This window comes from Flavobacterium sp. (assembly GCF_036782315.1).
Lineage (GTDB): Bacteria > Bacteroidota > Bacteroidia > Flavobacteriales > Flavobacteriaceae > Flavobacterium.
Map to the genome: position 1 here is coordinate 1 of NZ_DAIPZK010000005.1, position 57,671 is coordinate 57,671.

65 protein-coding genes and 1 pseudogene (1 of these 66 running past the window's edge) are annotated in these 57,671 nt (G+C 29.3%); 42 read left to right on the plus strand and 24 right to left on the minus strand.

The features are described 5' to 3' along the window. Positions 1-324 precede the first annotated feature (324 nt). From V7P59_RS05760 to V7P59_RS05770, 3 genes are all read right to left on the minus strand, one after another. Positions 325-1,734, minus strand: a complete 1,410-nt coding sequence (locus V7P59_RS05760) for an MBL fold metallo-hydrolase (protein ID WP_333809203.1) — start codon at positions 1,732-1,734, stop codon at positions 325-327. A gap of 62 nt (positions 1,735-1,796) precedes the next feature. Then, positions 1,797-2,573, minus strand: a complete 777-nt coding sequence (locus V7P59_RS05765) for a sulfite exporter TauE/SafE family protein (RefSeq protein ID WP_333809204.1) — start codon at positions 2,571-2,573, stop codon at positions 1,797-1,799. Next, positions 2,573-3,205 (minus strand): Crp/Fnr family transcriptional regulator, encoded by a 633-nt coding sequence (locus V7P59_RS05770; protein ID WP_333809205.1) that lies wholly within the window; start codon positions 3,203-3,205, stop codon positions 2,573-2,575. Before V7P59_RS05770 ends, V7P59_RS05765 begins: the two co-directional genes overlap by 1 nt. Positions 3,206-3,288: 83 nt before the next feature. Between V7P59_RS05770 and V7P59_RS05775 the strand changes: the two genes are divergently transcribed. From V7P59_RS05775 to V7P59_RS05785, 3 genes are read left to right on the plus strand one after another with little or no spacing between them, the layout of a single operon-like run. Further along, positions 3,289-3,840 carry a hypothetical protein gene (locus V7P59_RS05775; RefSeq protein ID WP_333809206.1) on the plus strand — a complete coding sequence of 184 codons (552 nt, stop codon included), beginning with the start codon at positions 3,289-3,291 and terminating at the stop codon, positions 3,838-3,840. A 45-nt stretch (positions 3,841-3,885) separates the two neighbouring features. Further along, entirely contained in the window at positions 3,886-5,493 is a 1,608-nt protein-coding gene (locus V7P59_RS05780; RefSeq protein WP_333809207.1) for a class I SAM-dependent methyltransferase, read from the plus strand. Between the two features lie 7 nt (positions 5,494-5,500). Beyond that, positions 5,501-5,719, plus strand: coding sequence for a hypothetical protein (locus V7P59_RS05785; protein ID WP_333809208.1), 219 nt, complete (start codon positions 5,501-5,503; stop codon positions 5,717-5,719). Here V7P59_RS05785 and V7P59_RS05790 read toward each other — a convergent pair whose 3' ends face one another. Further along, positions 5,720-6,280, minus strand: a complete 561-nt coding sequence (locus tag V7P59_RS05790) for a 2'-5' RNA ligase family protein (protein WP_333809209.1) — start codon at positions 6,278-6,280, stop codon at positions 5,720-5,722. Positions 6,281-6,478: 198 nt separating this feature from the next. Here V7P59_RS05790 and katG point away from each other — a divergent pair, with 198 nt between their 5' ends. The 8 genes from katG (at position 6,479) to V7P59_RS05830 (ending at position 14,702) form a co-directional block, all read left to right on the plus strand. Further along, on the plus strand, positions 6,479-8,806 hold the full coding sequence (gene katG / locus V7P59_RS05795) for a catalase/peroxidase HPI (protein ID WP_333809210.1): 2,328 nt from the start codon (positions 6,479-6,481) through the stop codon (positions 8,804-8,806). A 271-nt stretch (positions 8,807-9,077) separates the two neighbouring features. Then, positions 9,078-9,560 (plus strand): CinA family protein, encoded by a 483-nt coding sequence (locus V7P59_RS05800; RefSeq protein WP_333809211.1) that lies wholly within the window; start codon positions 9,078-9,080, stop codon positions 9,558-9,560. Between the two features lie 260 nt (positions 9,561-9,820). Then, positions 9,821-10,969, plus strand: a complete 1,149-nt coding sequence (locus V7P59_RS05805; RefSeq protein ID WP_333809212.1) for a glycosyltransferase — start codon at positions 9,821-9,823, stop codon at positions 10,967-10,969. Next, the gene (gene glf, locus V7P59_RS05810) at positions 10,956-12,086 is read left to right on the plus strand and encodes a UDP-galactopyranose mutase (RefSeq protein WP_333809213.1); all 1,131 of its coding nucleotides are present in this window, start codon (positions 10,956-10,958) and stop codon (positions 12,084-12,086) included. The genes V7P59_RS05805 and glf overlap by 14 nt, the downstream gene beginning before the upstream one ends. Next, positions 12,087-13,229 (plus strand): hypothetical protein, encoded by a 1,143-nt coding sequence (locus tag V7P59_RS05815; protein ID WP_333809214.1) that lies wholly within the window; start codon positions 12,087-12,089, stop codon positions 13,227-13,229. 16 nt (positions 13,230-13,245) lie between these two features. Next, positions 13,246-13,692 (plus strand): adenylyltransferase/cytidyltransferase family protein, encoded by a 447-nt coding sequence (locus V7P59_RS05820; RefSeq protein WP_333809215.1) that lies wholly within the window; start codon positions 13,246-13,248, stop codon positions 13,690-13,692. Then, positions 13,689-14,303: an SET domain-containing protein gene (locus tag V7P59_RS05825; RefSeq protein WP_333809216.1), complete on the plus strand. Its 615-nt coding sequence runs from the start codon at positions 13,689-13,691 to the stop codon at positions 14,301-14,303. Before V7P59_RS05820 ends, V7P59_RS05825 begins: the two co-directional genes overlap by 4 nt. A 9-nt stretch (positions 14,304-14,312) precedes the next feature. Next, complete coding sequence (locus V7P59_RS05830) at positions 14,313-14,702, plus strand: YidH family protein (protein WP_333809217.1); 390 nt, start codon at positions 14,313-14,315, stop codon at positions 14,700-14,702. A 65-nt stretch (positions 14,703-14,767) separates the two neighbouring features. Here the strand turns inward: V7P59_RS05830 and V7P59_RS05835 are convergent, their stop codons facing one another. Continuing rightward, positions 14,768-15,118 carry a hypothetical protein gene (locus V7P59_RS05835; protein ID WP_333809218.1) on the minus strand — a complete coding sequence of 117 codons (351 nt, stop codon included), beginning with the start codon at positions 15,116-15,118 and terminating at the stop codon, positions 14,768-14,770. 217 nt (positions 15,119-15,335) lie between these two features. Between V7P59_RS05835 and V7P59_RS05840 the strand changes: the two genes are divergently transcribed. From V7P59_RS05840 to V7P59_RS05870, 7 genes and pseudogenes are all read left to right on the plus strand, one after another. After that, positions 15,336-16,916: an FAD-dependent oxidoreductase gene (locus V7P59_RS05840; RefSeq protein ID WP_333809219.1), complete on the plus strand. Its 1,581-nt coding sequence runs from the start codon at positions 15,336-15,338 to the stop codon at positions 16,914-16,916. Positions 16,917-17,060: 144 nt separating this feature from the next. After that, positions 17,061-17,723: a hypothetical protein gene (locus V7P59_RS05845; protein WP_333809220.1), complete on the plus strand. Its 663-nt coding sequence runs from the start codon at positions 17,061-17,063 to the stop codon at positions 17,721-17,723. Positions 17,724-17,737: 14 nt separating this feature from the next. After that, complete coding sequence (locus tag V7P59_RS05850) at positions 17,738-18,472, plus strand: DNA-formamidopyrimidine glycosylase family protein (protein ID WP_333809221.1); 735 nt, start codon at positions 17,738-17,740, stop codon at positions 18,470-18,472. A 219-nt stretch (positions 18,473-18,691) separates the two neighbouring features. After that, positions 18,692-18,838, plus strand: a complete 147-nt coding sequence (locus V7P59_RS05855) for a hypothetical protein (RefSeq protein WP_333809222.1) — start codon at positions 18,692-18,694, stop codon at positions 18,836-18,838. 25 nt (positions 18,839-18,863) lie between these two features. Continuing rightward, positions 18,864-19,241, plus strand: a complete 378-nt coding sequence (locus V7P59_RS05860; RefSeq protein WP_333809223.1) for a hypothetical protein — start codon at positions 18,864-18,866, stop codon at positions 19,239-19,241. Between the two features lie 140 nt (positions 19,242-19,381). Then, complete coding sequence (locus V7P59_RS05865; RefSeq protein ID WP_442902414.1) at positions 19,382-19,957, plus strand: YciE/YciF ferroxidase family protein; 576 nt, start codon at positions 19,382-19,384, stop codon at positions 19,955-19,957. A gap of 146 nt (positions 19,958-20,103) precedes the next feature. Continuing rightward, positions 20,104-20,760: pseudogene (locus V7P59_RS05870) on the plus strand (DUF6766 family protein). A 112-nt stretch (positions 20,761-20,872) separates the two neighbouring features. Here the strand turns inward: V7P59_RS05870 and V7P59_RS05875 are convergent. The 5 genes from V7P59_RS05875 to V7P59_RS05895 all read right to left on the minus strand — a co-directional run bounded on the left by V7P59_RS05875 (position 20,873) and on the right by V7P59_RS05895 (position 29,801). After that, complete coding sequence (locus V7P59_RS05875) at positions 20,873-21,301, minus strand: lipocalin family protein (RefSeq protein ID WP_333809224.1); 429 nt, start codon at positions 21,299-21,301, stop codon at positions 20,873-20,875. 316 nt (positions 21,302-21,617) lie between these two features. Continuing rightward, positions 21,618-21,806: a hypothetical protein gene (locus V7P59_RS05880; protein WP_333809225.1), complete on the minus strand. Its 189-nt coding sequence runs from the start codon at positions 21,804-21,806 to the stop codon at positions 21,618-21,620. A 37-nt stretch (positions 21,807-21,843) separates the two neighbouring features. Next, a complete protein-coding gene (locus V7P59_RS05885; protein WP_333809226.1) occupies positions 21,844-22,266 on the minus strand; it encodes a hypothetical protein in 423 nt (140 codons plus the stop codon). Positions 22,267-22,413: 147 nt separating this feature from the next. Further along, positions 22,414-24,726: a translocation and assembly module lipoprotein TamL gene (gene tamL / locus V7P59_RS05890; RefSeq protein WP_333809227.1), complete on the minus strand. Its 2,313-nt coding sequence runs from the start codon at positions 24,724-24,726 to the stop codon at positions 22,414-22,416. A 38-nt stretch (positions 24,727-24,764) separates the two neighbouring features. Further along, a complete protein-coding gene (locus tag V7P59_RS05895; RefSeq protein ID WP_442902415.1) occupies positions 24,765-29,801 on the minus strand; it encodes a translocation/assembly module TamB domain-containing protein in 5,037 nt (1,678 codons plus the stop codon). Between the two features lie 877 nt (positions 29,802-30,678). Between V7P59_RS05895 and V7P59_RS05900 the strand changes: the two genes are divergently transcribed. The 24 genes from V7P59_RS05900 (at position 30,679) to V7P59_RS06015 (ending at position 48,638) form a co-directional block, all read left to right on the plus strand. After that, positions 30,679-31,065 carry a hypothetical protein gene (locus V7P59_RS05900; RefSeq protein ID WP_333809229.1) on the plus strand — a complete coding sequence of 129 codons (387 nt, stop codon included), beginning with the start codon at positions 30,679-30,681 and terminating at the stop codon, positions 31,063-31,065. 10 nt (positions 31,066-31,075) lie between these two features. Continuing rightward, positions 31,076-31,954, plus strand: coding sequence for a YihY/virulence factor BrkB family protein (locus V7P59_RS05905; RefSeq protein ID WP_333809230.1), 879 nt, complete (start codon positions 31,076-31,078; stop codon positions 31,952-31,954). A 26-nt stretch (positions 31,955-31,980) separates the two neighbouring features. After that, positions 31,981-32,457, plus strand: coding sequence for a low affinity iron permease family protein (locus V7P59_RS05910; RefSeq protein WP_333809231.1), 477 nt, complete (start codon positions 31,981-31,983; stop codon positions 32,455-32,457). Positions 32,458-32,499: 42 nt separating this feature from the next. Beyond that, on the plus strand, positions 32,500-33,348 hold the full coding sequence (locus tag V7P59_RS05915) for an SDR family oxidoreductase (RefSeq protein ID WP_333809232.1): 849 nt from the start codon (positions 32,500-32,502) through the stop codon (positions 33,346-33,348). 430 nt (positions 33,349-33,778) lie between these two features. Then, positions 33,779-34,345 (plus strand): helix-turn-helix domain-containing protein, encoded by a 567-nt coding sequence (locus tag V7P59_RS05920; RefSeq protein WP_333809233.1) that lies wholly within the window; start codon positions 33,779-33,781, stop codon positions 34,343-34,345. Positions 34,346-34,362: 17 nt separating this feature from the next. Next, positions 34,363-36,828, plus strand: a complete 2,466-nt coding sequence (locus tag V7P59_RS05925) for an ATP-binding protein (RefSeq protein ID WP_333809234.1) — start codon at positions 34,363-34,365, stop codon at positions 36,826-36,828. Between the two features lie 8 nt (positions 36,829-36,836). Further along, positions 36,837-37,271 (plus strand): response regulator, encoded by a 435-nt coding sequence (locus tag V7P59_RS05930; RefSeq protein WP_333809235.1) that lies wholly within the window; start codon positions 36,837-36,839, stop codon positions 37,269-37,271. An 11-nt stretch (positions 37,272-37,282) separates the two neighbouring features. Continuing rightward, a complete protein-coding gene (locus V7P59_RS05935; RefSeq protein WP_333809236.1) occupies positions 37,283-38,326 on the plus strand; it encodes an AI-2E family transporter in 1,044 nt (347 codons plus the stop codon). 140 nt (positions 38,327-38,466) lie between these two features. Next, positions 38,467-39,939, plus strand: coding sequence for an OmpA family protein (locus tag V7P59_RS05940; RefSeq protein WP_333809237.1), 1,473 nt, complete (start codon positions 38,467-38,469; stop codon positions 39,937-39,939). 160 nt (positions 39,940-40,099) lie between these two features. Continuing rightward, a complete protein-coding gene (locus tag V7P59_RS05945) occupies positions 40,100-40,807 on the plus strand; it encodes a hypothetical protein (RefSeq protein ID WP_333809238.1) in 708 nt (235 codons plus the stop codon). Positions 40,808-41,075: 268 nt separating this feature from the next. Beyond that, the gene (locus tag V7P59_RS05950; RefSeq protein WP_333809239.1) at positions 41,076-41,567 is read left to right on the plus strand and encodes a response regulator; all 492 of its coding nucleotides are present in this window, start codon (positions 41,076-41,078) and stop codon (positions 41,565-41,567) included. Between the two features lie 90 nt (positions 41,568-41,657). Continuing rightward, complete coding sequence (locus V7P59_RS05955; RefSeq protein ID WP_333809240.1) at positions 41,658-41,873, plus strand: BON domain-containing protein; 216 nt, start codon at positions 41,658-41,660, stop codon at positions 41,871-41,873. A gap of 136 nt (positions 41,874-42,009) precedes the next feature. Then, positions 42,010-42,255, plus strand: a complete 246-nt coding sequence (locus V7P59_RS05960) for an SHOCT domain-containing protein (RefSeq protein ID WP_333809241.1) — start codon at positions 42,010-42,012, stop codon at positions 42,253-42,255. A gap of 84 nt (positions 42,256-42,339) precedes the next feature. Then, the gene (locus tag V7P59_RS05965; RefSeq protein WP_333809242.1) at positions 42,340-42,807 is read left to right on the plus strand and encodes an OsmC family peroxiredoxin; all 468 of its coding nucleotides are present in this window, start codon (positions 42,340-42,342) and stop codon (positions 42,805-42,807) included. A 112-nt stretch (positions 42,808-42,919) separates the two neighbouring features. After that, positions 42,920-43,675, plus strand: coding sequence for an MlaE family ABC transporter permease (locus tag V7P59_RS05970; protein ID WP_333809243.1), 756 nt, complete (start codon positions 42,920-42,922; stop codon positions 43,673-43,675). After that, a complete protein-coding gene (locus tag V7P59_RS05975; protein WP_333809244.1) occupies positions 43,672-44,406 on the plus strand; it encodes an ABC transporter ATP-binding protein in 735 nt (244 codons plus the stop codon). The genes V7P59_RS05970 and V7P59_RS05975 overlap by 4 nt, the downstream gene beginning before the upstream one ends. 16 nt (positions 44,407-44,422) lie before the next feature. Then, entirely contained in the window at positions 44,423-45,352 is a 930-nt protein-coding gene (locus V7P59_RS05980) for an MlaD family protein (protein ID WP_333809245.1), read from the plus strand. A 422-nt stretch (positions 45,353-45,774) separates the two neighbouring features. Next, the gene (locus tag V7P59_RS05985; RefSeq protein WP_333809246.1) at positions 45,775-46,149 is read left to right on the plus strand and encodes a hypothetical protein; all 375 of its coding nucleotides are present in this window, start codon (positions 45,775-45,777) and stop codon (positions 46,147-46,149) included. Positions 46,150-46,402: 253 nt separating this feature from the next. Beyond that, entirely contained in the window at positions 46,403-46,588 is a 186-nt protein-coding gene (locus V7P59_RS05990) for a CsbD family protein (RefSeq protein ID WP_333809247.1), read from the plus strand. A 17-nt stretch (positions 46,589-46,605) separates the two neighbouring features. Beyond that, on the plus strand, positions 46,606-47,115 hold the full coding sequence (locus tag V7P59_RS05995) for a hypothetical protein (protein WP_333809248.1): 510 nt from the start codon (positions 46,606-46,608) through the stop codon (positions 47,113-47,115). A gap of 5 nt (positions 47,116-47,120) precedes the next feature. Next, a complete protein-coding gene (locus V7P59_RS06000; protein WP_333809249.1) occupies positions 47,121-47,276 on the plus strand; it encodes a lmo0937 family membrane protein in 156 nt (51 codons plus the stop codon). A 19-nt stretch (positions 47,277-47,295) separates the two neighbouring features. Then, complete coding sequence (locus V7P59_RS06005; protein WP_333809250.1) at positions 47,296-47,535, plus strand: YtxH domain-containing protein; 240 nt, start codon at positions 47,296-47,298, stop codon at positions 47,533-47,535. Between the two features lie 2 nt (positions 47,536-47,537). Further along, positions 47,538-47,888: a hypothetical protein gene (locus V7P59_RS06010; RefSeq protein ID WP_333809251.1), complete on the plus strand. Its 351-nt coding sequence runs from the start codon at positions 47,538-47,540 to the stop codon at positions 47,886-47,888. Positions 47,889-48,149: 261 nt separating this feature from the next. After that, the gene (locus V7P59_RS06015; RefSeq protein WP_333809252.1) at positions 48,150-48,638 is read left to right on the plus strand and encodes a DNA-deoxyinosine glycosylase; all 489 of its coding nucleotides are present in this window, start codon (positions 48,150-48,152) and stop codon (positions 48,636-48,638) included. A gap of 501 nt (positions 48,639-49,139) precedes the next feature. On the opposite strand, the gene V7P59_RS06020 is transcribed toward V7P59_RS06015, so the two are convergent. The 14 genes from V7P59_RS06020 to V7P59_RS06085 all read right to left on the minus strand — a co-directional run. Continuing rightward, positions 49,140-49,352 (minus strand): hypothetical protein, encoded by a 213-nt coding sequence (locus V7P59_RS06020; protein WP_333809253.1) that lies wholly within the window; start codon positions 49,350-49,352, stop codon positions 49,140-49,142. 29 nt (positions 49,353-49,381) lie between these two features. Next, a complete protein-coding gene (locus V7P59_RS06025; protein WP_333809254.1) occupies positions 49,382-49,795 on the minus strand; it encodes a hypothetical protein in 414 nt (137 codons plus the stop codon). Positions 49,796-49,866: 71 nt separating this feature from the next. Then, positions 49,867-50,670, minus strand: a complete 804-nt coding sequence (locus V7P59_RS06030; protein WP_333809255.1) for an endonuclease/exonuclease/phosphatase family protein — start codon at positions 50,668-50,670, stop codon at positions 49,867-49,869. A 52-nt stretch (positions 50,671-50,722) separates the two neighbouring features. Beyond that, positions 50,723-51,376: a hypothetical protein gene (locus tag V7P59_RS06035; protein WP_333809256.1), complete on the minus strand. Its 654-nt coding sequence runs from the start codon at positions 51,374-51,376 to the stop codon at positions 50,723-50,725. A 2-nt stretch (positions 51,377-51,378) separates the two neighbouring features. After that, positions 51,379-52,299, minus strand: a complete 921-nt coding sequence (locus V7P59_RS06040; RefSeq protein WP_333809257.1) for a hypothetical protein — start codon at positions 52,297-52,299, stop codon at positions 51,379-51,381. 5 nt (positions 52,300-52,304) lie between these two features. Continuing rightward, positions 52,305-53,570 carry an ABC transporter permease gene (locus tag V7P59_RS06045; protein ID WP_333809258.1) on the minus strand — a complete coding sequence of 422 codons (1,266 nt, stop codon included), beginning with the start codon at positions 53,568-53,570 and terminating at the stop codon, positions 52,305-52,307. Between the two features lie 4 nt (positions 53,571-53,574). Then, on the minus strand, positions 53,575-53,982 hold the full coding sequence (locus V7P59_RS06050) for a hypothetical protein (RefSeq protein WP_333809259.1): 408 nt from the start codon (positions 53,980-53,982) through the stop codon (positions 53,575-53,577). 3 nt (positions 53,983-53,985) lie between these two features. Continuing rightward, positions 53,986-54,483 carry an SH3 domain-containing protein gene (locus V7P59_RS06055; RefSeq protein ID WP_333809260.1) on the minus strand — a complete coding sequence of 166 codons (498 nt, stop codon included), beginning with the start codon at positions 54,481-54,483 and terminating at the stop codon, positions 53,986-53,988. A gap of 5 nt (positions 54,484-54,488) precedes the next feature. Further along, positions 54,489-55,709 carry a hypothetical protein gene (locus V7P59_RS06060; RefSeq protein WP_333809261.1) on the minus strand — a complete coding sequence of 407 codons (1,221 nt, stop codon included), beginning with the start codon at positions 55,707-55,709 and terminating at the stop codon, positions 54,489-54,491. A 4-nt stretch (positions 55,710-55,713) separates the two neighbouring features. Beyond that, complete coding sequence (locus tag V7P59_RS06065) at positions 55,714-56,244, minus strand: hypothetical protein (RefSeq protein ID WP_333809359.1); 531 nt, start codon at positions 56,242-56,244, stop codon at positions 55,714-55,716. A 32-nt stretch (positions 56,245-56,276) separates the two neighbouring features. Further along, positions 56,277-56,477: a hypothetical protein gene (locus V7P59_RS06070; RefSeq protein ID WP_073585224.1), complete on the minus strand. Its 201-nt coding sequence runs from the start codon at positions 56,475-56,477 to the stop codon at positions 56,277-56,279. 28 nt (positions 56,478-56,505) lie between these two features. Then, positions 56,506-57,159: a hypothetical protein gene (locus tag V7P59_RS06075; protein WP_333809262.1), complete on the minus strand. Its 654-nt coding sequence runs from the start codon at positions 57,157-57,159 to the stop codon at positions 56,506-56,508. Positions 57,160-57,164: 5 nt separating this feature from the next. Next, positions 57,165-57,602 (minus strand): hypothetical protein, encoded by a 438-nt coding sequence (locus V7P59_RS06080; RefSeq protein ID WP_333809263.1) that lies wholly within the window; start codon positions 57,600-57,602, stop codon positions 57,165-57,167. 56 nt (positions 57,603-57,658) lie between these two features. Beyond that, a protein-coding gene (locus tag V7P59_RS06085) for a hypothetical protein (RefSeq protein WP_290819885.1) crosses the window boundary here: on the minus strand, positions 57,659-57,671 show its end. 158 nt of this gene lie beyond the right edge of the window; the window shows 13 of its 171 coding nt (coding positions 159-171); its start codon lies off the right edge, out of view — the gene reads right to left on this strand; it ends in the stop codon at positions 57,659-57,661.

Here is a 57,671-nt window from a genome sequence, read left to right on the forward strand (position 1 = left end):
TATGTCGCCGCCTTTAGCTTTGCTCAGTCGGACATAGTCCTCGAGTCTTTTGAAAGCCTTCATCTAACGATGAGGGGTTTTTTGTTACCAATAGATCGTCCCTATGGGACTGGAAAAAGTATAAATCTCAACTAAAAACCAATTCCGCGTTAGGGATTACTTTGTCAGTCGCAAGCTTGTGTAGAGCATTTGTTTGAGCTTTTACTTCAAATGCCTCAGGATTTTAAGTAAAGCGAGTGCGGAGATAGCCCAACCCTTGAGGGAACGCCCATAAAAAAATCCGACTCTTGTGAAGCCGGATTTTGTGTTTTGCTAAAAATTATTTTATTTCAATGTACTCGGACAAACATAAGCTGTTAATGGAACATCAGTAGTTCTGATGCCGGCCATTCCTTTTTCTACGTTAATCATGTTGTGATAACCTCTTGCTTTTAGAATAGATGACATGATTACTGAACGATAACCACCAGCGCAATGAATAAAGAATTTTCCATCTTTTGGTACTTCGGCTAATTGTTCGTTAACGTAATCTAATGGTATGTTTTTAGCGTTTACCACGTGTTCAGCTGTAAATTCTCCTGGTTTTCTTGAGTCGATAACTGGAGCAGTTTCGTATTGTGCTGCGAAAACTTCTGGTGAAATGGATTCAATACTATCGGTCTCGTAACCTGCGGCTTTCCATGCTTCAATTCCTCCTAATAAGAAACCTAAAGTGTTATCAAACCCAACACGAGATAATCTAGTGATGGTCTCTACTTCTTTTCCTTCTGGAGTAATTAACAATATAGGTTGTTTCGTATCTCTAATTAATGCACCAACCCAAGGTGCAAATTGTCCGTGTAATCCAATGAAAATAGATCCTGGTATATGTTCTTTTACGAAGTCATTCTCGTTTCGCACATCTAAAATTAAGGCATCAGTTTGATTCGCAACAGCTTCAAATTCTTTAGGATGTAAAGGTGTTTCGGCTTTTGACATTACGGCATCCAAACTTTCATAACCTTGAATGTTCATCAATACATTTTGTGGAAAATAAGCAGGAGGTGGCGTTAGTCCATCTAATAATTCTTTTATGAATTCTTCTTTCGTCATATCAGCTCTTAAAGCGTAATTGACTTTCTTTTGATTGCCTAAAGTATCTGTCGTTTCTTTGCTCATGTTTTTGCCACAAGCACTTCCAGCACCGTGATTTGGATACACAATTAAATCATCGCTCAAAGGCATGATTTTATTGCGAAGTGAATCGAATAAATGACCCGCTAAAATTTCTTGTGTTAAATCTTCTACTAATTCTTGAGCTAAATCAGGACGACCCACATCGCCAATAAATAAAGTATCTCCCGTGATGATTCCGTGTTGTTTTCCAGTTTCATCGGTAATTAAATAACACGTACTTTCTAACGTATGTCCTGGTGTATGGATGGCTTTAATCGTAACACCACCCACTTTAAATTCTTGTCCATCAGTGGCTATTATACACTCAAAATTTGGCTTTGCTGTTGGACCATAAACGATAGAAGCTCCTGTTTTCTTAGCCAAATCTAAATGTCCTGAAACGAAATCGGCATGAAAATGCGTTTCAAAAATGTATTTGATTTTAGCGTTGTCTTTATTTGCTTTTTCGATATAAGGTTGCACTTCTCTTAATGGGTCAACAATGGCTGCTTCTCCATTGCTTTCGATGTAATATGCGGCATGAGCAATACATCCTGTATATATTTGTTCGATTTTCATAATATCTTATTTTTTACAAATTTACTTTCTAATTTTTAATTCCTCTGTGCTCAAAGTTACATTTAGATTTCTTTTAACATGATAATCGCAGCCATGAGTAGTACAAAGTAAGCAAAAATCTTCTTTAATTGGCTTTCATTTGTGTATTTTGTGAGGTACATTCCAATAAATATACCCACTACCGAAATGGCGGAAAACGTTAACAAAAATGTCCAGTCTATTATTAAATTTTGCACATCACCGATAAATCCTACCAATGAGTTCATGGCAATAATGAATAGGGAAGTCCCAACGGCTTTTCGCATTGGTAATTTAGAGAATAATATTAGTGAAGGTATAATTAAAAATCCACCGCCTGCTCCAACTAATCCTATAATAATTCCTATGGTGAAGGTTTGAATTCCTATCAGAATTAGATTTCCCTTTTCTTCGTTGTTTGTGTTTTGGCTTTTCTTTTTTAATACCGAAAGCGCTCCAAAAATCATAATCACTGCAAAAAACAACATTAAGAATGTTTCTTTTGTAATGAGAAAAGGAGATTCGATTATGACTTTTGGAATTTCGGGTACAATATATTTTCGAGTTAAATAAACTGCTATGAAAGACGGAATCGCAAAAATAAACCCGTTTTTGATGTCAACTAAGTTTTTTCGGTAGTTTTGAATAGCGCCAAAAGTAGACGTTGTTCCTACAATAAATAAGGAATAAGCCGTTGCTGTAACGGGATTTATGCTCATTAGGTATACTAAAATTGGAACGGTTAAAATAGAGCCACCACCTCCTGTTAGTCCTAAAACTAATCCAATAAACAACGCGCCAAAATATCCTAAAATCTCCATTAGAATTGAAGGATTTCGATTTTATTTCGGTGTAATTTGATTTTTCCTTGCAACTCTAATGCTTTTAATAATCTTGAAATTACAACTCTTGATGTATGCATTTCGTAAGCTATTTCTTGATGCGTATTTTTGATTTCGGTATCGCCAATTACTTTTGCTTTATCAGTTAAATATTTGTACAAGCGTTCGTCTAAATTCATGAAAGCCAAGGTATCAATGGCTTCTAACATTTCGTTTAAACGGACATTGTAGCTGTCAAACACAAAGTTTCTCCAAGTTTTGTATTTAGTTAACCATTCTTCCATTTTTTCTACAGGAATCATTAACATCGCACCATCGGTTTCAGCAATAGCACGAATACGACTTTTCGATTGTCCCATACAACACGTCAAGGTCATCGCACAAGTATCGCCACGTTCTAGGAAATACAATAACAATTCATCACCATTTTCATCTTCTCTCAATATTTTAATAGCACCCGTTAATAAAAGCGGCATCGTTTTGATGTAATCTCCAATTTCAATTAGGTAATCATCGGCTTTAAATTCTTTGTAAGTTGCGACTTTAGCAATTTCGTCCAATAAAGCTTCCTCAAAAATATAGCTATAGGCTTGATCTAAAATATCTCTCATTTGTAATCCTTTTTTGTAAAGATACGATGATTCTTTAAAAATCAAATGTTACTTTTGTTACAAAGAAATCGAATAGACACTTTATGACCTTAAAAAAATACAATAAAACCAATTTCCATAAACACACTTTTTGCGAGTTTACCGAAGTCGATACTGTTGCGATTCATAATATCGAGTGGCATTATAAAAGTAAATCGGGTAGTGGATATTGTTTTACAGAGGAAGGTGTTTATCGTATTTCCAACCATTGGGGAAGAGCTGCGAATTGTAGATGGCGTTTGATTTCCAATTCCAATTCAAAAATCAATAACAGTCAAAATCGAATAGGTTATGCCAAATGGACTGATTTTTATCCAAATAACGAAATAGATAACTTTTTTTATGTGGAAGTAAATTTCGAAGCCAAAGAAGTAATGTTTCAACACAAATACAATCCTAACTACGATGGAAAAGCTGTTTTGCGAAATGCATCCGAAACTGCAAAAGTCATCCGACAAATAAAAGAAATTTTAGAATCAGATACTTGGGCGAAATATTTGGATTTTGATGATTTTGAACAACTTCGAAAAGAAATTATCCTAAAACTTATTCAAACTTCTATTTCTTTTGCTGAGATAAAAAAAAGTTTAGTATAAATTGAATCAGAATTTTCATAAATTTGAGAATAAACCACTCAAATTATGATGAAACGAAACCAATTACGCGAAGCCATTTTCAGACATTTAGACGGATTAGTTGTTGTTCCTGTTGCTTATTCTTTGTTCAAAAAAGGAGTTTTAGCATATCTTTTAAGAGAAAAAACTTCAACTTTATCACAATTAACGGACGAATTTAAAACTAACGAAGGCTACTTAAATGTCGCATTACGCGTTTTAGCATCACAAGGTTTTCTGAAATACAAATTAGATAATACATCGGGAAGTGTTACGATTTCAACTTTGCCTTCGAGTGAATTTGCTTTTTCACTTGTTCCAATGTATGAGGATACATTTCACTTGTTAACCAAAACTTCCGTTTTTACAGCGAATAAAATAGATGCAGAATCGATTACACTTTTGGAACCCATTTTAAAGAAGTTCACAGAAAATTATCATATTCATTTTGAAGAAGACGAAAATTTAAGAACAATTCAAGAGCAAATGTTGACGCATATCGAAGGGTATTTGGTGGGGCCAATTGTAGTCAACTTAGGAATGACAGGAATGTTTCACAAATATTTTATGGAAAGTTCGTTTCGTGCAGATGAATTTCACAAACATCCCGAAGCATTTTCTAAGATTCTGGATTTCTTTGTGTATTTGGGTTGGTTTTCCAAAAAGAACGATAATTATCAATTTACAGAAGATGGTTTTTTCTTTGCCAAACGCGCTTCGGCTTATGGTGTAACGGTTTCGTATCTTCCGATGTTCAAACATATTGACAATTTGTTGTTTGGAAATGCGAGTGAATTACGAAATATAGCTAAAAACGAAGACGAAATTCACGTAAATCGTGAAATGAATGTTTGGGGAAGTGGTGGTGCACATGCGACTTATTTCAAAGTAATTGACGACATTATCATCGAACTTTTTAATAAACCTATCGCCGAACAACCGAAAGGAATTTTAGATATGGGTTGCGGAAATGGCGCTTTTTTACAACATATTTTTGAAGTCATCGAACGTCAAACCTTACGAGGGAAAATGTTAGATGATTATCCGTTGTTTTTAGTTGGAGCCGATTATAATCAAGCGGCATTGAAAGTTACAAGGGCTAATTTAATTAAAGCCGATATTTGGGCAAAAGTTATTTGGGGCGATATTGGAAATCCGGATTTATTGAATAGCGATTTGAAAGAAAATTATAATATCGATTTGAAAGATTTGTTGAATGTACGTACGTTTTTAGACCATAATCGTATTTGGGAAACACCAAAAAATAAGATAAAAGATAGAGTGAGTACCTCTACAGGAGCTTTTTCACATCGTGGCGTTCATATTTTCAACAACGATGTTGAAGATAATTTATTGGAACATTTTATCAAATGGAGTCCGTATGTTCGTAAATTTGGACTTTTAATTATCGAATTGCATACGGTAGCACCAGAATTAACGGCACAAAATATTGGAAAAACAGCAGCGACAGCTTACGATGCTACACATGGATTTTCGGATCAGTTTATTGTAGAAATTGAAGTGTTACAAAAAATTGCAGCTGAAGCTGGATTGCATTCGGATGCTGATTACTTTAAAAAATATCCTGAAACCGATTATGCAACAGTAAGTATTAATCTGTTGCGAGGAAAATAAAATTGAAATGGAAGATAAATTTTCAGAAATAAAGAAAGAGATTCAATTGATTATTGATAACATGGCGGTTAAGAATTTTTCGGAAGCCAGTATTAAACTAATTGAAGTGAGTGATGATTTAGACGATATGATGGACGCTACTGATGACGAAATAGTTCTACGAGAGATTAGTAAATATCAAGTGTTATTGAATCATTTACAGATTAAAATGAGTACGAAAGAATAACTAAAATAAAGTTAGTTGTTCTTTTTCGGGTTCCAATTCACTAAGAAAAGGAATTGTTTCTAAGACATCATATTGTTTTCTATCGGGATTGAAAATTCGAATAGTGATACCTTCGCAAATGAAATTCAAATCTACGGAATTAAACAAACTATATGCGATTTTGAGTTGGGCTTCTGTAAGTTGTCTACCAATAGAAATATGTGGTTCCGAACTTTTATGATTTACTGGAAATTGAATTTGTTTCGGAATTTCCTTCATGATTTCAGCCATTTTGATTTTGCTTTCGGTATTGGGAGCAATGAAAAACGCTCCATTTCTATAATTTCCAAAAGCATTAAACGTTACTTCAAAAGGATTTTGATAGCGGCAATAATTTGCAATGCGGGATTTTATATTTTCATAAGTAGCTAAATCGTATTCAAATTCACAAATAGTCACGTGCGCTAAAGAATTCTTACTCGGAAACCACCCAATTTTAGCACTCAATTGCTCTTTGAGTTCTTTAACCTCTTCAATAACGGTTTCAGACGGATGAAAAACGATTGAGTATTTTGCTGTCATGATATTTTGATTGATGCATAAAATTACAAAATTAATTAGGCAATTAGTTTTAAAAATACACTATAGGTAAAACTTATTGATTTAATAGTAAAACTATAATTAAAATCTATACTTAAATAAAAAATATCATTTTTAAGGCATTAAAATATTTCAAAACAACTACGAAATTTGAAAAACAAAAACCAAACAATTTGCCTTATGAAAAAAGTATTACTAACAACCAGTTTATTTCTTGGATTATTTTCAATAGCTCAAGAAACAATGACTTGTCCTGTTACTGGTAAAACAGTTAACGTGAGTAAAGAAAATTCTCATGGTGGACCAAATGTTACAGATTACCATAATATGAATGGTAAATCCTCTATAGCTACACCTGCTTCAAAAGGGAGTAGTAATGTGGATAGAAACAAACAGTGGTGGCCAAATCAATTGAATTTAAATGTATTGCGCCAGAATTCTGAATTATCTGACCCAATGGGAACTGATTTTAATTATGCTAAAGCTTTTCAATCATTAGATTATGAAGCGCTAAAAAAAGATTTACGCGAATTAATGACACAATCTCAAGAATGGTGGCCAGCTGATTTTGGTCATTATGGAGGATTGTTTATTCGTATGGCATGGCATAGTGCGGGAACATACAGAACAGGAGATGGTAGAGGAGGAACTCGTGCCGGTCAACAACGCTTTGCGCCACAAAATAGTTGGCCTGATAACGGAAATCTTGACAAAGCACGTCGCTTGTTATGGCCAATTAAACAAAAATATGGTAATAAAATATCTTGGGCTGATTTAATGATTTTAACAGGTAACGTAGCTTTAGAATCGATGGGATTCAAAACGTTTGGATTTGCGGGAGGTAGAGAAGACGTTTGGGAACCAGAATCGCATGTATATTGGGGGCCAGAAACAAAATGGTTAGATGACAAACGTTATTCAGAAGGTAGAAAATTAGAAAACCCTTTAGCAGCTGTTCAAATGGGATTAATTTATGTAAACCCAGAAGGTCCAAATGGAAATCCGGATCCGGTTTTAGCGGCTAAAGACATTCGTGAAACCTTTGGTAGAATGGGAATGAACGATGAAGAAACTGTTGCTTTAATTGCTGGAGGTCATACTTTAGGAAAAACTCATGGCGCTGGCGATGCTAAACATGTAGGACCTGACCCAGAAGCAGCTCCAATTGAGGAACAAGGTTTTGGATGGAAAAGTAGCTATAAATCTGGAAAAGGTACGGATGCTATTACTTCAGGATTAGAAGTAACTTGGACATCAACTCCAGCAAAATGGAGTCACGATTATTTAACATTCTTGTTTAAATATGATTGGGAATTAACGACTAGTCCAGCAGGTGCTAAACAATGGATTGCAAAAACAGATGATAAGATTATTCCAGATGCATTCGACAAAAACAAAATGCATAAGCCTTACATGTTAACTACTGATTTATCGTTACGTTATGATCCTATTTATGAGAAAATTTCAAGACGCTTTTTAGCTGATGAAAATGCGTTTAATGATGCTTTCGCTCGTGCATGGTTCAAATTAACGCACCGCGATATGGGACCTAAAACTACTTATTTAGGACCAGAAGCACCAAAAGAAGATTTAATTTGGCAAGATCCTATTCCTGCTGTAAATCATAAATTAGTTACTGAAAAAGAGATTAAGGGATTAAAGACTCAAATTATAGCTTCAGGATTAAGTATTCAAGATATGGTTTCTGTGGCATGGGCTTCAGCATCAACTTACAGATGCTCTGATAGAAGAGGAGGAGCCAACGGAGCAAGAATTCGTTTAGAACCACAAAGAAGTTGGGAAGTAAATAATCCAACTCAATTGAATCGTGTTTTATCAGTTTTAGAAAAAATCCAAACTGATTTTAATTCGAAATCTAAAGACAAGAAAATTTCTATTGCAGATTTAATTGTTTTGGCTGGAAATGTTGGTGTTGAGCAAGCAGCAAAAAATGCAGGTTATAATGTTCAAGTACCTTTCACACCAGGTAGAATGGATGCTTCTCAAGAACAGACCGATGTAAAATCATTCGCAGTTTTAGAGCCTCAAGCAGATGGTTTCCGTAATTACTTGAAAACTAAATATACGGTTTCAACTGAAGAATTATTAGTAGATAAAGCACAATTATTGACTTTAACTGCTCCAGAAATGACTGTATTAATTGGAGGTATGAGAGCGTTAAATGCAAATTATGATGGTTCTAAACACGGAATTTTCTCTACTAATAAAGATAAATTAAACAACGATTTCTTTGTCAATTTATTAGCAATGGGAACTACATGGAAAGCAACATCAAATGATCAAGAAATTTTTGAAGGTCGCGATATGAAAACAAACGAACTAAAATGGACGGCTACTCGTGCTGATTTAATTTTTGGTTCCAATTCAGAATTGAGAGCAATTGCTGAAGTCTATGCACAAAATGATAACAAACAAAAATTTGTGAATGACTTTGTTGCTGCATGGACAAAAGTTATGAATTTAGATCGTTTTGATTTAAAGAAGTAACGCCTTATTTACCCAAATTTAGAAGCCTGTAAACTATTGTTTGCAGGCTTTTTTTTTATGTATAGAATAATCCTTATATAATCATTAGTTTTCGTTTTTATCAGATTTAACTTTTATTTGAATAAATAAAAAATATAACCTTTAATAAAAATGTTATAACATCCTTGATGTTACTCAGAGGTAATTTTGCATTCAATATTATAGAATAAATAAACTGTAAAATGTCCTTTAATCTTAACTAATTCGTGTTAAAATATACCTTAAATTAATTATGGCATCATCTGAAGTTATAGCATGTACTCAAGCTCTTGTTGAAAAAAAATGGACCATTGCATTTATAGAAAGTGCTTCTGCTGGAAAAATGTGTTATGAATTTTCTACTGTTCCTGGTTCGGGGAAAATATTAATGGGCGGCGTTGTTTGTTATGATATATGTTTTAAAGAAAATATCCTTGAAATTCCCCATGGCTTAATAGAAGTTTTCACACCTGAGTCGGCCGAAGTTACAAAAGCAATGGCTATAAATTTTTGTAAATTTTCTGTAGCAGATGTCTGTGTGGCTTTAACAGGTCTTACAACTTCTGGAGGTAGCGAAACTCCAGAAAAACCTGTTGGAACAATTTTTATACATATTATCTTTCCACATACTACACTTTCCCAACGAATTTTATTAGACGGTAGTCCACAAGAAATTGTAAAAAAAGCCATAAATACTGTTGCTACTTTAATTTTAAATGAAATAAACAATCTTTAAATGCAATCAACTAATGGATGATTGCGAGTGGTAAAATCAGTTTCAAATAAAATATCCCTTTTTAATATCGAATTTAGCTAATGTCTTTTGATTGATTCTGAATTTAATTTTAAAAAATGCTTTAAGAAAAATTGTATAAAAGTAAAGAGCAATTATATAAAATTTAAGCTTCGCTTATCAGTTAATTTTACATTTCAGGAACAGAATTGATAACTCAATTCACCTAGAAAAATAGTTAACTTATACTTTAAAAAAGCGTTATGATTAAAAATTTAAAACATACTCAACAGCGATCATCTTTACATGATTTAAGCTTACATGAAACACCACAGTATTATGATATGGTTGTATTTTGTCATTTAAGATGGCAATTTGTATATCAAAGACCTCAACATATTATAAGCCGAATGGCTCAATCTATGAAAATATTATTTATAGAAGAACCTATAGATTATAAAAAAGAAGATGAGAATTCGGAAAATCTTATACAAATAACTGAAAATCTTCATGTTTTGCAGCTAAAAGTTAGAGATATAGCTTCCATGGTAGCATTATTTCCTCAGTATATAAAAAACAAAACAATTCCTGTAGGATGGTTTTATTCTCCTTCTTTTATTCCGGTATTAAAATATCTTTCTTTTGATACCATTGTATATGATTGTATGGATGAATTATCTTTATTCAAAGGAGCTCCGGCATCACTTATAGCAGACGAAAAATGTCTTATTGTAAATGCCGATATAATTTTTACAGGTGGAAAATCACTATATGATTCAAAAAAACAACTACATCCTAATGTGTATTGTTTTCCTAGTTCTGTAGATGAGTCTCATTTTGCTACAGCATTAAATGGTATTGAAGTATCAAGCGAAATTGCAACTTTGTCTTCTCCGATAGTAGGGTATTTTGGTGTTATTGATGAACGTATTGATTTAGATTTATTGCATAATGCAGCAAAAAAAATGCCTCATGTTTCATTTGTTATGATTGGGCCATTTGCTAAAATTGAAGAATCAGACCTTCCAAAAGAAGACAATATTCATTATTTAGGGATGAAATCATATAATGAATTGCCTAATTTTTTAAAAGCTTTTGATATTGCAATGATGCCATTTGCTTTAAATGATGCTACAAAATACATAAGTCCCACAAAAACTTTAGAATATATGGCGGCTGGAAAACCCATTATCTCTACCAAAATTAAAGACGTTGTTAGCGATTATAGCAATTGTGTTCATTTAGTAGAGACAGCAGAGGAGTTTTGCGAATCTATTTCCAATTTACTAAATGAGAATAACTTTTCACAAATGCGAATTGAATATAGTGAAATTTTAAATAAAACCTCTTGGAATAGTACGGTAGAGAAAATGAAGTTAGTAATTAAAAATTTTGCAAATGAAAACTATTGATATTTTAATTATAGGAGCTGGAATTTCGGGTGCTGTTTTAGCAGAACGATATGCAAACAAAGGAAAAAAAGTACTCATTTTAGAAAAACGTAATCATATTGCAGGAAACTGTTATGATTATGTAGATGAAAACGGAATATTAGTATCAAAGTATGGAGCTCATTTGTTTCATACCAATAATGAAATGGTTTGGAAATATGTAAACCGATTTTCTGAATGGTATCCTTGGGAACATAAAGTAATTGCTAGGGTAGACGAAAAAACGGTTCCTATTCCAGTTAATATTACAACCGTTAATACCTTGTTTGATACTTCCATTTCCACTGAAGAAGAAATGAATAATTGGTTAGAAGAAAATCGTATTCCCTTTTCCAATCCTTCAAATGGGGAAGAAGCAGTTTTAAATAGAGTGGGCCAGGTTTTATATGAAAAAATGTTTAAATATTATACCAAGAAGCAATGGGACAAGTATCCTGCAGAATTGAATGCATCAGTTTTAGAGCGAATTCCCGTTAGAAATAATTATGACGATCGTTATTTTTCTGATAGCTATCAAGCACTTCCTAAAGGCGGTTACACACAAATGTTTGAAAAAATGTTGAGTCACCCAAACATTACCATTTTATTAGGAACCGATTACTTTGATGTTAAAGAACAGTATAAAAACTTCGAAAAAATATTTTATACAGGTCCTGTTGATCGTTTTTTTGAATTCAAACATAGTCTTTCTGAACAGTTAGAATATCGTTCAATAAATTTTGTGAGTGAAACCCATGACTGTGAATTCTTTCAAGAAAATTCGGTGGTAAACTATCCAGGTATGGAAGTCGATTTTACAAGAATAGTAGAATACAAGCATTTTGGAAATCAAAAATCGGATAAAACCACCATTGTAAAGGAATTTACGGTGGATGAAGGAGAACCTTATTATCCTGTTCCAAATCCACGAAATCAAGAAATTTATGCTAAATACAAAGAAGAGGCAGACAAATTAGTTGATGTTCACTTTGTGGGAAGATTAGCGAATTATAAATATTTTAATATGGATGAAGCCTTTAAAAATGCTTTAGATTTATTTGAGATGTTAGAAAGTAATAATTATAAAACAGCGGGATAAATGGCACTTTTTACTACTTTTTTTATGGGAGGTTACGAATGTGCAGATCATATAAATCGTTCTGGTGAAAGAGTTAATTTACTAAAAGAAACGCAACATGATACTCGGGTTGAAGAAGACTATGAAGCTCTATCTGCATTAGGAATTAAAACAGTTCGAGAAGGAATTTGTTGGAGTGATGTTGAAAAATATCCACATACTTTTGATTTTAGTGGAGTACATCAAAGAATGATTGCTGCTGAAAAATATGGAATACAACAAATTTGGGATTTAATTCATTTTGGTTATCCTGATGGACTTTTTCCAACTCATCCTCAGTTTTGTAAACGTTTTGAAGCATTATGTGAAGCCTTTGTTACTTTTTATAATGAACACGCCAAGCAAGCATTGTTTGTGGTTCCTATTAATGAAATTAGTTTTCTTTCTTGGCATTCAGGTGATGTTAGAGGAACAGTACCTTTTGCAGTAAATAGTGGTTGGGATATTAAATATCATTTGTGTAAAGCGGCTATTATTGGTATAAAAAAAATGAAACAAATTGATCCTGATTGCAGAATTATTCTTGTTGAACCTTTAATTAAAATTCATGCTAATCTTAATCAGGATATTGAAAAGGTTAAAGAAGTAGATGAAAATCAATTTCAAGCTATGGATATCATAGCAGGAAGAATGTGTCCAGAATTAGGTGGAAAAGAAACCTTTTTAGATATACTTGGATTCAATTATTATTGGAATTGCCAATGGATATTAGATGGTGAGCCTCTGCAGTGGCCAGAAACAACAATTAAGCAACGAGTTTCTTTATCTTCTTTATTAGAAAAAGCGTATCATCGATATAAGAAACCTCTTTTTCTTTCAGAAACAGGTCATTTTGGAAACTCAAGAATTAAATGGCTCGAAGAAATTACTTCTGAATGTTTACTGGCACAAAAAAAAGGTGTGGATTTAAGAGGAATTTGTATTTATCCTGTAACGGATAGACCTGATTGGGATGATTTAACTAGTTATTGTAATTGCGGAATTTGGGATTTAGATGAATTTGGGAATAGAATTCCATATCATGACTATATCAATGCATTAAAACAATCACAGAGTGTTTTTAACGATTCAGAAAAAAAGTCATTAATCATAGAATTTTTATAAAATGAAAACGATAAAAATGGAGACAAAAAAAAGTATTGTGGGGATAACTTTTAGTACGTTTGATTTACTTCATGCAGGTCACATAAAAATGCTTGAAGAAGCCAAATTGTATTGTGATTACCTAATTGTAGGTTTACAAACAGATCCTACCATTGATAGACCAGAGAAAAATAAGCCTACACAAACTATTGTGGAGCGTTATATTCAACTTAAAGGGTGCAAGTTTGTTGATGAAGTTGTTCCATATGCAACAGAACGAGATTTAGAAGATATTCTTCAAAGTTTTCCTATTGATGTTAGAATACTTGGAGATGAATATAAAGATAAACCTTTCACCGGAAGACAATATTGTGAAAAAAATGGCATTAAACTTATTTATAATAAGCGAAATCATCGTTTTTCAAGTAGTGGATTGAGAAAACAGGTATACGATTATGAATGCTTAAAAACTATAAAAGCATGATACATCCAAATACAAAAGTGGAATTCATCAGTAGAGAAAAAGGGTATGGGCTTGTGGCTACTCAATTCATTCCAAAAGGAACTATTACTTGGGTTCAAGATGAATTGGATCAGATTTTTACCAAAGAACAAACAGCAAATTTTAATCCTATAACAAAACTGTTTTTAGATAAGTATTGTTTTACTAATAATCAAGGGCAACAAATATTGTGTTGGGATAATGGAAAATACGTAAATCATAGTTTTACTCCAAGTTGTTTCAGTACACCTTATGATTTTGAAATTGCTATTCGAGATATTTATCCAGGAGAAGAATTAACAGATGATTATGGTTATTTGAATGTAGAAAAACCTTTTCTTGCTATTGATGAAGGAACATCAAGAAAAATGGTATATCCAAACGATATTTTAACGTATTATAAAGAATGGGATTTACTAATAAAAGTAAATGTTCCTAATGTTTTAGTTACACATCAACCTTTGAAATGCCTAATTCCTGAAGCAACATGGGATGAATTTGTTCAAGCGGTTAAAAATCCTATGCTATTAAAGTCGATACAAGATTGTTATTATGATAGAGAACTTCACTTGAAAAAAATAGTAGATTTTTAAAACCATAGTATGAATAATAAACAAAAAGAACTGAGCAATGAACACATGTCTAATGAAAGAACTTTCTTAGCATGGATTCGAACGGGTATAGGAATTATGGTTTTTGGTTTTGTAACGGTTAAATTTTCGCTGTTTGTGAAACAATTACCCGCTAAGTTCTTTCAAGATTCCACTATCCCTAATAATGGATATTCTATTGCAATAGGAATTGCTTTGGTGATAACAGGAGCTTTAACCATATTGCTTTCATATTGGCATTATCAAAGAACTTTTAGATTACTCAACAAAGGAGAATATCTATATTCTACTTTACTGGTTACTATGTTAACAGTAATTATTTTTACAATGAGCATTTTACTAATTGTTTATCTTATTGTAGCCTCTTATCCATTTACATAAAATATTCACAAAAAAAAAAGAGATGTCAAAAACATCTCTTTTTTGTTATTTAAAACCAAAATATTTTATTTTTTACCAAGATTTAAGTCTCCTGATCCGCTATATTGATTTCTGGAATTGAAATCATCATTATCATCATCATCTTCATCGGACATATCACCATTGTCAAGGTTTTTATCATGAGCATCATGTCCTTCTAATTTTACAAGTTTGTTATAAATACCAAGTAATAGGAAAGGAGCTGCCCATTGGCCAACAAATAACGCTTTGTCTTTTTCGCCCATTAGTTTTAAAGTTAAGGAAGTTCCCATTGCAGCTAATGAAGCATACAAAAATAAATCGGATGGCAACTTTGAAGTCTGTTTTTCTATTGCTTTAGCAGTTGCACCTTCTGTGTGATTTTTTTCTAGTACCATAATTTTTCATTTTTTTTGTTAATAGTGTAAAATTACTTGTTGAAGAGAGATAAAATTTTACAGAATTTCAAACATGTGTTGCAAAATTATAATTGGTTGACTAAAAGCATTTTCGTAATTATATAACTTAAAAAAAGGAAATTGAAAATAGTTTTTGAATTATCTCATTAGCTTTATTCTACGTTATTGGTATTCTTCATAATAAAATAAAAAGCAAATGAATAAGTTTAAATCGCCACTAAAAAAAGGAACAGAAAGTTCAGGAGAAAATGTTTCCTTCTGGATTGATTCTAGTGCTAAAGAAGCATTTGAAACTCCCGATCGAAATATCCATACTGAGGTTCTTATAATTGGTGGAGGTATTGCGGGATTAACCACAGCATATAAATTATTAAAAAGTGGTAAAAAAGTGGTTGTAGTTGAAGATGGATTCATTGGAAGTGGTGAATCGGGAAGAACAACAGCTCATTTAAGTAATGCTTTCGATAATCGCTATTATTACCTTGAAAATGTTTTTGGTAAAGAAATAACAAAACAAGTTGCTTTAAGTCATACAGAAGCCATTGATGAAATAGAAAGAATAGTTACGACTTTAGATATCAATTGTTCATTTAAAAGAATTGCAGGATATTTATTCTTAGATGAAACCGATAAAGAAGAAAGTTTGGATAGAGAATTTGAAGCGACACAAAATGCTGGACTTCCAACGGAAATATTAAATACAACACCAGGTTTAAACGGTGGTGAAGAAATTCGTTGTTTAAAATTTAGTAATCAAGCTCAATTTCATATTCTCCAATATCTCAACGGACTAGCCAAAGCAATTGTTTCTTTAGGTGGTGTTATATTTGAATGTGCACATGCACAAAATATTTCAGATAAAGGTGCAGAAGTTAATGGTTATACATTTTTAGCCAATCATATTGTGGTAGCAACTAATAGTCCAATAAACAATTTGGTACAAATGCATACCAAACAATATGCTTATCGAACTTATGTAATTGCGGGTAAAATACCAAAGGGATGTTTACCTTATTCTTTATGGTGGGATACAGGAGATTATAAATCTAAATTAAGAACAAAGCCTTATCATTATGTGCGTATTGAAAACTATGATGAAAATTATGATTTACTCATTTCAGGTGGTGAAGATCACAAAACAGGACAATTAGATGAAGAAGATTTTTCTGCAAATGAAAGATACATGAGATTAGAAGCTTGGACGAAAAATTTTTTCCCAATGCTAGGAGATATTTCCTATAAATGGTCAGGACAAATAATTGAACCAATTGATACATTAGGATTTATGGGTAAAAACCCAGGTGATGATAACATTTATATTATAACCGGAGATTCGGGTAATGGAATGACTCATGCTACTATTGGCGCCTTGATTATAAGTGATATGATCTGTGGAATTAAAAATAAATGGGAAGAAATTTATGATCCAAATCGAATAACTTGGAAAACTTCGGGAGATTTTTTGAAAGAAGCCGGTAATATGGCAGCCCAAATTTTGGATTGGATTAAAGAATCAGATTTAAAAAATACAATTCAATTAGATAATGGGGAAGGCGGTATTATTACTTTAGGTTTAAAGAAAATTGCTGTATATAGAGATTACGATAATTCGTTAGCTGCATATTCAGCAGTTTGTCCTCATTTAGGTTGTATCGTAAAATGGAATTCTGACGAAAAATCTTTTGATTGTCCTTGTCATGGATCCAGATTTGCGTGTGATGGAACTGTAATAAACGGTCCAGCTGAAAGTAATTTGAATAAGATTGGCTTAAAATAATTTTTTTAATTTTTGAACTTAAAGGGTAATCACAAGAAGTTTCTTTCATCATAACATCGTAATTGTATAAGAAATATTTAAAATTATATAAAAGTTAGGTTTTCTATATAATGATCTTTGGTAGTCAATTTTATTATTTGATTTATGACTCTAAAATTATTTTCTAAGACTACCTACATATCTTTTATTTTCACTTTTTTCTTTACTTCATTATTAGCTCAAAATAAAGAAAATAATTTCATCGTAACATTGGCACCGCTAGCTTTGATTGATATTTATGATGGAGCTTCTGTTCGAATAGGTTCTGAAATTAAACTTCATCAAAATGTCTCGTTTGGATTAGAAGGTGGTTCCTATCTTACCTATTTGAAATCAACAAAAATAAATCCTAATGGATATTTAATTCGACCTATTGTAAAATACTATCTAAATAAACAAAATTGTTTTGGTAAGTATATCGCATTAGAATATCAATATAAGAACCAAACTTATGAAATGAGAGATAGTATACGAATGGAAGCTGATACATATGAAAAACAATATGGTATGAAGCGAATTATACATTCTGCCGTATTCAAATATGGTAATCTTAAAAATATTGGAGAAAATTTTCTTTTAGAATGGTATTGTGGAATAGGAATTCGACACATTCGTTCTTTTTCCAATTTAACCGGAGAAGAAAGTGATGGAATTCTTACTGGAGAAGAAGGAGATTGTCCTATTCAGGAAGATATTATTCGCTTAACAGGAACTCGAATATTTCCTGATTTCCGCCTTGGAATAAAATTAGGTTTTCGATTAAAATAATAACAAATGTCAAAATGCCTGAGGGTCCATCAATAGTAATTTTAAAAGAGTTAGTCCAGCAATTTGTTGGAAAAACTATCCTTGCTGTTGAAGGGAATAGCAAAATTGATATTCATCGATTAAAATATTTAAAAGTTATTTCCTTTAAAAGCTGGGGAAAACATTTTTTGATTTGTTTTAGCAACTTTACACTTAAGGTACATTTTTTAATGTTTGGCACCTATAGAATCAATGAAAAAAAGGATAATGCTACACCACGACTAAGTTTGGAGTTTGAAAATGGAGAAATTAATTTATATAGTTGTTCTATAAAATTTTTAGAAGGCGATATAAATTTACATTATGACTGGGCTGCAGATGTAATGAATGAGCAATGGAATCCAAAAAAGGCAAAGCAAAAACTGAAAGAAATTCGTGATAATATGATTTGTGATGCTTTATTAGAACAAGAAATCTTTTCGGGTGTTGGAAATATAATTAAAAATGAAGTGTTGTATCGAATGCGTATTCATCCTGAATCAATAGTTGAAAATATTCCATTACGAAAACTGAATCAAACGATAAAAGAATGCTCGCTTTACAGTTTTGAATTTCTAGAATGGAAAAGAAATTATGTATTAAGAGATCATTGGCTTGTTCACACAAAAAAAATATGTCAAAACTGTCAAATTCCTTTGCAACTTAAATATACCGGAAATAAGAAGCGGAGAAGCTTTTTTTGTAGCAATTGCCAAATTTTATATAAGTAAGATACTGTTGTTCTTTGTCAACACTTTTCTATTTTTTTTGTCTCAAATTTTAAAATCTTTAAACCTTGTTAATAAATATAATTATTGAAGTTGTATAAAACTTTTTCATAATCTATTGGTTATGTAATAATTATGTAAGATTAATATGAAATTCTGCAAAGTGAACGAACCCAGACATTCTAAATTTGTAATATATATAACCAATTAAATTTTAATGTTATGGAAAGTTCTAAAAAGAATTCTGACAACAAAGGTTCTGACAACAAAGGTTCAGGAGCAAAAGGAAATGCAGGAAAAACTACTGCAAAAAAATCTGATTCTAAAGGATCTGATAAAGATTCAAAATCAAAATCAGATAAAGATTAGTGTTTAACCATTAAAAAAAAGTATTATGGAAAATCAAAAAAGCGGCAATTTCAATAATGATAACCGCAAAAACACAGGAAGAGCAAATGATTCTAATTTTAATAATGAGGATGAAAATGTAAACTCTGACCGTTCTAGAAACTTAGGAAATAACAATCCAAATTCGCCAACTGATAGCAGATCAAACTCCAATGATGGAAATAATACTGGTTATGATTCAGATTTACCAGGATCTTCTACTAACCGTGATATTATGGATACCAATAATCCAAGAGAACGTGGAGACGAAAATAGAGAAGATATGGGGGATGAATTTGATGAAACTCTAGATACTGATCAAGATGAATTTTTAGAGCAAAATCAAAAACGTCAACGTCAAAATCCAACTTCAGATAATCTATGATTCACATAGTTATTTAAGAATTTCTAATCATGTTTAGTTTTTATTCGCATTAATGACTAAAGTAAAACTTAAACTTCTGTGGTTGGTTTTCTTTAGTCATTACTTTAAAGTAAAATTTAATCAATTTAAAATAGTATCCAATGGAATCAAAAAATAAAGAATCAGATAATAAAAATGATTCAAAAAAGAAGACAGGTAAAGTAAAGATGAGTCAAAATGCAGCAGAAGGTCTTAGAGAGCTTTTCATAGATTCATTAAAAGACATTTACTGGGCTGAAAAAGCATTAACAAAGGCATTACCTAAAATGGCTAAAAACGCAACTAATAGTGATTTAATTTCAACAATTGAAGAGCATATTGAAGTTACACAAAAACAAGTAACAAGACTAGAGGATGTTTTTGCCAATTTAGGAGAACGAGCTTCAGCAAGCAAATGTGAAGCCATGGAAGGTTTAATAAAAGAGGGAGAAAGTATTCTTGAAGAAACAGAACCGGGACCGGTGCGTGATGCGGGTATTATTGCAGCCTCACAAAAAATTGAGCATTATGAAATTGCCACATACGGCACATTGGTGGCTTTTGCCTCAACATTAGGGGAAGACGAAGTGGCGGATTTATTAATAGAAACATTGGAAGAAGAAAAGGAAGCAGATGTAGCCTTAACTGAAAACGCTTATAATTCTATTAATTTTGACGCAGCTGACCTAGATAAATAAATTGCTAAAAAAGGAAGGAGAAAAACTCTTAGAGCCTGTTACATCTTATATGTGCAGGCTTTTTGATTTTTAAAGATGAATGATTTCATATTTATTTTCGCTCTAAACATCCTTTCTAAACTTTGATAACAAACAAAAAAATGGAGATGAAAAAATTTATTTTTAATAATAGTTTGTCCATAGTATTTTTATTATTTTTTGCTATTGCTTTTATAGGTCAAATAATTACTGGCATTAAAGTTTATAATTCAGAGCTTCATTCAAAAGGTATAGAAGTAGTTGATATGAGAAATTATTTGGTTTCTGGACACTTTATACAATCTACTTTTGAAAATTGGGAAAGTGAATTTCTACAAATGGCAATGTTTGTATGGTTCACTATTTTTTTAAAACAAAAAGGATCTTCTGAATCAAAAAAGTTTGATGTAAGTGATGAGGTGGATAAAGAACCATATATAAAACGTAAAAATGCTCCATGGCCAGTAAAGAAAAGAGGTGTGATATTGTTTTTATATAAACGTTCTCTAACGTTGGCGTTACTATTTTTGTTTATGTTTTCTTTTGTGATACACATTTACGGAAGTTAGAAAGATGAAAATTTACATAGAAAAATAGAGGGTGAGGAAATACAAAAATTAAGCGAATATTTATTTAGTGCGCGATTGTGGTTTGAATCATTTCAGAATTGGCAAAGTGAATTTTTATCTGTTTTTACCATAATAGTTTTATCTATTTATCTCAGACAAATAGGTTCACCTCAATCAAAGCCAGTGGATGCACCTAATGATGAAACAGGAACTTAATGCAAAATTTCTTATGATTCTTTTTCAATATATTCCTGATATTATACAACTATTAAAAAAAGGAAACAACTTTTGAGTTGTTTCCTTTTTTAACTTAAAAACTGACTAAAATTTATCTAATGTAAACTTCAATGTTACCACTCGCATCTTTAAGTTTTAATTGACTAAAGGTAAGATTTTCGATATCTTGAACAGTTGTTACACCATTTACTACTCTCGTTAAATTATTATGGGATCTTGAGTATATTCCTTCTTGAGTAGTAAGTGCACATTCGCTAATTGTAGAATCGTAATCTCCTTGTACAACAGTGTTGTCAGTATTTAGATCAATATAGTCTTTTTCACACCCAGATTGATTTTGAGGTGCATCAATTAAAGTTTCTGTACCTCCAACTGTGGTACCTACTTTACTAATTTTCCATTTTCCAACTAACGGAGCAATTGTTTCTCCACCATTGTCATCATCATTATTGCATGAAACTGCAAAAAATCCAAAACTGATGACCAATGCCAATGCTAATAATTTAATTCGATTTTTCATATTAATTTATTTTAATGTTTGATATAAAATTAATTGTTAAGTATCGATTAGCTCTTACACTATAATAAGTCTTATTTATATAATTTTATTACCTCACTATTTATAGCATTTTTCACTATTAATCTTAGATTATGCGGGATTATACTTCTTTTATTTGCGATTAGACAAAAAAAGAAAGCTTAGCATATGCTAAGCTTTCCCACTTTTCTCAATTTTATTATTATCTCAGATTACTTTGTGATTTTACTGACAAAAAATACTATCAAAATAACCATTGTTTTTAAAATTAGAGAAAGTTATTTTCTAATGATCTACATTATTTTTTCTTTTTTTTACCTAAATTAGCTATTGTTTCCTTAGCCTTACTTATTGCTGTTGCAATTGTGGCACCTTCATCTAAATTACCCGTTTTTAGTATAGCATTTGCAATTTCAATCGCTTTATTGCGCACTTTACTAGGAAGATTTTTCATAGCATTCGGATATTTCTTTTTAGTCCAAGGCATTGGCTTAATTTTTTAAAACAAACAATATTTCTTCAGGTTATTTTTTTGGATTTGTTTTAAATCCCCATAATTCTACATGAGCTTTTTTGTCCGTGTTTTTATCTAGACTTTTATATCTAAATTCAATTTTTTGAACATTTTTTTCGCCACCAAAAGTAACTTCTTGCGTTTCACCAGGAGTATAAAATTCTTTTTTCAGTGTAACGGTTTTTTTCTCATCATTATCAAAATAAATTACAAAAGATTCCATGTTAATTGAACCATCTGTTACTTTGATTTTGATTGAAGAAAAACGGTTAGCCCCAATAACTAAAATTTGATCTGTTTCATTTTTAAAATCAACTTTCGTTTCGCCTATTTTATGCCAGCCATCTTTATCGCTGATAACTAGTTTAGGGTCTTGTGCTAACATAGGAACATAGGTGGCTACTAAAAGTAGCATTAATACAAACTTTTTCATCTTTTTTTCTGTTTTTAAATTATTTGAAAATACAATTGTTTATAAACTTTTGATATTTCAAAATTATAAAACAGGTACTATTAGATTCTTACACAATTTTTGAGATTAATTTCAAAATTGTTAGTTTACTAAAAAAAAGGAGAGGATTTAAAACGGATATCCAATTGCTAAATTAAAGACTAGGTTTTCTTTACGCCATGAACTATTGCCAAAATCAATTTCATTTAGCACCCATCTTTGGTTGTCTTCATAATAAGGTTTACGTATTGGGAAGGCAAGATCAGTTCTTAAAAGTAGGAAAGAAAGATCAAAACGCAATCCTAGTCCGGTTCCTACAGCTAGCTGTTTCATAAATTCTTTAGAAAATTCAGCGCCTGGTTTTTCGTTATTTTTATTCATGAGCCAAATATTTCCAGCATCTACAAAAACAGCGCCTTTTACAATACTGAATAACTTTGTTCGATATTCCACATTAAATTGTAATTTGATGTCTCCCGATTGATCAGGTAAAAACGAATTATTTTCTGTTTCAGAAAAGTAGGAGCCAGGCCCAATAGATCGCGCTCTAAATGCTCTTATACTATTTGTTCCACCAATAAAAAACTGTTTGATAAAAGGTAGTTCTGTTGAATTACCATAACCATATCCAACACCAACAATAATTCGACTTGCCAGTTGAGATTCGGGTCCCAGTTTTATGTAATGACGAAAGTCATTCTCAATTTTTATAAATTGGCTAAATGCTACATTAAGGATTTTTGTTGTATCTCCTTTTTTTACATTAGCATTTGATAATATACCAGCTAAATTTCCTGATGTATCAAACGTTCCTTTATAATATACAGTATGTTTTTTAGCTGTTTCTGTTGTATTAGTGTAAGTATACGAATAAGAGGGACCAAAAATTAATTGTTTTTCAATAACTTTTCCTAAAGTAGGATTAAGAGCAATTTGATTTTTATATAAAGGTGTTACATTATTTGGACTAACATAATTAATATTAGTTATGTTTAATTGATGCTCTTTTCGGATATTTTCTTTCCACAAATAACCAAATGAACCTTTAAATGAGTTGAGCGCATATAATTGTTCTCTTTTTTGAAATTCGTATCCAATTGTAGCTTTAGTTTTTGGTACAAACCCACTAGAAGATTTTAGTTTAAATGGAGCAATAAATCGCGGCCAAATCAAACTGGCTTCAGAACCTATACGATATATGTTATAACCATTATTTTGTCCAGAAATTTGAAATTCCATTCCTCCAAAAAGGGAAAATGCAAGAAGTTCCGCTCCTTTAAAAGTATTACGGTTATTCCAATTTAAGCTTAATTCGGAACCTGTATAATTTGCAGAATTTGTTTTTCCTAATATTTCAACCCTAATTGATTTCTTTTTTAGTGGTGTTAAATAATAATAAGTATCCAATACATTATCAATTGAATCTGAAACTTTAAACTGATTTTTCACAAACTTAAAAGTTCCTAAATTAACTAAACGATTTAATGACAGGTTATGGTTTGTTCGGTTATATAAATCGCCTTTATGAAAGTAGAGAGTTCTATCAAAAATACGAGGATTAAATAATTTATCTTTATCAATTATTGTAAAATCATGATAATATTCAACGGCTGTAGTGTCTTTTTCAAGTTGATTTATTTTACGATTTCCCTCTTTAAGCGAATAATTTGGATAAATTATAATTTTACCAATAGTATATACCTTTTTTGCTTGTTCAGGAGTTTCTTCTTTTACTTTTATTATTAAATCGGTTTGATAGTTTCCAACTGTGCTATCTACTTGTATTTTTAGATAATCTGGTCCAAAATAATAATAACCTTGTTCTTTTAATCGAGCATCAATTCGGTTACGTTCGGCTTTTATGGTATTAAAATCATATCCATCACCATTTTTAAGAAGTGTTTTGTCTTGAGTTAAGAAAATGGCTTTACTTAAAGCTGATGAATCTGCAGGAAATTTAATTTCTTTTATACGATATTGTTTACCAGGATAGGCTTCATATTCTGCAGTTACCCGTTTGCCTCTTTTTGTAGAATCTGCAGAAGCTCGTGCTTTAAAATAACCTCGGTTTTCTGAATAATTTTGTATGAGATTTCTTGAATATCCTAAATCAACTTGACTGAATAAAACAGGTGGTTCTCCCAATTTATTTCGCAACCAATATCGTATTCCTTTCTCTTTTTTGGGTTCGCCAGCTAAATTATAAAAAAACAATTTTACACGTAAACCAAGAATTTTAGAATTTGGTTTGGGACGTAAAATTCCTTTAAGTTCTTTTTCTAATGCTTTACGTTCGTTACGAGAAATAGAAGAATCAATCACTTTTACTTTTCCTCCTACATATAATAATTCGCCTTCAGGTAAATGGCGCGTATTACTGCATGACCAAGTGGTTAGTAATGCTACTAAAAAAAGAAAATAATATAGTTTTTTGGTTCTCATATCCTTTGCTTTTTATCTTTTTTGAAGAGAAATGTTTTTTAATTTTTTATGTTTTCTTCTCTTTTTTCTCTTCTTTTTTTCTTTTTCATATTGTTTATCATTTCTTTTTCTTCCTCTGAGTGATGAAAAAGTTCTTTAAACTTATTGTAATCCATGGTAATAATAAAGGCAACACCAGTTTCAATAATTTGTCCTTGTAGCGCTACTTGATATTCATTTTTTCTATAAGCTCTTAGCATGTATCGTCCATCTTTTGAAAGTTGATAGTCTAATGAAACATCGCCTGCAATGTTGGTTGTTTCTCTATTTGCTTGTACTGGTCCTTCGATACCAAAGCTACTGCCCACAGTAACTTTTAATTTGTCATCAAGCAATCTTTTAGAAACACCAACATTTAAATCAGTTCTATTTTCTCGAGTTCCAGTTGTGTAATCATCCGATGCTTCTAAATCAAAATCAAGTTCGACACCTTCTATAAGATTTCCAGCTAAATTATTTAGTTGTTGCGACATCATTTTGCTAACACTTTGTCTCACTATTGATTCGGTTCCTGAATGAGATTCACTAGAAAAAGGATTTTCTCCAATAAAACGGTTCAATAGTAATAAGGCAAAAACTTGCTTGTTTAATTCATCTGGTTGTTGGCGGAGTTGTTCTAATTTAGTTCTTGTATTGCTTACTATTTCCGAAGAAACATTATAGTTTCCTTCAGGTAATATGATATCAAAAGTAATTTCAGGCTTAAGTAATTCGCCTTTCATTTTTAAATGCGTTTCAAATGGAATTCTTTGTTTATAAGTATTTCTAACTGCTGGAGAAATATTTCCTAATTGATCATCAAGCAAGTCAATTGGTGCTGTTTTTGTTTCGTAAACCGCAGTTATGTTAATATTTGCCGTTGTAGGTTCGCCAGTCCATAAAATGTAACTTCCTTCGTTAATTTCAAATTTTCTTTTCAGATAATTAAATGTCATTTCATAGGTTCCTTCTTTTAGCTCATAACGACCCGTTAATGTTGTTTTTCCAGATTCATCAATTCCTCCTGTAAGTTGTGCTTCTCCTTTAAGTTTTAAATAATCGCCGTTTCCTTTATCGATTATCATAGTAAGTTCGGCATCTTTATCTATTTCAATAGTAGCCGAAACATTCATACTTTTGAACTTGGTTTGACTTATTGAATCAGTTGCAATTAGCAGCCTTTTGTCTATTTGTGGAGCATCTTGATCAATAAATTCTACTATTCCTTCTCTATCTGTTATTGAAGGATTTGATTGTGGAAGTACTATTGTAAGTTCAGTATTTTCATTGACTTTTATATTTCCATCTATAATAGGTTTGTTTTGATTTCCTTTTATAGTCAAATTTGTATCTATATAAAGTTTTCCATAGTATAAATCATTGTCTTTTGCAGTAGAATTAGTGACTCTAAAATTATTACCGTTTACTCTTAGATTGAAAGCAAAATCACTATAATTGGATGTGACAATTTTTCCTCTTAATAGTAAAATGTTTTTATCAGAATCAGATAAACTAAAGTTTTTAAATTCCATCCTTTCTTCTGTAAATGTAATTTTATCATTTAGTAATTCAAATGCTGAATTTAGCTTAGTTACTGTAAATGCCCCATCATTGAATTTTAATTCACCAATAATTTTAGGTTGATCTAAATTTCCTTTGATATGAAATTTTCCTGATAAATAGCCACTACTTTTTGTTAGTTGATCTTGAGTAAAAGGTTGAATGCTTATTAAATTTAACTGTTTTAAATCGAGATTCAAATCAAAACTTTTATTGGTGTTTTGATATATTCCATGGAGTTTTGCATCATTTCCTTGACCCGTTATGGTTGTTTCAATGGCATAAGTATTGGCTACTTTATTATTAACTTTTACGCTAATATCTCCTACATTTTCCTTCTTATAAGTAAAATTTTTGATGGTAATATCAGAAACAAATACAGGTTGGGTTTTAATATTTTCAATAGTAGCTTCACCATTCATAATACCTCCAAACGCTAAAGATTCTTTTTGTATTGCCCGCGAAATTGTCTCAATATTAAAATCATTGAATTGAAGAATTAAAGGTGAATTTCCTTTTTCAAATTGAGATTGTAAAGCTATGGTACTGTTTCCGTTTTTTAAAACAAACTCATTAGCATAAATTCCGTTGTTACTTAAACGGATAAGATTATTTTCAGAAATAGACCATTTTTCATAATTCAGCATGAGATCTTGAGGTGACAAATGAATTTTTGTATTACCATTATCAGCTTTCACTGTTCCAGCGATAATATATTGATCTTTGTCTTTTTCATCTCTAAGTTGGAGCTGATAGGTTAGCAAATTATCTTTTACAGAACCTTCTATTTGTGTATTTGGTAGTCGAAATTGAACATTTTGTATTTCTCCAAGGGTGGCGTTATAAACTAAAGAATCATCATTTGTGTTTATTTTAAAAATTCCATTGCTAATAATGTTTTCACCGTAAATAAGTTTTGGCACTTTAGCATTCAGTACAATTGTATCATTAGCACTATTATAACGACCGTTAATGTTAATGGGTTCTACTTGTTTAATTTCTGAAATGAGTTTCATTATAATTGGATCTTCGCTTATAGTAACATCAAAATTGAAATTTTGTGGTTTAGTTTTGATGGTAGTGGCAGGTTGTACTGCATAATATTTATTGATGGAATTTGTAATTGCAGGAACAATTTCATTCAACTGATATTTTCCAAAAACATTTGCTTTTATAAACTGAGATTGCAATTGTAAAGTATTCTTTTCTGCAGTAGAAGTGGCTGTGATATGAATAGAATCTAGTGGAAACTGACCTTTCTCATTCACTAAAAGTAAGTTTTTGGCTGTAAGTATTCCATTAAGATGATCCACAGAAGCAGATGTCATTTTAACGTCAAATTCACCTCTAAATTTTAATGGTGTGTTGTTAAAATTGAGTTTTTGTAAATCGGCTATTGCAATATTCATTTTCATGTTAACTTCAGGATAGGAGGCATTAAAATTACCATTTGAGGTTAAATCAAATTCGAGATTTGGATCTTTGATTTTTGCTGAAGCGGTATATAATCCATTTGTAATTTTTCCGTTTAAAGCTAAATTTTGATAGGTATAATTATTAAAAACACCTTTTTGCATAAAACCATTTAACCTTGCACTTGCACTTTTTGGACTTAATCCTGTACCATTCATATTTGCCTTCAGCGTAATTTTTCCAATTGAGGCATCTTTAATTAGTTTCCCAAGATCAAAATTATCCAGCGCAATAACACCGTTATATTTTTCAGCATTTTTAATTCGATTGTCAAAATTGGCTTTTATTTGAGCGTTACCTAAACTACTTATTAAAGTAAAATTTGTATCGAAGTTATTGAGTTTTCCTTTGAAAGTTCCTTTTAAGATTGTGTTTTGAGGCAATTGAATTGAAGTAGGAAGTGTTCCTTTTTTTACAGATTTATCTATATCCTGAGCACTTACATAAAGGTTTTTTATATTTAAATTATACCATGCTTTTTCTGTATTAGGTAAACCAATAATTCTTCCACTTACCGAAATACTTGAAGAGCCGATTCCACTTACATCTAAATATGGAAGCATTAAATCATTTAATTTTCCTTTTATTTGACCGTTGATATGGGCAATACTATTAGCATTATTTTTAAAAAAAGGGATTTGAGCCAAATCAGGTACAAAAAGTAAAATGTCATTAAAAGCTACGTGACTCTTTTGCAGATCAGCATTCATTGCTAATGAACCAGGGTTTGTTTTTAGTGCTTGTAATGATGGGTATTGTATAGTAATTTGATTTTGAATAAACGTTTTATTAGTTTTAAGAAATAGTTTTTTGAGTTGCACTCCATAAGCTGTGTAAGCAAAATGGGTTTGTAACTTTTTGATATTGAAACCGCTTTGTTCTTTCACTGTAAATGCCTCTATATTTCCTGAAAAAACATTTGGATTTGAAGTGTAATTTAAGTTTTTAGCCTCTAATTGTAACTGTTGTACATTTATATGATTGTAATCTATTCCTTTTGAAATTTTGGGAGAATTTTCATCATCAAATCGAAAATCTACATTCTTTATATTTACATCAGAAAGAAAGAGTTGCCATTTTGGAGTACTTTGCCTAGGAAGTTTTTCTAAATCAAGTTTTCGATCTAGTTTACCTAAAGTTAATCCACCTTTTAAGCCGTTTAATTCCAGCTTATTAATAGTAATTTCTTGTTTTGGCAAATTGGTTTTTTTAAAATCAATGAACAGTTTACTGAGTGAAAGACCGCTGTTTAATTTAGTTCCAGCATTGTCATACGTAACTTGAATATTACTCAAATCGATTTTCCCTAATTTGATATTTAAATCAGGTCGTTTTTTAATAATGGAATCTGTTTTAACAACCGTATTGGTGGCAATTTCTCGAAGTAACTCGCCTTGTTTTAAATTAGCTTTGAGTCCGTTGAGTTTTATTTTTGGGATTTCATAATCCATTTTTTTGAGGTCAAATTCTTTAATTTTTGTTTCTAAATGGTTTAATGAAATGTTGAAATTATTTTTAGTAATGGCATCATCAAAATAAACTCGAATGTTTTCTAAACGAATATCGTGTATAGAAAATTTCATTTCTTTTTGATTGCTTTTAGGAGTTTTAGAGGAAAAAGCATCAATGATGTAATCAAAATTATAAATAGAATCTTTATTGCGTTTTACATTGGCTGTTGTGTTTTTTAAACTAATAGAATTTATTTCAATTTCATCATTAAATAGTTTAAATAAACTAAGATTTACTGCTACTTTTTCACCTGAAAATAAAGTATCACCAATTTGGCTTTGAAAATAAACATTGTTTAATATGATTTTTTTTGGAAACCCGATTTCAATTTTTTCAATTTTTACAGGAGTTTTTATCTTTTCTTCTAGATAATTGACAGCTTTGTTTTTGATACTATTTTGTATTGCTGGAATTTGAATAGTTATTAGTAATAACAAAATTAAGCTGATAATACCAACTATTATCCAACCAAAAATTTTGAGGCTTTTTTTTATGTATTTGTTCACTTTCATTTGGTAGAAGTGATGTTTTTATATATTGATTTTATTGAAAAATTCAGATAATTAGCCTGTTTATATTACAAATATGACCGTTTTGAATTTTAATTAATTACAACTAAAAAGAAATCTTTTATATAATTCCATTAAGCTATGAATTAATTGAATAAAAAGTAGGAATCTTGAAACTACTTTATGAAATTATGAAACGAAAATTATAACCCCAAACTTAATTTTACAATTGTCTTTTACAGCGTAAATAACCACTGTAATTTAAATAAAATAATTGATTTATATTTTCAACTTAACACAAATTTATTATGAAAAGAATAAACGTAATGAAGATAGGTCTTTTGGTTATAGTTTCTATTTTATTTACTTCATGCGAGGTAATAGAAGGTATTTTCAAGGCAGGAATGGGTGTTGGAATTTTTTTAGTGATTCTTATAATTGCAATAATCATTTATATTTTAAATCGTTTGGTGAAAAAGTGATTTCAAAATATCAAACACTATAACCAGTCTGTAAAAAACAGTATCAACAAGACTCATCTTAATATATCAATTATCAATTCATTTGATTGAAACAAAATGTCTTTAAGCGTTTAAAAGATATTCAAAAACATAATACTATAACCGGCAATGTAACATCACTCGCTCATAACTTTTGTAATAACGTAAGTGTATGCAGCTGTTTTGTTCACATTTATGTTAGTTCGGTAGACAAACTTGCAGATGTAGTTTAATACTAGTTTTCGGTTTGCTATTTTCATAATAGTTGCATTGTCGGTTATATTTTTAAAAATGCTATAAAAGAATTAACAAAATTGATTTTACATACATTTTGGTTTTTCTAATATTCTAGTGAAAGTTATAAACAAAAATAAATAATCATGAAAACAAAAAATGAAACCGAATTATTGCAGGAACTAATATTGGGAACGCAAAAAAAGCGCGATAATGAATTACAATTATTAAAATATAATTTTCATGGTATATGCGAAAGTTTAAAGCCTTTAAACTTAATTAAACATGTTTTTGATGAAGTGGCTAATTCCAAAGAAATTAAAAATAATTTCACTCACAATATAGTGGGCTTGGGTACTGGATACTTAATAAAAAAGGCTTTAGTAGGAAATTCTGATAGCTTTATGAAAAGAATATTAGGATGGGCAATTCAATTAGGAACAATAAAATTGGTATCTGCAAATTTTAATGATATTAAGTTAGTTTCAGAACATTTTTTCAAGCAAATTTTTAATTCAAAAAAGCCTCAATAAAATTCTTTAAATGAAAAGTAGATTTAATAATTATGTTGTAGCAACCAAAGAGGCTTTACACTCATGGTGGCAAAAAGATCCTTTTAAAGAGAGTGCTGTAATTGCTTATTATTCTATTTTTTCATTACCCGGATTGTTGTCTGTTATTGTGTTTTTATCAGGGTACTTTTTTGATAAAGAAGTAGTAAATACAGAAATAACAAATGAAATTTCTAGTGTTATGGGAACCGAAACTGCACAACAAGTTCAAAGTATTATTCTAAAAGCCATGCAATCAAAAAAAACGCTTTGGGAAAATTTAATTGGTATAGCCATCATTTTGTTTGGTGCCACAGGAGTTTTTATTCAATTTCAAAAAGCTTTAAATAAAATTTGGAAGGTAAAAGAAGAAGAATCTAAATCGGGAATAATAGGTCTTTTTAGATCACGTTTATTGTCTTTCGGACTTATAATTGCTATTGCATTTATTTTGATTACTTCACTTTTAATTTCAACACTTTTGGCTGCATTAGGAAAATGGCTAACTCTGTATTTTCCTGACTCATTTTTCATCTTATTGTTGTGTTTAAATTTTTTAATTTCATTAGGGGTATTCACATTAGTATTTGGATTTATGTTTAAATACTTTCCTGATACAGATATTAGATGGAGCGATGTATGGTTAGGTTCCTTCATAACAGCTGTATTGTTTGAAATTGGTAAATCACTCTTAGGATTTTATTTTGGCACTTTTAAACCCGATTCGGGTTATGGATCGGGTGGTTCTGTTGTTTTGATTATGCTTTGGGTATCCTATTCTTCTATGTTAGTTTTACTTGGTGCAGAATTTACCTATAGTTACACTCAGTTAAAAAGAAATCGTGTTAAACATATAGAAACAAAAAAGTAAATAATGTTTTATTTAAATATGATGTCATGAAAATATCAAAAAAAACAAAAACGAATTACTTTGAAAAAATTGCAACAAGAATATCTAAAATGACAGGTAGTACTTCTGCTTTTATTTTGGCGTCTTCATTAGTTATAATTTGGGCAATTACTGGACCTTTTTTTAACTTTTCAGAAACATGGCAATTAATAATTAATACAGGTACAACAATCATTACTTTTTTAATGGTTTTTTTAATTCAAAAAGTTCAGAATAAAGATTCCTTAGCTATACAGTTAAAGTTAAATGAATTAGTGGCTTCACATGAATTTGCAAGTAATCGTTTGATTGATATTGAAAGTATGACTGAAGAAGAAATGGATATCATTCAAAAATACTATCATAAGCTAAGTCAATTATCCCAAAAAGATCAATCCTTGCAAACTTCACATTCCATTGACGAAGCACAAAATGTACACAAATCTAAGAAAGTACGTAAAATGAAAAACAGTAAAAAGAAGTAACCATCTTTTGTATGATTTTTTAATAAATAAATTATTGATGTTATGAATAAAACAAAAACATTTTCTAATCAAAAGCAAGAGCTTCCAGGTGATGAGTATAAAATGAAGCCTTTACCAGAAATAATTAGAGATAATTATAAAGGAAGTGATAAACTAAAAGGTAAAGTGGCATTTATATCAGGAGGTGATAGCGGTATAGGTCGAAGTGTAGCAGTACATTTTGCTCGTGAAGGTGCTGATATAGCAATTGCATATTTAGAAGAAGATAAAGATGCTAAAGAAACAAAAAAACTAATTGAAGAAGAAGGGCAACGTTGTCTCATTTTAAAGACTGATCTTAGCAATCCAGAAAATTGTAAAGATGCAATTGAGAAGTGTATAAAAGAATTTAGTACAATTAACGTATTGGTTAATAATCTTGCCGTTCAATTTCCAAAAGATAAAATAGAAAATATTACTATAGAAGAACTTCATACTACTTTTGAAACCAATATTTATTCTTTTTTTTATCTTACACAAGCTGCTTTAGCATACATGAAAAGCTTTGATTGTATTATCAATACTAGTTCTGTTACTGCATATAGAGGAAGTGAACATTTACTTGATTATGCTAGTACAAAAGGAGCTATTGTGAGCTTTACGAGAGCTTTATCTTCAATGTTGATAAAAAGAAAAATTCGTGTAAATGGGGTAGCACCTGGACCTATTTGGACACCACTAATTCCTGCCAGTTTTGATAAGGTTTCTGATTTTGGTAAAGATACTCCAATGGGACGAGCTGGACAACCAAGTGAAGTAGCGCCCGCTTATGTTTTCTTGGCATCCGATGATAGTAGTTATATAACCGGACAGTTTATACATATTAATGGGGGAGAAATTGTAGGAATATAAATTAATTTGATGGTTAATATTATAACAAACTTCAAAATTTAACGTTAATATATTTTACCATTCTTTTTAGCATTTCAATATTACGTGATTTGTTAAATATTTACATTAAAAAAATCAAGTCATTTTTGAGTTTATATTGAAAACTTCAGTGAAGTTGATTTTAATTTGACTCATCTTTTATTATTAACAAATGTTTAATTAAAATTAAATCAAATGGATTCTCATAATATAAATTAGAATCTTTCATTAAATTTTAAAAGCATAATAAATACAAGCCTTCTATCGATTTGTATAATCTAAATTTTACTGTTTAATATAGAATTATCTTTTATAAGCCATACCTGTGAATTCTGTAAATATTAAACAAATGTTTATAACTAATTTAAAGTTTTTTAAAGCGAAATTTGATAATCCTTTTAACCCAAATCATTTGAAACTATTTATAAAGTATATGGTAAGTAGCCGATGTAAATTGGCTGTTAGTAATGAACTCAAGAAGCTTGGGTTACATTTTATTGTGGTGGACTTAGGTGAAGTGGAAATTATGGAAGATATTGATGATGAAAAGAGAGAAATTTTGAGGCAAAATTTGAAAGAAATAGGGTTAGAATTAATAGATGATAAAAAAGCAATTTTAATTGAGAAAATTAAAACCATGATTATTCAAACCATTCATTATTCAGATGAGGCTTTAAAAGTTAATTTTTCTACTTATTTGTCAGAAAATCTTAATCATAATTACACTTATTTAGCCAACTTATTTTCAGAAGTGCAAGGCTCAACAATTGAACAATTTGTTATTCTTCATAAAATAGAACGAATAAAAGAATTAATTATTTATGGAGAATTAACTATAAGTGAAATTGCATGGAAAATGAATTATAGTAGTGTAGCTCATTTATCCAGTCAATTTAAAAAAGTTACTGGATATTCGCCATCCCATTACAAACAATTAAAAGATAAAAGAAGAAATCCGTTAGAAAACATAGGGGAATAATTGTAAACAATATGCAAATGTCAAAAGAAATGGTAGTTAAGTCAAACGAATCAAATGAGTTATTATTAAACTCTTTCAAAGATAGTACCATTAAAACAATTGTTTTTGATATTGATACTAATGAAGTTATGTTTGCAAATAAGGTTTTTCTCGATTTCTTTAAATATTCTAACAAAGAAATCATCGAAAAAAAAATTTCTGATATTTGTGAAATTTCAATCAAAAAACGTTTGAAAATTGCTTCTGAAGCTGAAAAAAAGAATGGAAACAGAAATAATATTGAAATTCAATTTGTAAATAAATTAGGCGAACAAATAACAATAAAAACATTTGTTGCTAACCTAATGTATAAGAAAAGAAATTGTAGATTATTTTTGTTGAGTGATACTTCAAAATTTCCCAAAGATCTGAATATTTCAGCTATTAAAAGCCATTTGAATTTCTCTAATAAAAGTGCCAAAAAGAGCATACTACCTAACGGAAATGCCATCATTCATAATAATGACGTTATTAATTTTTCCATACAAAATTCAAAAGATTTTATAGAATCAGTTTATAATCCACTATTTATTATAAATCTAGAAGGAATTATTTTGGAAGTTAATGAAGCTGCTATAGTTTTAACAGGTAAGCCTCGAACAAAACTAATAAATTCCTCTTTTATTAATTATTTTACAGATAAAAATAAAGTTAGAAACAACTTTGAACGAGTGTTTACAGAAGGAGTTATAAACAGTTTTTCATTAACTTTAAAAAACTATCAATTAAAGGAAAAATATTTTAGTACGGCAGTCTACAAATCGGTTGAAGGAAAAGTTATTGGTGCTATAATAATGGAAATTAATACCAATTCACATCATCTTTTGAAAAAGAAATTAGTTGAACCACAAGAATTTCCTCAGCTTGCTGCCACTATTTCAAAAGAAGCTAAAATAATTGCTGGAAATGCCATCCAAAATGCTCGCGAAATTGTAAAGCTAAAGCAGCAATTTTTATCTAATATGAGTCATGAAATTAGAACACCAGTTAATGTTATTACTGGATTTACTAAAATGTTATTAAAAACAGAAATTTCTGCTCAACAAAGAGAGTATTTAATGGCAATAAAAATGAGTGTAGATTCATTAATTGTTTTGATTAATGATATTTTAGATTTAGCAAAAGTAAATGCGGGTAAAATGGTCTTCGAGAATAAACCTTTCAAGTTGAAGACCTCGGTAAAAAACTTAGTAAAGCTGTTTGAACCCAAAATTCAAGATAAGAATTTAGAATTAATTGTAAATTATGATAACAAAATACCCGAGGTTATAAGTGGTGATGCCGTTCGCTTGCATCAAATTATTTTAAATTTATTAACAAATGCTATTAAGTTTACAAACCAAGGAAGTATTACATTTACAGTAGAACAACTCAATGAAAACAAAGATAGTGTTGATATTAAATTTTATGTTGCGGATACTGGTATTGGAATAAAAGAAAACGATTTAGAAAAAATATTTGAAACATTTCAGCAAGCAACAAACGAAAGTTCTAAAATGTATGGTGGAACAGGTTTAGGCTTAGCCATAACAAAACAATTGGTAGAAGGTCAAAAAGGTAAAATAGAAGTTAAAAGCGAATGGAACAAAGGATCTGTTTTCAGTTTTATTTTAAATTTTAAAAAGACTAATGAAGAAGTAGTTTCAGAGCCCGAAATAGTTGATTTAAATTCTGATAAAAAAGATGTAAAAATACTTGTTGTTGAAGACATGGAACTTAATCAATTATTGATGAAGACTATGTTAGATGATTTTGGTTTTGAGAGTGAAATTGCTTCCAATGGAAAAGTTGCAATTGAAAAACTAAAAGAAAAAAAGTATGATGTCATTTTAATGGATTTGCAAATGCCCGAAATAAATGGTTTAGAAGCAACCATGTATATTAGAAATAATCTTAAATTGACAATTCCTATAATTGCCCTTACAGCAGATGTAACCAGAATTGATGTTTCTTATTGCAAAAAAATTGGTATGAATGATTATATTTCAAAACCTATTGACGAACAGTTATTATACAATAAACTTATACGAATCATAGAAAAACCTAATTTAAACCTTGAAGATAAAATATATGGAAATAAAAAAGTAGAAAAACTGAAGCATTCAGATTTAAGTTATTTAACAAGAGTAACAAAATCTAACCCCAAATTAATGTCAGAGATAATTGCAACGTATTTAAAGCAAACACCTCTGCTAGTTAATACTATGAAACAAAGTTTTTTGGATAAAAACTGGGATTTACTAAAATCAACATTACATAAGATGATGCCTTCTTTTTCTGTTATTGGGCTAAACCCTGAAATTATAGAAATTGCAAATACTATACAAGATTATAATCCTGATAAAGAAAAGGAAGATGACTTGGAAAAAATGATTTTAGATATTGAAAATGCATGTAGAATTGCATGCAATGAACTAGAATTAGAACTGATTACACTTAAATAAAAGGAATTGTGCAAAGTGAAAATAAAATAAAAATATTTATTGTAGATGACGATTCAACCTACTTAAAACTATTAGAAATTCAATTTTTAAAATATCCTCAATTTGATGTTGAAACTTTTGAAACAGGAGAATCGTGCATAGCTAATTTATCAAAGAAACCAGATATAGTAGTTTTAGATTATTATTTAAATAGTGTAGAAACAACAGCAATAAATGGTTTAGAAACATTAGATAAAATAAAAGAAATTGATTCTGCAATTGAAGTAATTATGCTTTCAAGTCAAGATAAAATAGAAGTTGCGGTAAAGTGTTTACATCATAAAGCTTTTGATTATGTTGTAAAAAGTGAAACTGCTTTTATGCGATTACTTAAAATTATTTCTTCTATTTCAGAAATGAAGCAAATTGAGAAAAAATTAAATTGGTATAGGGATAGAATGTAATTCAATAAAAAATGGCAAACCAGTTATCAAATTTATTGCAAAAATTAGCGCTTATTTTTCTAATCATCATAGCTCTATATTTTGCAAAGAACTTTCTTGTGCCTTTATGTTTTGGAGGAATATTAGCAATGGTTTTTTTGCCATTGTGTAATTGGTTACAAAGCAAAAAGGTATCAAAAGGTTTGTCTGTTTTAATCTGTTTAACATTGCTTTTAATTATTATTTCGGTTTTACTGTTAATAATTGGATTAAAAGTATCTGAACTTCTAGCAGGTTTTAATGTAATCAAACAAAAAAGTATTGAATTTATAAATCAAGTTCAAAAGTATATTTTTAATAATTTAGATATTTCGTTTAAAGAACAATCTCAAATCATAGAAAAAGAACAACCTTCATATTCAGATGTTTTTCAAGTTGTACTAAGTTCTTTAATTTCAGTTTTATCAGGAACAATTTTAGTTTTAATTTACTTTACCTTTTTATTATACTACAGAAGCCACATCAAAAATTTCTTTTTTAAGCTAGGAAATCCATCTCAAAGAGATGAAATAGAATTTATTATTCACAATGCTACAAAAATCTCTCAAAAATATTTATTTGGCTTAACAAAAATGATAATGTTATTATGGATTATGTATGCCATAGGTTTTAGTAGTATTGGTTTAGAAAATGCTTTGTTTTTTGCTATTTTTTGTGGTATGTTGGAAGTAGTTCCTTACGTAGGAAATATTACCGGTACTACCATTACTGTATTAATTGCTTTTGTTCAAGGAGCAAATCCACCATTGCTTATTGGAATTTTAATTGTGTATGCTATTGTGCAACTTATTCAAGGGTGGCTTTTAGAACCTTTAATTCTAGGTCCAGAAGTTAAAATTAATCCACTCTTTACGATTATTGCATTGGTTATTGGACAACTTTTATGGGGCATTCCCGGAATTATATTGGCAATTCCTTTATTAGCTATTTTAAAAATAATTTTTGATAATGTTGAGTCTCTAAAACCCTATGGTTTTTTAATTGGTGAAATAGAAACCTCAAAAAAAAATAAATAAATTTTAATAGAAAACTCTTTCTTTTGAGTCTTCAAATTTCTAAAAATCTAGGAATTTTGCATTTTTTTATAAAAGTTATGTAAGAATCTTGCTTCATATGTTATTGATATTTGTAATAATAATTTTAATAACTCTTAATTATGAAAAAAATTCTTTTCTTATGTATATGTATCGGAATTACATCTACATCAAATGGACAGACAGAGAATAAAAAATGGAATATCGGATTACATGGTGGTATTACTCAATATAGTGGAGATTTAGGAAGAGATTGGTATGAAACAAGTAATACCATGTATGGTTTTGGTGGAATTTCAGTTTCTAGATATCTAGGAAAATTATTTGACGCCAATTTGTTATTATCTAAAGGTACAATAGGCTATCACGATGGAACAGGAGATAGTTTTAGATCAGATTTTAATGCTGTTGCTTTAAACTTACGTTTTAATATTGTGGCACCTGAATATATTGTAAGACCGTATTTATTTGCAGGAGTAGGAGCCATTTTGTTTGATAACGATTTAAATTTTCATGAAGAAAACTATGATTATATCCTTCCTAGCGCTGGAGCCGGAATTAATTTTAGATTAACCCCTTCATTAATGTTGAATTTGCAAGAATCGTTTTTGTTTTCTAATAAAGACAGAAGAGATGGTGTTGATAATGCGGAAGGTGAGTTTAAGAAAAAAGACGCTTATTTGACTCATATGCTAGGCTTAACTTTTAATTTAGGTGATTCTCATGATGAAGATGGAGATGGAGTTTCGGATAACAAAGACAAGTGTCCAGGAACTTTACCTAAAATTACAGTTGATAAAAATGGATGTCCTTTAGATAAAGATGGTGATGGTGTTGCTGATGATGTTGATTTATGTCCAACCATTGCCGGTTTAACAACTTTAAATGGTTGTCCTGATAAAGATAATGATGGAGTAGAAGACGCTAAGGATCGTTGTCCTGATCAAGCAGGCTTGCCAACATTAAAAGGTTGTCCTGATGCTGATAAAGATGGTGTGGCTGATATAGATGACAAATGTGCAAATACTAAGCAAGGAACAAAAGTAGATAGTAGAGGATGTCCAGTTGATAGTGATAATGATGGAGTAATGGACGATGAAGATCGTTGTCCGGATGTTGCCGGAGTGGTTAGTTTAAAAGGGTGTCCTGATGCTGATGGAGATGGAATTCCAGACATTGATGATAAATGTCCTAATGTAAAAGGAAATGAAGTAAATAAAGGTTGTCCAGAAATTGCTAAAGCAGATATAGTTAGAATTACCTACATAGGAAGTAAAATTTTCTTTGAAAATAACTCTGATAAACTAAAAGTAGCCTCATTATCTCAGTTAGATGAATTATCAAAAATTCTAGAGAAATATAACGCTGCCACTTTAACCATCGAAGGTCATACAGATAGTGTTGGTAGCGATGAGCACAATATGACTTTATCACAAAAACGTGCCGAGTCTGTTAAAAGATATTTAATTCAAAAAGGAATTTCAGAATCTCGTTTGATTTCTGTTGGTTATGGTGAAACTAAGCCTGTTGCAACTAACAATACAACTCTTGGAAAATCAAAAAACAGAAGAGTAGAGTTAAAAACGAATTATTAAGAATGAGGTTAAGTTAGGTTAGGTTTTTTGTAAAAATGGTTGGCAGTTTTGTCAACCATTTTTTGTAAAAGATAATATTATAACAATACTAAATAATTATATAACAGTCTTCCTATAGGGATTAATTATTTTTATTAATAATAACTAAAATATACTTATTATGAAAAAAGATGTATTAAAAACTGGATTGTTTTCATTAATTCTATTAGTAATGTTTTCATGTGCTGGAACTGATAAAGAAGCAGATTTAGCAGATGAACGAATTAGTGAATTAGAACGTTATGTAGATTCTTTAAAATCTGTTTCTGCAGAAGAACGACAAGAAAATTGGAATGAAATTTCCACAAATTATGAAGCAAAAGTTGCACAAGCAAACGAAGCCATCTCAAATTTAAATGAGAAAGATAGGGTAGCAACTCAGGAAAAAATAAATGCTTCTACTGCTAAATATGATAAAATTAAAGTTACTATTCTAACTGAAGATCAACCTATAGATGAGTCTAATGCCGATATGAATAAAACAAGATCTGCAAAATCTTCTCAACAATTACGAGACAAATTATTTGGAGCTGGTAAATTAGGTGCTGATATGAATTTTAATTGGGTAAATAAGGATAATATACTTTCTGTATATGATAGATTTTATGAAGCTTATAAAGACAATAAAAGCAATTTTAGCAGAGAAGATTATGATGAAGCAAAATTAATGTATGAAGCTTTAGATACCAGAAAAAATACGGTTGAAAAAGAAGGCTTATCTTCAGAAGATAACATGAAAATTGCATCTATTAAGTTTAAGTTAGCCCCTATGTTTAAAGTAAATCGAATTGGTGCTAAAAGTAAAGAAAATCAGGAAGCAAAAGAATAAGACTTAATTGTTCAAATTAAAAAAATGTCACTCAGAAATGTATGACATTTTTTATTAATTCTACTATTTGTGTGAGTCACAATAATAGTCACAATAATAGTCACAATAAACCCCATTGAGTTTTAAAGTCTAAAATTTATAAACCAAACACTTTTATAACACATAGAAAAAATTTTAATTATTGAGTCCACTATTTAATTTAACGATTTCACTTTTCAAATGAAGGATGTTAAATAAAGTTTAGAAAATTCACTTAAAATCTCAGAATATGACCAATCAAATATTAAATCTTTTTATTGTTCAAGAAGACATAAATAATGCTCTTAAATTACATAAATATTTAGAGAATCGCTTTGGAACAGTTTTCAATATTTATACCTTCAATAACCCTGTAACGGCACTATCAAAAGTTGATGAAAATACAAGTATTGTAATCCTCGATGATAACTACAATGGTGAAGAAGCAGACGAATTAATAGATTTTATTAAATCGATAAATAAAAAAACAAAAGTTATTGTTATATCTAATCATGAAAAAATACTAGATGTAATTGATTCTCATCTTAAAAATGGCGATTACTATATTACAAAAGAAGAAAACACCAAGAAAAAAGTAGGTTCCACAGTTCTCGGAATTGTAACCTATTCTGCCAATTATCTGCAAATGAAATATGGAGTAGGCCAATTTTTTATTTATTTACTTTTTCTTTTTGTAGTAGTAGGTATACTCGTTTTTTTGGGTTGGATAATTATTTATTAATTCTTTGAATTATAAAACAATTCCAAAAATTATATAACACTTTTATACTAAAAATGAGGCAATTTTATAATATTAAAATGAATCTTTAAGATGGACTTAGATAACGACTTAAAAAATAAAATTCACCGAAAATTATTGCAAAATTTTATTATCGATGACATCAAAATTAACATCATCGACAAAGTAGTTACATTAAAAGGAACTGTAGATTCTTACGATGTTAAGGATAGAATTGAAGAAATAGTTTTGAGTTTTTTAGAAGTGGAAGGCGTAAATAATGAGTTAGCTCTTTATAATGAAAATTAAATCTGTTTAATCGAAATTTTTAATTCCTTTTCAATATTTGATTTTGAGTTCAAAATCAAGAAAATATAAAAAATACGATACTTATTTCTATTTCTAGAAATGTAAAAAGGTTCATATAATAATTAAAAGAAACATTATGAGATACGAAGATTATTATTTTGGAATGAATGTAATTTGGTGGATTATATGGTTGGTATTATTGTTTTGGATTTTTTTTGTTCCTTACGATATTCCAGGTCAAAGACGCCCAAAAGATTCTGCTTTAGATATTTTGAAAAAAAGATTTGCTAATGGTGAAATTACGGAAACCGAATACCATCATCAAAAAAAAATTCTTGAAGACGATTTTAATAAAGATCAAAATTTTAATAGTCAGAAATAATATTCCTTTTCTTTTGACATTAAAGGGATTTACTGCAATAAATATTAGAAAAATACATAGTCATTTATTTAAAAAATATCTAAAATGGATTCAAAAGATAAACTTAACGGCGCAATTATAGTGCGCAAAGCAAGCGCTCATTGGGAAGGTAATTTAAAAGACGGGGTAGGCTTTTTATCTTCCGAAAGTGGTATTTTAAATCAAACCAATTATAGTTATAAAACTCGTTTTGATGAAGGAATAAAAGGTACTAATCCAGAGGAATTAATTGCCGCTGCTCATGCTGGTTGTTTTACAATGGCCGTATGTGCTAAATTAAATGCAAAAGGAATTACCCCCAAAACATTAGATACGCAGGCAAGAATAAGAATGAATAATGAGGGAATTATAAGTGCACATTTAAAAATATATGCTACAGTTCCTAATATTAGTTCAGAAGATTTTTCTGCCATTGTTGAAGATGCTGAACAAAATTGTTTTGTGTCAAAAATTTTAAATATTCCCATTACCTCAGATATAAGTTTTGAGTTTGAAGAGGCTCATGACCTATAATTATATTTAAAGGATTTAATATTAAAACCACTTGATTATTCTTTTAATAATCCGCTATTTGATTAAAATTATATCGCATTTCGTTTTAATCTCCTATTCAAACAAGCAATTTATGAGATCATATTTAATCAACATATTTGAAGACACTACTAACTTTACATTATTTGCAACCAAGTTTTTTAAAGAGATCTCTAATAGACCTTTTCAAATTAACGAATTTATAAGGCAATGTTATGTTGTGGGTTATAGATCTTTTGGTCTTGTTTCAGTAACGGGATTTATAATGGGATTGGTTTTAACCATTCAGTCACGTCCAACAATGGTTCAATTTGGAGCCGAAAGTTGGTTGCCTAGTATGGTTTCTTTATCATTAGTTAGAGAAATTGCTCCAGTAGTAACAGCTTTAATTTGTGCTGGCAAAATTGCTTCAGGAATTGGTGCTGAGTTAGGCTCAATGAAAGTTACGGAACAAATTGATGCCATGGAAGTTTCGGCAATAAATCCATATAATTACTTAGTTGTAACACGAATTTTAGCTTCAACATTAATGCTACCCATATTAGTATTATTTGCCGCTTTCGTTGGGATTTTTGGTGGATATGTAGGATTCAATATTCGTGGAAACATGAGTTTCTATGCTTATTTTTCTGAAGTAATTGAGAATCTAGAGTTTTCAGATTTAATACCCGCTCTTATAAAAACATTCTTTTTCGGTTTTTTTATTGGACTAATAGGCTGTTATAAAGGTTTTAATGTTTCAAAAGGTACGGCAAGTGTTGGTGTTGCTGCTAATGAAGCAGTAGTGGCAGCGTCACTTTCTGTCTTTGTAATTGATATGATAGCCGTTCAAATAACAGATTTATTATGAATAATAAAGTAATTATATCGTTTAAAAATGTATATAAATCATTTGGCGATAATGAAGTACTTAAAGATGTAAATTTTGTTGTTAATGAAACAGAAGATTTAGTTATTCTAGGTCGATCGGGTTCGGGTAAATCAGTCACAATAAAATGTTTAGTTGGTTTAGTAAAATTAGATAAAGGTGAAATTAAGGTTTTTGATAAAGTAATCTCTGATTTGCATAGTAATGAGCTAAATGAAATCCGATCAAGAATTGGATTTATGTTTCAAAACGGAGCACTTTATGATTCAATGACAGTAAGACAAAATTTAGCTTTTACATTAAAACATCACAAGACAGAAATTACAGAAGATCAAATACAACAAAATATAATTGAGGCGCTTGAAGACGTAGGCTTGGAAGAAGCTATTGACAAAATGCCAGCAGAATTATCGGGCGGAATGCAAAAGCGAATAGCATTAGCCAGAACATTAATTATTCGTCCTGAAATTATTTTATACGATGAGCCTACATCAGGTTTAGATACAATAACTTCCAGAGAAATAAGTGAACTCATCATCTCAGTACAAAAAAAACGTAAAACCACATCGTTAATCATTACACATGATATGGCCTGTGCTAAACTAACGGGTAATAGAATTATTATTCTTAAAGATGGATCTATTTATACAGAGGGAAGTTATGATGAATTAGAAGAAAGCAGCGATGAATGGGTGCGTTCTTTTTTTGTTTAATTTAAAATCAAATGTTATGGAAAAGGATTATAAATGGAAATTAGGAATGTTTGTTATTTTAGGAATAACTTTATTTATGGTAACCATATATTATATTGGTAATAATAACAACTTGTTTAGCTCTACGTTTCATTTAAAATCCTATTTTAAGAATGTAAGTGGCTTAAAAGAGGGAAATAACGTTAGATTTTCAGGAATAAATATTGGTACAGTTAAGAATATTGAATTTATTTCCGATTCAGTTATTTTAGTGCATCTAACTATCAAAGAGAATGTTAGAAAATACATTAAAACAGATGCTATTGCAAGTATTGGTTCAGACGGATTAATGGGCGACAAGATTTTAACAATTTCTCCAGGTAGCTCATCTAATAAAATTGTAGAGAATAATGCCACGATAGCTTCTGTAAAAACTATTGAATTTGAAGATTTGATGATGCATCTTCGAAGAACAGTAGATAATGCAGAAAATGCTACTCAACAACTTTCGCAGTTTAGTATTAAAGTTAATCAGAGTAAAGGCATACTAAACAAAGTCTTAACTGATGAAAAACTTGGAAATAGTCTCGATACAACTATTCAAAATTTACAGATTAGCTCACAAGAATTTATTGTTTTTACCAAAAATATGAATGATAAAAATGGAACATTATCAAGAGTAATGACTGATCCTAAATTTGCTAATTCTATTGAAGAAACACTTGAAAATCTTGAAAATAGTTCTATTGAATTCAAAGCAATGGCAAAAAAAATAAACAATAAAGATAACGTTCTCTCAAAATTAATTGATGACGAAAGGTTGGGAACATCTATTGATTCCTCATTAATAAATATTGAAAAAGGTTCTAAAAATTTAATTGAATTAGAAGAAGCAGCAAAACATAATTTTTTATTGCGAGGTTATTTTAGGAAAAAGAAAAAAGCAGAAGAGAAAAAGAAATATTGAAAATGATAGCTCAACCTAAAAATTATGTAACATTTCAATAATATTACTTAACTTTTTTCATGTCCTTAGCCAATAAATTTGTAGTAAAAGAAGATTGTCCATTTTTATTACTTTAAAAACAAAATTATTTAAGTAATGCAAATTGTTATTAAAAATCAATTGAGGATTAATTATTAAATCGAGTTTAGATTGTACAACAAAGTATTAAAAACTTGGACTTTCTTTTTTTATGATTTATTTTGACGAACAATTTCCCATTATTTTTAATTACATTTTAGGGATGTTCTCTCATCATTAAAATGGATTACTAATAGCAGATCAATTTGTAATTGACTTTATCATTACTATTTCTGTATTCATTGTTTCTCATTATATTTTCTTATAGTACAACCATATCATTTTAAAAGCTTAAAAATGCTATAATGAAAGAATCAAAAAAAGTTGCAGTTTACGTGGATTATTCCCTTGCCAATATTATAGAATATATTCATACAGCGTCGATGTTAAAAACAATTGAATCAGGTTCTATGTCAGACGAGATGAGAAAAAAGATTCAAAGGGGGGAAACATATAAATTGTCAATTAAACAACATGAATATTATAAAGAGCTCAAAAATTGTTTACTTCATTATGAATGTATACTATTATTTGGTCCCACAAATGCTAAAATTCAATTTTCAAATATTTTGAAAAAGAATAATAAAGATTTAATCAATAAAGTGATCCTTAAAAATTCCGAGGAACTCTCACACGATGAACAGCTTGAATTTGTTAATGAGTTTTTTTATATAAGTTAAATCAAACAATTATTGAGAAAAATAAAATCTAGGAAAGTTGAAAACCTTGCTAAAAATTGTATAATAACAATTATGGGTGTTATATCGAACTTTACAATTATAGAAAAAACAAGTTTCAATTGAATGTTTCTAAATACAGTTATCAATACCTGTTTTATTTTTTTTAAATAGGATAAAAAAGAGTTTTTGGATACTTCATATTGAACAAATTTCAGCCGAAATTATAAATAATTATTAACTAAAAATTATAGCTATGAACACAAGACAATTAGAAGGGAATTGGGAAGAATTTAAAGGAAAAATCAAACAAAAATTTGCGAATTTAACTGATGATGATTTGCTATATGAAGAAGGAAAGAGAGATGAAATTTTAGGCAAGCTTCAACAGAAATTAGGCAAATCAGATGAAGAGTTTGAGAAGTTAATAGAAGAATTATAATTTTTAAAATTTTAGATATGAAATCAGTTAAATATACAAATGGATTGTTTCCATTAATTAACACTAAAGTAAGAGTTTTATCTTTTGTATTAGTTTGTTTATTATCAATTACTCTTATCAATTGTAAATCTGATACAGAAAAGAGAGGTAGTGATATTGACGATACCATTATCGAAGAAAATCAAAATAATACAGAAACTCCTCTATATAACGATACTGCCATTGAAAATCAAAATCAAATGGCAGAGTGGAATACATATAAAAATAAGGCTAATGAACAAATTGCTAAAAATGAAGCTCAAATAAATTCATTAACAGAAGGTATGAATAAGCCGGGTAGCACTTTTGATGCCAATTACAAGAAAAATATACGTGATTTAAAAGAAAGAAATGAAGCTTTGAAAAAGAAAATTTCTGATTACGATAACAACCAAACCGATTGGGAGTCTTTCAAACGTGAATTTGATTCCGATATGGAAGGATTAGGAAATGCATTGCGAAATTTAACAGTTAATAACAAAAAATAATTAATATGAGTAATTTATTATACACTATTGCGGTTATTCTGGTTATCGCGTGGGCTATAGGTTTTTTTGCTTACAGTGCCGGATCAATAATTCACATCTTATTAGTTATTGCAGCAATTGCAATATTATTAAGACTTATAAGGGGAAGAAATATTAATTAATCACTTAATAATAATCATTATGGAATCAACAAGAACAGCTTTAAGCGTCCTATTAGGAATGGGAATTGGAGTAGCAATCGGAGTATTATTTGCACCAGATAAAGGTTCAAACACAAGAAAAAAAATCATGGATAAAGGAAAAGATTATATCGATGATTTAAAAAATCAGTTGAGCGAGTTAAAAAATCAAGCTACAGAGAGTTATGATAATTCGGAAGAAAATGTCATGAATTCAGTCAACCAAAATAAAAATCTATAATCATGGAAAATAACACAACAGCGATAGAAAACTTAATTGAAAAAGCAGAAAGTTACTATAAAACAACCTTAGAATTATATAAATATAAAGCAATTTCCAAATTAGCAGACATATTTTCTGATTTAGCTGTAAATTTAATTTTAATTATCGTTGTTGTTTTATTTTTACTGTTTTTAGAAATTGGCTTAGCTCTTTATTTAGGAGAATATTTTGTCAAAGTTTATTATGGTTTTTTTGCCATAGCCATCATTAATGTTTTTATAGGTTGGTTAATATTAGCATTAAGAGGCAAATGGATTAAAACATCTGTGAGCAATGCGATTATCAAAAAAACAAAAGTTTTAGATTCTTAATAAAATTATTTATTTCATTTTTCCTATTCAAAATCAATTTTTGAATTTAGGAATTTTAAAATACTCCTTATTGAAAAAAGTCATTATATCTATCAAATGAATTCTATTTTTTCAATACATTAAAACCGACTGTAGGGGATCGGTTTTTTTGTTTTATAAATAATATATTTAATTAAATTGCATGATTCTAATTTTTAACTAGTAAGAATTTTTATTTGTGCTTGCAATAAATCATAATTGTTTGATTAAATAGTATACTTTATGATCATACACTCATTTCCTCCCATTTCAAATGTAAATGCTAAAGTTTTAATTTTAGGAACTATGCCTGGTATTACTTCTTTGCAACTCAATCAATATTATGGACATGGAAGAAATGCCTTTTGGAGACTACTATTTACTATTTTTAATGAACCATTTTCATTTGATTATGAGATAAGAAAAAAAATAGCTTTACAAAATAATATTGCTATTTGGGATGTTTTACATGCTTGTTTTAGAGAAGGAAGTTTAGATAGTGCAATAAAAGAAGAAATACCTAATTCTTTTGAAACTTTCTTAAGCCAGCACCCTAATATTGAATATATTGTTTTCAATGGTCAAAAGGCGGCAAAATTATTTCATAAACATGTAAAAGTTTCAAACTATTATCAATTCTTCACTATGCCTTCAACAAGCCCAGCAAATGCAGGTATTACATTCGAAAAAAAACTAGAAGAATGGAGCAAAATAAAATCAATAACAATGTAAGATTTAAAAAAAACCTGTAAAAAATAATTTTACAGGTTTTTTTGTGGAGCAGAGTGGAGGTGAATCGAACTTTTTTAAGGAAGATTTGAAGTTGTTGAGTCAAAACTTAATTGTCTGATGAATTGATATGATGACTTGGTAATATTTCAGATTTAGTGATGAAAATATTTTAAGAAAACAACAATCTGAAAAACAACTATATTTTCAATACTAGCGATAAGAGGGAACGCAATATTGCACTCCTTTTTATTTTATATAATGGCTTAAAAACAAAGAAAATGGTAAAAAAAAATGAGGCTTCATGTATCAGATTTATTGATAACAAAATTTGTTCAAATTATTTTATAAAAAATGGTTATACTTTTAACATAAAAACAACAATTTATTTGCAAATCATCTAAAAAATAGATTCTTACTATTAATAGTAATGTATTAATCTGCACTAAAAAAGTAGCAAACTTTATTAATATTGTATAAATTACTATGTAGAATTATAGAAAACTAATTCTCCCAGCCACATAGTGTCAGACCATAACTTTCTGCTTCTTTAAGTGTGACTTTTTTTATTTCATGTTTGCAACTGCTAAAACCTCTACATGTTTTAGAAAAATGATATTTTTTTGCCCCTTTTGCGCCACATATATAAACATCGCTTTCTACTGAATTAAAAGAAGAGAGTAGTAAAATTGAAGAAAGTAAAATTAGCTTTTTCATAGTAAAATTTTGATTTTTAAATATAAGAATTAATCTTCATCAACAGACAATTCATATTCGTTTCCATCTTTATCGGTTGCAAGTAATTTTCCTTTACCAATCCATTCTACATCTATATCTATTTCTTCATTATTAAGATTAAAGAGAATTCCATTTCCATATTTGCCATTAACAGTAATTTTTCCTGTTACTTCATTTCCATTTTTATCAAAACCATAAGCATTGTAGTTGTAAGTATAATCACCTGAAGTACCTGTTCGATATTCATATTCTTTTGTAGTATCGATATGAAAAGTAATATCATCCTTAGGTGGTTTTTTTAAAAAAGGCTTAATTTGCTCTTTTTCATTTGCTTCCTTTTTTTTATTGTTTTCTTTGCAATTGAAGAAAAATGCAAATATCAGCACTAATAAAATTCTATTTAGAAAGTATAGTTTCTTCATGACATATTTTTATTTTAAAAGTAAAATAAACGCAAATTAATATTTTACGGATTTCCGTAAAGAACGGTAAATTATTTAATTGTAATTTCTGCTGTAATTGGAATATGATCAGAGATTTCTCTTGCTTCTTTTAATGTTTCAAAAGATTCATAAAAGTGAATTACTTTAGAGTTACTAATGCTGATTTTTGAAGAATTATACCAAATATTATCAAATTCAGAAGCCAAACACTCGTTTTCATCACATTCTTTTTTTAACGAAGTTTTTTGATTAATAAACACACATGTATAGCCCATTTTCTTCAAAGGATTAAAAACAGTATGCGATTGTGGGCAATTAAAATCGCCTACAAAAAGTAAATTCAATGTTGGATATTGTGCTGATAAAAATTTAAAGTATTTTATTTCGGTTTCGGGTTGTTTACTTTTAGTTATGGCGTGAAAGTTAGCAATTGTAAATTGTTTACCATTATATTCAAATGTGCAATAGTAGGGTTCACGGTCAATTTCTAAATGGTATTTTTTCTCTAACCAAGCATCACCAATCTTTTTAACTTTATTTGTTTTCCATAAGAAAGCATAGCGTTCCGTCTTGTAGGCATTACTACTGGTTGGGTCACTTATGGTGTAATCCCATTTTAAACCTTTTCTATTGAGTTCTTCCGCTAATTTAGCTACAGCTTGTGCACCGCCATCACCAGCTACAATTTCTTGCAAAGCAACAACATCATAATCTTTGATGGTTTTTACAATGAAAGCTATATCCTTGTCAGATTTTGAACTTCCTAAATTTTCTACATTCCAAGAAAGGAGTTTGACTTGGGAGAATAAAATATGACATGATAAAAAGAGTAATAAATAAAATATCTTCTTCATAAAACTAAACTATCATAAATTTCCTTAACACAAAAGTAATAAGTTTAATTTTTTATATTGAATCCCAAATAATACTAAGTTCATCACAAGCAAATTCTATTTGTTTTCTTCTCATTTTATATGATTTAGGAGCGCTATCAAAGGTCATGTTAAAAACATCAATAGAAATACAAAAATTCAAATTTGGAGTATCCTTTGATTGTTCTTCTAATACTTGATGAATTAATGTTGCCACATTTTTTCTGTCATCATCATTCAATTTATGCCCTTTAACGATGTTAAATTTAATTCCCCCGATGAAAGGTTTATTTTTTATTGTGCCTTTTATTAATACATCTGGATTAATATTAATATTTAAGTCTTTTACTTTTAAAACATATTTCTTATTCGATTTTACTCTTTTAAATTTTAGTAATTCTTCTGGTAATTCAATATTTAAGAAACAATTTAAGGCTTCAATTGATGTTTTTACATCATTCTCTTGGAAATCATTTTCATTAATTTTACTTGATAATTGTTCAATTTCACTTTCTATAATGGATTTATTAAAATCTCTTATTATGAAGTTTATCATTGCTTTTCTTGCATCCGCATATCTAATTGAAATGAAATCCATAGGCTCTTTTTGGTCTTCTATAATTCTTCTTCTTCTAACAGAATCTGCCTTAAGGTATTCTGCTAATTTGTTTACTGATATTTTTTTCATGATTATCTATTCTCTATAAATTCCTTAATTACTTTATCCATATTACTAGGCAAAGCACTTTCTTTGATTTCAAAACGTTTTACATTCATTTCTCTAAACCAGTTGCTCCAGAATTCTTTAATTATTTTACCTTCATAGGGGTTGTTTTTGCTAGGATTGATTCCTAATACAAGAACTTCAAGATTTGATAAATCATCATTTGCTCTTAAATAACCTATTTTTTTTGTTTCTAAAGTTTCTTTCCAATCTTTGTTATTTAAGTTATAAGAGCGAATTAATTCTGGAGTTAAATAAGTTGATTCATTATCCTCTTTGAAATTATTGTCTTTATAAAAAATATATCCATCAGTTAAAATAATAAGAATATTTCTATGCTTCTTTTCAATACAATAATCTTTAATATTATTTTGAAAGAAGCCCCAAATATCAGATCCAATAAAATTATTGTCTTTTAAGGCTAATTCATATATTTTAGACATCTCTGATGTATAAGTTTTATTAATAGAATTAATAAATTCTTTGGTTGCGTTTTTTTTATCAACCTTAATTTTTAAGTTATTTGAAATTTTATTTATTTCAGAATTTAAAGGATTTGGATTGAAGAAGACTTGTATATTATCATTCATTCGCATTATTTTTTTATTTCTAACATGATAACTGAATGCTTCTGAAATAGAATTAATATATCCTAAATCTCTTTGATAATACTCCATTGTTGGGTTAGGATATTTGGTAGTGCTAATTCTATCTGATAAATCAATTAATATACTAATGTTATAATTTTCGTTTTTGTCTTTTTTTTCGATTTTGCTATCTGTATTTTCTTTTTTTGTTGATGAATCTCCGCTTTTATAATCACTTTTGCATGAAGAGAAAAATAAAATGATAATGAACGTATAAAAGAATTTAAAAATATTTTTCATAGTTTTTAATTTTTTGAATAAACTAAATGTTGAAAATCTGGGTTAATTAGACCTAATGTTTCAAGATGCTCATTAGCTGTTTTATCGCATTCTAATAATAATTCTTCTTTTGAGATTTTGGCAAGTGCTATTTCTGTTCCAATAGCTTGAAACCACCCTTCCTTATATTGATTATGATAATTTAAATATTCTTTGATAGGGAAAACAAAACCATCAATTTTTGATTGGAGTAAGTTTATTTTACCTGTTTCTTCAATAATTTTATTTTTAAAATCATTTACTAAATGGGTAACTTTTACTAATTGTTTTTCGATGTTTTTAATTTCTTCATTTTTAGAACGGATATAAATTTTTATTGCGTCTAATTTTTCATATTCTTTCATCACAAAATCAAAAACTAATCCCCAAATAACATATACAACAAACCCCGCAAAAATTATCATCCAAAATTCAGCTTCACCTAATGCTATTTTTAAATTATATAAGGGTGAATCTGGTGTTTTATTAAAATCATATATTTTTTTCTCAATGATATATGCTAATAAACCGTCGAATAAAAAAGTAAGTGTAAAAAGTGATATTAAACGTATTGTGTTTTTGATGCTTGAACTTTTTTGAACCATGTGGATTACGTATCCTAAACCCATGAAAACAAAAGGAATAGTTATTACCAAAACACCTTCAAGCCAGCTATCTCCAAATGCATTTGTGAAAGCATCTTTATCAAAAATTGCAGCAGTTAAACTATCGTCCGAAAATTTTTTGAAGAAAGCAGAATAAGAGGCGGAAACATAAAACACCAAAAGGTATAAAGTAATTGGTATCAATAAAGAAAGACCTATATAAAATTGAGCAGTTAATCCTTTAATCCCTTCAATGTACTTATCAGGATTTTTTCGAACTTCAACAATTTCCTGTTTTAGATTTTCGATATTATTGTTTAATTCTTCCTCTTTTTTTTCATGAATTGATAAACCTGTTTCAAATTTCTTTAATTCAATTTTATGCTTTTCTTGTTCTTCTTTATATGGTTGTTTTAATCTTTCTTGTTCGTCTTTTTGTTTTCTGCATTGATCCTCAAAACTATAATAGAGATTTTGCAAACAAGCTTTAAAAACAATTGGTTTCCCTGTTGCCTTTACTGATGCTGCAAATCCACTCTGATAATATGTTATTCTTATTTGCTCTCTATCCTCTTCAACAGCTTTAACAGAATTTGTTGTAGCTTCTTCTGTTTTTTTTAGGCTAAATAATTCTTTTAATGATTTCATGCCTTTAAGAGTTTAATTGGTTAATTATTTCTTGTTTTTTTACTCCATCTTTGACACACTGAATTAAGTAATTTGCTAATTCTTCAACATTTTCATCAAGAAATTCAAATTTTTTGCAGTATTTAATTAATGCATTATACTCATCATCTGTAACTATTTTATCAGCCCAAATCATACAGGTTAAATCATATAAAAATTCAATTCTTGTGTTTAAATCTATTGGAATTTGAGCATCGTGATTTGATGGAGTCAAAAATAATTTATCTAATTCTGAATTTGGTATACCTCTTTCATTCGCTAATTGATATAACATTTGTAGTTCTAATATATCAAAGTTTCCATCTGCTAATGCCATTTGATACAATCTGATAAAATGACTTTTAAGTTCTAATGTAATATTTGAATTTTCCATAATTTATTTTAATATTTTAGAATATAAATAACCAATATTTTCATTTTCTTCGACTTTTACTTTAATCCAATCACCAGTTTTTTCAATAAAGATTACTTTATCTCCAAATGATAATTTTTCAAGAATTTTTGATGAAGTTGAAGGTTTTTCTCTAAGATTTATGGAGTCATTATATATTGTAATTTCTTCATCTGCATAATAATATTTTTTAGTAGTGTATAACTTGTTTGAATAATTTGTAGAAGTTGTTTTTCTTGACTTTTTTTTCTCACTTGAATAGAAATTATTAGAAGTTCCGCTACAAACGCCACAAGTACCTCCATTAGAGCAGTGAGCACACCTTGAGCAATTTTTACATGCTGTACAATATGCAGAACCTGTACATCTTCCAATTTCATCGTATGAAGTTGAACAATCATAATTAGACGAAATAAAATCTTTTTTATCATTTGAATGATAAAAAACACTTAATAAAAATGCTATAATAGTTATTGTTTTCATGATTTTTATTTTTTTTCAATTAATGCATTATAAATGATATATCTTATATATTCAGACGATTCTATATCTTCGTTAGATAATAGCTCCATTTTTTTGAATATTGTGAGTAATTGAATAATGTTTTTTGCGCCATTTTTCAATTCATCTAGATATTGTTGTTTAAATCTTTTTACCTCTTCACCTTTAGCATTTTCAATTTTTTTTCTTACTAAATATTTGATTTGTTCTGGGTCTTTAATTTTTGAAATTTTAGTAATATCGTTGTAAAGTTCTTGATGAACCTTTTTTGAATTATTGATTTTTGATAATTCTTCGATTGCAGTTGATGGAACTTGATTATGTTTTATTGATAAAATTTTAGATTTAATGTCTTGTGGTTGAATAAATAATTCCCCAAGTTGATTTTGAGAATCTTTAAAAGATATTGTACAAACCCCAGTAAATCTTAATGCTTCTCTTTTTATTTCATCATTTGAAATTTGAATGATATTTTTAACTTGCCCAATGTTTTCTAATTCATTTACTTGTGTACTTTCAAAAAACATTCTAATAAAAGATTCATTATATTCACATCGGAGTAGCTTATAATCTATTTTAGAAGATTTTGATTCATTGTGTAACATCAATAAACCAATAACAACTGCAATGTTGTTATTGTAATCAAAATATTTATTTAATGAAACAATTGCTCTTAAAAAGAAAAGATTCTCTTCTCTATCATGAAGTACTCTGTACTTTCTTTTGGTGTTTTGAATAGTTTTTAAAAGATTTAAATTTGCATCTACAATGTCTCTATGCCCTTTACTAATTAACGAAGAAGCATATTTATCCATATTTAAAAGAGAAGAGAAAAAATCTCTTGAAGCTGAATAAAGTGGTTCTGTTGATATTTTTTTCAATTTTAAATCTTTGAAGTATTCGTTTTTCTCTAAAGAATTAAAATTTATTGAAAATTTTTTATCGTTATACAGATTGATATTTTCAAGTGAACTTTCTAAATCTTCTTTCCAATACCTCTTATTTATTTTCTTTTGTATAGAGACTAGTGTAGCTGCCCCAGGAATTTTTATAAAGTCATCTTTATATGATTCCTTATCGAGTAGTTCCAACAGTTTATTGCCTAATTTGTCATTACTAATAATTGATATTAAATCAAGAAATGAAACCCCTTTGTCTGTTTCTGGGATATTGTTTTTGCCAATAACTTTTTTTGTAAACTGATTCATACTTTTATTTTTTTAATTCATCAATTTTGTTTTTAGCTTCTTCAAATGCTTTCTCAACCATTTCAAGATTTTCTATGAATATGGTATTATCTGAGCCATATTTTTCAAGTTGTAAAAACCATGTGGTTTTTCCTTTATTTATCATATACCCAATCTTAAAGCCATCTACAGTTGTAAATTTATTTTCCAGATACTCTGGGTTAGTTGCAAGATCTTTTTCTACTTCAGTTTTCAAGGAATTAATTGCTTTCATAACTTCTAGTAAATCAGAATATTCTATTGAAGCGGTTGAATTACTGTATTTTCCTTGCTTTTCAATCTGGAAAAAATAACTAACCAAAGAACCTGAATTTATTTTTCTAATTCTTGTTTCAGACAATCCTCCGTAAAGAGTTTTAATTCCAGAAAGCTTATAGTCGGTTAATTTGATTATACTTCCAGTTTTTGATGCAAATGCATCAATTTTTGTTTTCTCTTTTTCAAGTTCTTTTTTTGTTTCTTGTGCGAAAAAGGTAGTTGTTGCTAGCAACAACATAATTGTGATGTAATTTTTCATTTTAAATTTGTTTAGTTGATTTTACCTCCAAAAGCAATTATTGCAATACAAATAGCCATTGCAACAATAAATAAAACGACTCTACCCCAAAAAATCATTTCATCTAATTCGTCTTTTTCTTTAGGGCTTTTGTTGTTATAGTCATTTTGATATTTATTTCTAATATTTCTTCTACCAGATTTTGTGTTAACATTATATGATTTTCTATCCATATATATTTTTGTTTAAAACGTAATTGAATTAGTTCAATTCAACTATTTCATTGTCATTTTTCGAGTCTAAATCATAATAAGTATATTCATCATCATATTCATACCATTTATAATTCGCTTTTTTAAAACGAAGAAAGTTTAGCATCTCGGAAAGCGTTTCTTGGGTTTCTTGTTTATTTTTATTGTTGGCAAAAATTCCACCTGTGAATTGTATAGTTTTTGAATTATTTCCAAATACTTCTACTTCAATGTTTTCAACCCATAATTTTTTTGCTACGATTTTTCCGTACGCTTTTCTAAGTTTTGGAAATTCTAATACTTGTATTTTTTTAACTTTAGTTTCAAGTTTTTCACCAAGTTCTTTTATATCATTATTATTTGAGCTTTTAGCTTCATTGATTTTCTTTGCCCAGACCTGAAATAAAACAAGTTCCAATTGAATTGACTCAATTGATTCTTTATAAGATGTGAAATCTATACCTTTATCTATCGAACTTATTTCTCTTCCTAGTTGTTCTTTTATTTCAACATCAGTTAGTTTTTTTTCGGTCGTGCTTATTATTTTATCTGTAGACTCAACACCTGTTTCTTTTTCTTTTTTATCATCATCACTTCCGAATGCCATAAATAGAAATCCTGCTAAAACAAATCCAGATATTAAATGTTGTACTCTTTTTTTCATAATTGTTATAGTTTAATTATTAATGATTTTTTGTTGATTATAAATGGTAGCATAAATCCGAATAAGTACATAGCTATATCAATCCAGTCAAAAGTTCCTGGTACAATTGAAATACTTTGCCCTATTTCTGATAATAAAGCAATTATGGGTAAGCCAATTAACCAAAATAGGTTGCTTGAATTGATTTCATTTTTCCATGTAATAAGTATTAAGCTAATAAATGAAAACAGCCATAGACCATCTGGTAATGAAAATTTAACCCAGTCAGGAATTAAAAAATCATAATTCAAGGTGTAATTTCTTATTCTAATAATTACTTCAGATAAACTAATTGAATTGAACCATGAAAACATTCTTAACGATTCTACTCTAAAGGAGACATATATAAAACCACCCAATAAGATTGTTAAAAATGGAAATAATAATGTTTTAACTTTTTTCATAATTTAAATTAAAGAATCATGAGTTATCTAAATGAATAAACAACTCATGATTTTAATTAAGCATATTGA

Coding starts and splice junctions, on each gene's coding strand:
- V7P59_RS05770 (WP_333809205.1), bottom strand. CDS start 3,205: ATGAGAGATATTTTAGATCAAGCCTATAGCTATATTTTTGAGGAAGCT.
- V7P59_RS06060 (WP_333809261.1), bottom strand. CDS start 55,709: ATGAATCAGTTTACAAAAAAAGTTATTGGCAAAAACAATATCCCAGAA.
- V7P59_RS05905 (WP_333809230.1), top strand. CDS start 31,076: ATGAAAAGTAGATTTAATAATTATGTTGTAGCAACCAAAGAGGCTTTA.
- glf (WP_333809213.1), top strand. CDS start 10,956: ATGAAAACTATTGATATTTTAATTATAGGAGCTGGAATTTCGGGTGCT.
- V7P59_RS05860 (WP_333809223.1), top strand. CDS start 18,864: ATGGAAAATCAAAAAAGCGGCAATTTCAATAATGATAACCGCAAAAAC.
- V7P59_RS05885 (WP_333809226.1), bottom strand. CDS start 22,266: ATGAAAAAGTTTGTATTAATGCTACTTTTAGTAGCCACCTATGTTCCT.
- V7P59_RS05835 (WP_333809218.1), bottom strand. CDS start 15,118: ATGGTACTAGAAAAAAATCACACAGAAGGTGCAACTGCTAAAGCAATA.
- V7P59_RS06035 (WP_333809256.1), bottom strand. CDS start 51,376: ATGAAAAAAATATCAGTAAACAAATTAGCAGAATACCTTAAGGCAGAT.
- V7P59_RS05970 (WP_333809243.1), top strand. CDS start 42,920: ATGAGATCATATTTAATCAACATATTTGAAGACACTACTAACTTTACA.
- V7P59_RS05765 (WP_333809204.1), bottom strand. CDS start 2,573: ATGGAGATTTTAGGATATTTTGGCGCGTTGTTTATTGGATTAGTTTTA.
- V7P59_RS06025 (WP_333809254.1), bottom strand. CDS start 49,795: ATGAAGAAACTATACTTTCTAAATAGAATTTTATTAGTGCTGATATTT.
- V7P59_RS05875 (WP_333809224.1), bottom strand. CDS start 21,301: ATGAAAAATCGAATTAAATTATTAGCATTGGCATTGGTCATCAGTTTT.
- V7P59_RS05900 (WP_333809229.1), top strand. CDS start 30,679: ATGAAAACAAAAAATGAAACCGAATTATTGCAGGAACTAATATTGGGA.
- tamL (WP_333809227.1), bottom strand. CDS start 24,726: ATGAGAACCAAAAAACTATATTATTTTCTTTTTTTAGTAGCATTACTA.
- V7P59_RS05805 (WP_333809212.1), top strand. CDS start 9,821: ATGATTAAAAATTTAAAACATACTCAACAGCGATCATCTTTACATGAT.
- V7P59_RS06040 (WP_333809257.1), bottom strand. CDS start 52,299: ATGAAAAATATTTTTAAATTCTTTTATACGTTCATTATCATTTTATTT.
- V7P59_RS05915 (WP_333809232.1), top strand. CDS start 32,500: ATGAATAAAACAAAAACATTTTCTAATCAAAAGCAAGAGCTTCCAGGT.
- V7P59_RS05760 (WP_333809203.1), bottom strand. CDS start 1,734: ATGAAAATCGAACAAATATATACAGGATGTATTGCTCATGCCGCATAT.
- V7P59_RS05800 (WP_333809211.1), top strand. CDS start 9,078: ATGGCATCATCTGAAGTTATAGCATGTACTCAAGCTCTTGTTGAAAAA.
- V7P59_RS05955 (WP_333809240.1), top strand. CDS start 41,658: ATGGACTTAGATAACGACTTAAAAAATAAAATTCACCGAAAATTATTG.
- V7P59_RS05790 (WP_333809209.1), bottom strand. CDS start 6,280: ATGACAGCAAAATACTCAATCGTTTTTCATCCGTCTGAAACCGTTATT.
- V7P59_RS06010 (WP_333809251.1), top strand. CDS start 47,538: ATGGAAAATAACACAACAGCGATAGAAAACTTAATTGAAAAAGCAGAA.
- V7P59_RS06070 (WP_073585224.1), bottom strand. CDS start 56,477: ATGGATAGAAAATCATATAATGTTAACACAAAATCTGGTAGAAGAAAT.
- V7P59_RS05945 (WP_333809238.1), top strand. CDS start 40,100: ATGAAAAAAGATGTATTAAAAACTGGATTGTTTTCATTAATTCTATTA.
- V7P59_RS05865 (WP_442902414.1), top strand. CDS start 19,382: ATGGAATCAAAAAATAAAGAATCAGATAATAAAAATGATTCAAAAAAG.
- V7P59_RS06055 (WP_333809260.1), bottom strand. CDS start 54,483: ATGAAAACAATAACTATTATAGCATTTTTATTAAGTGTTTTTTATCAT.
- V7P59_RS06065 (WP_333809359.1), bottom strand. CDS start 56,244: ATGTTGTTGCTAGCAACAACTACCTTTTTCGCACAAGAAACAAAAAAA.
- V7P59_RS05980 (WP_333809245.1), top strand. CDS start 44,423: ATGGAAAAGGATTATAAATGGAAATTAGGAATGTTTGTTATTTTAGGA.
- V7P59_RS05825 (WP_333809216.1), top strand. CDS start 13,689: ATGATACATCCAAATACAAAAGTGGAATTCATCAGTAGAGAAAAAGGG.
- V7P59_RS05960 (WP_333809241.1), top strand. CDS start 42,010: ATGAGATACGAAGATTATTATTTTGGAATGAATGTAATTTGGTGGATT.
- V7P59_RS05830 (WP_333809217.1), top strand. CDS start 14,313: ATGAATAATAAACAAAAAGAACTGAGCAATGAACACATGTCTAATGAA.
- V7P59_RS06000 (WP_333809249.1), top strand. CDS start 47,121: ATGAGTAATTTATTATACACTATTGCGGTTATTCTGGTTATCGCGTGG.
- V7P59_RS05780 (WP_333809207.1), top strand. CDS start 3,886: ATGATGAAACGAAACCAATTACGCGAAGCCATTTTCAGACATTTAGAC.
- V7P59_RS05775 (WP_333809206.1), top strand. CDS start 3,289: ATGACCTTAAAAAAATACAATAAAACCAATTTCCATAAACACACTTTT.
- V7P59_RS05940 (WP_333809237.1), top strand. CDS start 38,467: ATGAAAAAAATTCTTTTCTTATGTATATGTATCGGAATTACATCTACA.
- V7P59_RS05855 (WP_333809222.1), top strand. CDS start 18,692: ATGGAAAGTTCTAAAAAGAATTCTGACAACAAAGGTTCTGACAACAAA.
- V7P59_RS06005 (WP_333809250.1), top strand. CDS start 47,296: ATGGAATCAACAAGAACAGCTTTAAGCGTCCTATTAGGAATGGGAATT.
- V7P59_RS05840 (WP_333809219.1), top strand. CDS start 15,336: ATGAATAAGTTTAAATCGCCACTAAAAAAAGGAACAGAAAGTTCAGGA.
- katG (WP_333809210.1), top strand. CDS start 6,479: ATGAAAAAAGTATTACTAACAACCAGTTTATTTCTTGGATTATTTTCA.
- V7P59_RS06030 (WP_333809255.1), bottom strand. CDS start 50,670: ATGAAGAAGATATTTTATTTATTACTCTTTTTATCATGTCATATTTTA.
- V7P59_RS06050 (WP_333809259.1), bottom strand. CDS start 53,982: ATGGAAAATTCAAATATTACATTAGAACTTAAAAGTCATTTTATCAGA.
- V7P59_RS05820 (WP_333809215.1), top strand. CDS start 13,246: ATGGAGACAAAAAAAAGTATTGTGGGGATAACTTTTAGTACGTTTGAT.
- V7P59_RS05985 (WP_333809246.1), top strand. CDS start 45,775: ATGAAAGAATCAAAAAAAGTTGCAGTTTACGTGGATTATTCCCTTGCC.
- V7P59_RS06020 (WP_333809253.1), bottom strand. CDS start 49,352: ATGAAAAAGCTAATTTTACTTTCTTCAATTTTACTACTCTCTTCTTTT.
- V7P59_RS05895 (WP_442902415.1), bottom strand. CDS start 29,801: ATGAAAGTGAACAAATACATAAAAAAAAGCCTCAAAATTTTTGGTTGG.
- V7P59_RS06015 (WP_333809252.1), top strand. CDS start 48,150: ATGATCATACACTCATTTCCTCCCATTTCAAATGTAAATGCTAAAGTT.
- V7P59_RS06045 (WP_333809258.1), bottom strand. CDS start 53,570: ATGAAATCATTAAAAGAATTATTTAGCCTAAAAAAAACAGAAGAAGCT.
- V7P59_RS05965 (WP_333809242.1), top strand. CDS start 42,340: ATGGATTCAAAAGATAAACTTAACGGCGCAATTATAGTGCGCAAAGCA.
- V7P59_RS05975 (WP_333809244.1), top strand. CDS start 43,672: ATGAATAATAAAGTAATTATATCGTTTAAAAATGTATATAAATCATTT.
- V7P59_RS05910 (WP_333809231.1), top strand. CDS start 31,981: ATGAAAATATCAAAAAAAACAAAAACGAATTACTTTGAAAAAATTGCA.
- V7P59_RS06075 (WP_333809262.1), bottom strand. CDS start 57,159: ATGAAAAAAAGAGTACAACATTTAATATCTGGATTTGTTTTAGCAGGA.
- V7P59_RS05925 (WP_333809234.1), top strand. CDS start 34,363: ATGTCAAAAGAAATGGTAGTTAAGTCAAACGAATCAAATGAGTTATTA.
- V7P59_RS05990 (WP_333809247.1), top strand. CDS start 46,403: ATGAACACAAGACAATTAGAAGGGAATTGGGAAGAATTTAAAGGAAAA.
- V7P59_RS05815 (WP_333809214.1), top strand. CDS start 12,087: ATGGCACTTTTTACTACTTTTTTTATGGGAGGTTACGAATGTGCAGAT.
- V7P59_RS05880 (WP_333809225.1), bottom strand. CDS start 21,806: ATGCCTTGGACTAAAAAGAAATATCCGAATGCTATGAAAAATCTTCCT.
- V7P59_RS05935 (WP_333809236.1), top strand. CDS start 37,283: ATGGCAAACCAGTTATCAAATTTATTGCAAAAATTAGCGCTTATTTTT.
- V7P59_RS05845 (WP_333809220.1), top strand. CDS start 17,061: ATGACTCTAAAATTATTTTCTAAGACTACCTACATATCTTTTATTTTC.
- V7P59_RS05995 (WP_333809248.1), top strand. CDS start 46,606: ATGAAATCAGTTAAATATACAAATGGATTGTTTCCATTAATTAACACT.
- V7P59_RS05850 (WP_333809221.1), top strand. CDS start 17,738: ATGCCTGAGGGTCCATCAATAGTAATTTTAAAAGAGTTAGTCCAGCAA.
- V7P59_RS06080 (WP_333809263.1), bottom strand. CDS start 57,602: ATGAAAAAAGTTAAAACATTATTATTTCCATTTTTAACAATCTTATTG.
- V7P59_RS05950 (WP_333809239.1), top strand. CDS start 41,076: ATGACCAATCAAATATTAAATCTTTTTATTGTTCAAGAAGACATAAAT.
- V7P59_RS05785 (WP_333809208.1), top strand. CDS start 5,501: ATGGAAGATAAATTTTCAGAAATAAAGAAAGAGATTCAATTGATTATT.